The organism is Streptomyces sp. NBC_00075 (assembly GCF_045041225.1).
In the GTDB taxonomy this organism is placed as follows: domain Bacteria; phylum Actinomycetota; class Actinomycetes; order Streptomycetales; family Streptomycetaceae; genus Streptomyces; species Streptomyces adonidis.
On record NZ_CP108243.1, the window covers coordinates 10963666 to 11019121 of the forward strand.

Sequence of the window (55456 nt, forward strand, 5' to 3'; positions counted from 1 at the left end):
TACGGCTTCCGCTACGCGTCCGTCACCGCGTCGGACACCGTCACGATCACCGGCCTGACCGGCAAGGTCGCCACGTCCGCGATCCGCGAGACCGGCACCGTCACCACCGACGACCCGGACATCAACCAGCTGGCGAGCAACATCCGTTGGGGTCAGCGCGGCAACTACCTCTGGGTGCCCACCGACTGCCCGCAGCGCGACGAACGCCTCGGCTGGACCGGCGACACCCAGGTCTTCGCCACCACGGGCCTGTACAACGTGGACGCCGGCGCATTCCTCCACCACTTCCAGGACACCGTCATCGACTCCGCCGTCATCTACGGCGCGGACAAGGCGCAGTTCACCGGAGTCGCCCCGGGCGGACGGTACAACTTCCCCGGTGGCGGGAGCGGTTGGGCGGACTGCGGTGTCGTACTGCCCTGGACCGTGTGGCAGATGACCGGTGACCCGACCGTCGTCGAGCGCAGCTGGCCGGCGCTGACCCGCTACCTGGACTGGATCCAGGCACAGACCGGCGACACCTACGCCGGACAGGGCTCCCTCACCGGCGACTGGCTGGCCCCGCAGAAGACCAGCGCGCAGCTCATGAGCGACGTCTACTACGGGTACAGCACCCGGCTGATGGCCCAGCTGGCCCGCGCGATCGGCCGTACGGCCGAGGCGGAGGCGTACGACCGGCTCTTCGCACGGATCAGGCAGGCGTTCATCACCAAGTACCTGAGCACCGAGGGCGGCACCGTCACGGTGAAGTCCAGCCTCGGCGACGCCTCTCCGATCGAACCGGGCTCCGACCCCAACCAGAAGACGGAGGACAACAGCCAGACCGCGCTGCTCTGGGTCCTCAAACTCGGCTTCTACGAGACGGAGGCACAGCGCCGCACGCTCGTCGGCCATCTCGCCGACAACATCGGCAACGACGACGCCTACAAGGCCGCGCACCCGGACAGCATCCGGGTCCGGTACGCCGAGAACACGCTGTCCGTCGGCTTCCTGGGCGTCAACGTCCTCGCCCCCGTCCTCACCGACGAGGGACGTGCGGACCTGGCGTACAAGCTGCTGCACCAGGACGCGCTGCCGTCCTGGCTGTTCTCGGTGAAGAACGGGGCGACGACGGTCTGGGAGCGCTGGAACTCGTACGCGAAGGAGGACGGGTTCGGCCCCGTCGGCATGAACTCCTTCAACCACTACGCCTACGGCGCGATCATGGAGTGGATGTACGCCTGCATGGCTGGCATCGCCCGCGACCCGGACAGCCCCGGGTTCAAGCACTTCCTGCTGCAACCGCACCTCGATCCCACGGGCGGGATCACCCAGGTCTCGGGGGTGTACGAGTCGCCGTACGGGGAGATCAGGAGCGAGTGGCGCGTGAAGGACGCGGGCAGGGTCCTCGCGTACGACGTGGTGGTGCCCGCGAACAGCGAGGCGACCCTGCGGCTTCCGGCGGCGTCGGCCGATGCGGTCCTTGAAGGACGTACCCCGCTGGCGCGTGCGGAGGGAGTGCGCTTCATCGGCCACGCCGACGGGCTGTACGCCTGCCGGTTGGCGTCCGGCCGGTACCGCCTGACCGCCCGGCTGCGCTGACCACCTTGTGTGTCCCACCCGTCAGGCGGAACCCAACTCGAACCAGTCGAAGGCCGCGCTGCCCCGCGTCGTGTACATGCCGAGGACACGGCCCGTGAAGCCGCCGGCGACCTCGGTCGTGAGGTAGCGGCCGTCGAGTTCGGCGAGGATCTCGAAGTCGCCGCCGTCGGTCTCGTAGCCCAGCCGGAGGGTGTCGGGGCCGCCGGCCCGGAGGCCGGGCGGGGGAGTCGCTTCCTCGCCCGTGCCCCGGGTCGTGACCGTGGGCGGCAGGACGTCGGAGGTCGACACGTCGATCCGCAGGGTCAACGGGCCGGACGGCACCGGCCGTTCGGCGACGGCGTGGCGCAGCGGGCCGATCCTGGCGATCGCGCGGACCGTCCCGTCGCCCGCCTCCACCTCGTAGTGGTGCGCCTCGTCCAGCCGTACCGCGAGCCCGCCCCGGCCGCCCTCCGTGACGTCGATCAGCGTGCGCGCGGTGCAGTTCGCGTCTTGCTGGCGTCGGCCGACGAAGATCGCGCCGGGTGTGTCGAGGCTGTCCGCGCGGGCGTGGAGCACCAAGTGGCCGGGCCGCTCGTCGAGTTGGACCGCTTCCGGGTCCTGGCGTCGGAGCGACACCCAGCGCGGAGCGAGCGTGGGGGAGTCGAAGTCGTCCCGGTCCGGCTCCGGCGGCCAGGGGTGAGGGGTCAACTCCGGTGCCTGGGCGCGCAGTTCCAAGGGGCCGGGCAAGGGCCACCCGTCCTCCCACCGCACCGGCGCCAGGAACGTCTCCCGGCCCATGCCGTGGTACATCGGGGTGTCACCGCGCGGCCTGGTGCCCAGCAGCACCATCCACCAGGAGCCGTCGTGTGCCTCGACCAGGTCGCCGTGGCCGGTGTTCTGCACCGGATGACCGGTACTGCGGTGCGACAGCACGGGATTGGCCGGGTGCGGCTCGAACGGCCCCGGCAGGGCACGGGCGCGGGCGAGCGACAGCGCGTGCCCGCGTTCCGTACCGCCCTCCGACAGCAGCAGGTACCACCACTCGCCGATCCGGTACAGGTGCGGCCCCTCGGGATACTGGAGCCCGCTGCCCGACCACATCGGCACCGGATCGCCCAGCGGCTCCCCGGACTTCGGGTCGATACGCACCCCGCGGATCCCACCGTCCGAGAACACGCACCAGCAGGTCCCGTCCTCCTCCCAGGCGAGGTCGGGGTCGATACCCGGCACGCCGACCGGCACCGGGTCGGACCACGGTCCGGCGGGATTCTCGGCGGTCACCAGGACGTTGCCCGCTCCGGCGACCACGGTGGTGATCAGCCAGAACAGACCGTCGTGATGGCGCAGCGTGGGCGCGTACACGCCCGTGGAGGACGCGGCCGTGTCGGGCAGGGCGAGCTGCGAGGGCCGGTCCAGCGCATGCCCGAGGAGCCGCCAGTGCACCAGGTCACGGCTGTGCCAGATCGGTACGCCGGGCACGTACTCGAAGCTCGACGTCGCCACGTAGTAGTCGTCACCGGCCCGGCAGATGCTCGGGTCCGGGCTGAAGCCGGGGATCACGGGGTTGTCGAAGAATGCCATGGTCGTCCGTTCCGGGGTGAGCGGGCGTGGCGGTGCGGAGGGCGGTTGCAGGGTCTGGATCGTTGAAGCGCTTCGAAGTTGACATGCAGGGCAATCAGCTGTCAACAGATCTTCAGGACATGATTGTCGAAGCGCTTCGACTGTCGAAGGTCGACCGGGCGTGGATGGGCCCCGTGCTCCAGGTCAGGGGCGTGCCCGAGCCGTGATGCGTGTGGGCGACGATCTCCGCGGCGATGGAGACGGCCGTCTCCTCGGGGGTGCCGGCGCCGAGGTCGAGGCCGATCGGGGAGTACAGACGGGAGAGGTGCTCCTGCGGTACGGCGGCCTCCCGCAGCAGTTCCAGACGCTGGGCGTGGGTGCGGCGCGAGCCCATCGCGCCGACGTAGCCCACGGGCAGGCCCAGCGCCAGGCGCAGCAATGGGACGTCGAACTTCGCGTCGTGCGTCAGGACGCAGACGGCGGTACGGGCGTCCACCTCGGTGGCGGCGAGGTAGCGATGCGGCCAGTCGGCCACGACTTCGTCGGCGTGCGGGAAGCGGGCGGCGGTGGCGAAGACGGGACGGGCGTCGCACACCGTGACCCGGTAGCCGAGGAACCGGCCGATCTGGCTCAGGGCGCCCGCGAAGTCGACGGCGCCGAAGATCAGCATCCGGGGGCGGGGCGCATGGGTGTGGACGAGCACGGAGAAGCAGGTTGTCGTGTCTCCGCCCAGCTCGACCAGTCCGCCGCGGCCCGCCCGCAGATACGCGCGAGCCTGTGCAGCCACCGCGCGTTCCCAGTCGCCGCCCGAGGTCGCAGTGTGCGTACTGCCGTCGCCGGTGACGCTCAAGGTCCCGCTGAGGAGTTCTTCGGGCCCGTCGACGATCTGGGCCACGGCCGCGGGCCGTCCGGACGTCACCTCGGCGAGGGCCGCGGTGAGATGGGGCTGGTCGGTGGGGTCGATCCGCTGTACCAGGACGTCCAGTTCGCCGCCGCAGGTCAGGCCGACGGCGAAGGCGTCGTCGTCGGAGTACCCGAACCGCGCCCGCGTCGCGGGTTCGTCGCCCTTGAGCACCTGTTGGCACAACTCGTAGACGGCCCCCTCCACGCAGCCTCCGGACACACTGCCGACCACGGCGCCGTCGGCGTCCACGGCCAGCGCGGTACCGACGGGCAGGGGTGCGCTGCCGCTGACCCGGACGACGGTGGCGAGGGCGAAGGGGCGGGCCTCGCGGCACCAGTCGTACAGCGTGTCCGCGATGTTCAGCATGGGCGGTATCTCCAGAAGGGACAGCCCGGGCAGCGGTGTGTGTGCACCGCTGCCCGGGGTTTGGCCTACAGCAGGGACTCGGTGGTGATGGGCAGGTCGCGCACCCGTCGGCCCGTGGCGTGGAAGACGGCGTTGGCGATGGCGGGCGCCACCCCGACCAGGACGACCTCGCCGAGGCCCTTGACGCCGAGCGGGTCGGCCTCGTCGTCCCGGCCGTCGACGTAGATCGCCTTCAGGTCGCGGACGTCTGCGTTGACCGGGACGAGGTAGTCGGCCAGGTTCGCGTTGACGATCCGGCCGTCGCGGTGGTCGGTGACCGTGTGTTCCAGCAGGGCCATACCGATCCCGCCGACCATGGCACCGATGGCTTGACTGTCGGCCAGCTCCGGGTTGACGATCCGGCCCGCGTCGAACACGCCGAGCATCCGACGTACCCGCACCAGGCCCAGCCGGGCGTCCACGCCGACCTCCGCGAAGACCGCCCCGTACGCGTACATCGAGGACCGGGACTGACCGGGGGTCCAGGAACCGAGCGCTTCGAGGTACGCGCGCTCGTTGCGGGTGAGGAGCTGCTTGTACGTCTCCCCGCGCGCGGGGTTGTCCGTCTGGTGCAGCCGGCCGCCCCGTACGACGACGTCCTCGGCGGCGACGCCGTACAGCGGTGATCCCTCGTCCCCGACGGCGAGTTCGATCGCCTGCTGCCGCAGCTTGTCGCAGCCGTCCTGGACGGTGGACCCTACGCTGGCCATGGTCAGCGAGCCGCCGTGGAGCGGGGCCGTGGGCATGTCCGTGTCGCCGAGCCGGAAGGTGACGTCGCGGACCGCGAGGCCCAGGGCGTCGGCGGCGACCTGGGTCATGGAGGTGTAGGTGCCGGGGCCCATGTCGCTGGTCGAGGACTCGACCAGGGCGGTGCCGTCGGCGTCCAGCCGCACCGACGCCTGGCCCGGGGCCCGCAGGGTGTCGTAGAGCGCGGTGGCCATGCCCGTGCCGATCAGCCAGTCGCCGTCGCGGGTGGAGCGTGGCCTCGGGTCGCGCCGGTCCCAGCCGAACTCCCGGGCACCGACGGTGTAGCACTCGCCCAGTCGCCGGGTGGAGAACGGCCGCCCGCTGGACTGGTCGTTGTCGGGTTCGTTGCGCCGCCGCAGCTCGATCGGGTCGATGCCCAGCTCGTGGGCGAGTTCGTCCAGCGCGCACTCGACGGGGAAGGCGGCGCTGGAGTAGCCCGGGCCGCGCATCGGGGTCGGGGTGTTCACGTCCAGCGGCACCGTCCGGTGCGTCTGGGAGACGTTGGGGGTGGTGTACAGCATCTGCCCCGGGGCGAGCACACCGCGCTCCGCGAACGTCTCGTAGCGCGATGTCTCGGCGCGCAGGTCGTGGGTCATGGCCGTCAGCCGCCCGCCGCTGTCGCTGCCCAGGCGCACCTTGTACTCGTACGCGGGCCGGTAGCCCACTCCCGAGTAGAGCTGCCGGCGCGTCAGTACGAGCTTGACCGGGCGGCCCGTCTCGCGGGCGGCGAGGGCCGCGACGGTGATGTGCGGCCAGGCCCGTGCGGCGTTGCCGAAGGCGCCGCCGACGAACGGGGAGACGACGCGGATGTTCCCGGCCGGAATGCCGAAGTTCGCGGCGAGTTCGTCACGTGGGCTCTGCACCCACTGGGTCTTGTCCCACAGGGTGAGCCGGTCGCCGTCCCACTGGGCGACGGTGGCGTGCAGCTCCATCGCGTTGTGGTGGTTGCGGGCGGTCCGGTACGTCATCTCCAGCCGTACGGGGGCCTCGCGCAGGGCCGCCTCCGCGTCGCCGCGCGTGTACGTGCGGGGCTCGCCCGCCGCCGGGGCGTCCGCCAGGTCGGTGGTCGGCCGCTCGGTGTCGTAGCCGATCTCCACCAGGCTCGCCGCGTGCTGGGCGGCCTCCAGGGTGGTGGCGACGACGACGGCGACCGGCTGGCCGTGGAAGCGGACCCGGTCGTCCTGGAAGACGCGCAGCCGCTCGCCGGGAAGGTTGAGCGACCCGGGGTTGGGCCCGTAGGGCAGCGTGGGGGCGTTTCCGTGGTGGAGCACCTCAAGGACGCCGGGCTGGGCCTGGGCGGCGCGGGTGTCGATGCCGGTGATGCGGCCCCGGCCGATGCCGCTGTCGACCACGACGGCGTGCACGACGCCCTCGGGCTTGTGATCGGCGGCGTACTTCGCCTGCCCGGTCACCTTCAGGCGCCCGTCCACCCGGGAGAGGGGTGCGCCGACGGCTGCCTGCGGCTGGGGGCTCATCGGCTTCCTCCTACGATGCGCAGCTGCCGTTCGACGGTGCGTTTGAGCAGCTCGACCTTGAAGCGGTTGTGCTGGAGTGGGCGGGCGCCGTCCGCCGCGTGTGCGGCGGCCTCGGCCCAGAGGCGGTCCGAGGGGCGTTCGCCGAGGAGGGCCGCTTCTACGGCGGGCAGCTTCCACGGCACCGTCCCCACACCGCCCGCGGCGACCTTCGCCTCGCGGATCACACCGCCCCGGACGTGCAGGGCGACGGCCGCGGAGGTGAGGGCGAACTCGTAGGACTGGCGGTCCCGCACCTTCAGATAGCCGGACTTCAGCGGGCGGGGATGTGCCGGGATCTCCACGGCGGTGATCAACTCGCCTGAGCGGAGGGCCTGTTCGCGGCTCGGCGTGCTGCCCGGACGCAACAGGAAGTCGGCGAAGGGGACTTGGCGGCCTCCGTCCGGGCCCAGCAGGTGCACCCTCGCCTCCAGTGCCGCGAACGCCACGGCGGCATCGGAGGGGTGGGTGGCGACACAGGCGTCGGACGTGCCCAGGATCGCGTGGGTGCGGTTGACGCCCTCCAGCGCGGCACAACCGGAGCCGGGCGCACGCTTGTTGCAGGCGGCCGTCACGTCACGGAAGTAGGAGCAGCGGGTGCGCTGCATGATGTTGCCGCCGATGGTCGCCATGTTGCGCAGCTGGGCGGACGCGCTCAGTTCCAGCGCCTGCGAGACGACGGGATACAGGGTGCGCACCTTGAGGTGGGCGGCGGCCTCCGCCATGGTCACCAGCGCGCCGATACGCAGCCCGCCGCGTTCGGTGACGGTGACCTCGCGCAGCGGCAGGGCGCCGATGTCGACCAGTGCGGCCGGGCGTTCGACGGTCTCGCGCATCAGGTCGACGAGGGTGGTCCCGCCGGCGATGTATCGGCCGCCGTGCCGGCCGGCCTCGAGCGCCGCACGCGTGTTGGGTGCCTTGGTGAAAGCGAACGGATGCATCGACACTCACTTCCGGCCCGAGGCCTGCTCGACCGCGCGCACGATCTTCACGTAACACCCGCAGCGGCAGATGTTGCCGCTCATCCACTCCCGGATCTCCTCCGGCGAACCGGTGTGACCTTCCCGCATGCACCCGACGCCCGACACGATCTGGCCGGGTGTGCAGTAGCCGCACTGGAACGCGTCCTGGTCGATGAACGCCTGCTGGAGCGGATGGAGTCGACCGCCCTTGGCCAGGCCCTCGACGGTGGTGACCTCGGCTCCCTCCAGCCGTACCGCGAGGGTGAGGCAGGAGTTGACGCGCCGTCCGTCGACCAGCACCGTGCAGGCCCCGCAGGCACCGGCGTTGCAGCCCTTCTTCGAGCCGGTCAGGCCCAGGTGCTCGCGCAGCAGGTCGAGGAGCGAGGTGCGGTTGTCGACCGTGACGGTGTGCCGCTTGCCGTTGACGGTCAAGGAGACACGGCTGCTGGGCGGCGCCTCGGCGGCAACGGCCTCTTCCGCGCCGAGCAGTGCCGGACCCGCGACCAGACCGCCCGCCGCGATGACACCGCCGGCCGCGGAGGTCGTCGCGATGAAGGTACGGCGTGACGGTGCGGGCGGGGGCCCGGTGGGGGGAGGCGGGGCGGCGGGAGCCGTGGCGGACTCGGGGGTTTCGGTCGACATGCTCACTCTCTCGCAGGGGGAACGTGGGGGCATGCCCAGCCTGGTCGGCCAACTGGCCGCGTGGCAGGCCGTGTTGTGCCGGGGAACGGTCTGCCAGGGTGTGACAGGGCCCCTCTCTCACCTGTCCCACAGGGCACGGCACTGCCAGAATGGACCGCTTGGCGACGCGGTCAGTCGCGGAGGAGTCCGATGCTCCGCAGCCACGACCGGACCTCGGCGTCGGCCTCCCGGACCTCCTCGCCGCGCACCGCGAGACCCTGCCCGATGGTCGCGCCGGTGCAGAGCGCCGCGTAGTCGCGCTCGGTGGTGCCCAGGCCGCTCATCGCATGCGTCGTGACCGGGTGGACCGCCTTGCCCCGGAAGTCGTACCGCTCGGCGAAGGTCGACATGATCATGGGTGGGCGGACGTTCCAGACGGGACTGGCCAGCAGCACCAGGTCGTAACGGTCGATCCCCGGCAGGGGGTTGGCGATGGCCGGTCGCGCATCGGCTTCCTGCTCACGGACATTGCGGGCGACCGTGGCGTCGTAGCCGTCGGGGTACGCGTCGACGGCCTCGATGCGGTGCACGTCGCACTCGATGTGCTCGCTGATCATCCGGGCGAGGACTTCGGTGTTTCCGGTCTTGAGGTCGGTGCGTCCGCCGTTGAAGTAGTTCTCGCCAGGGCGGGAGAAATAGGCCAGCAGGACCCGCGTCCCGGACGAGCCGGCGGACGCGGGCCGCTCGGCGGGCGATGGCGTGTCGCCATTCGACGCGACCCCGTTCGACGCGTCCCCGCTGGGCGCGGACGTGGAACAGCCGGCGAGCTGGACACCGGTCACGACGGTGGCTCCTCCCAGCAGCGCACCACGAAGGAACGCACGTCGTCCCGGCGCGGCGGGCCGGCTCCCTGCGGATCGTCGACGCGCCGCGCTGCCGTCCCCGGTCGCCCGGCGGACGCGGACGGGCTCAGCGGTTGATCCATCGCTGCATGTGTTCGGGGTAGCGGTCCCCGCTGACGTCGACCCGGTCGGCCGCCTCGGTGATCTCCGCCAGGTCCTTCGGGGTGAGTTCGACATCGACGGCACCGGTGTTCTCCCGTAGACGGTGGATCTTCGTGGTTCCGGGGATCGGCACGATCCAGGGGTGCTGGGCCAGCAGCCAGGCCAGCGCGATCTGCGCGGTGGTGGTGCCCTTGCGCTCGGCGACCGACCCCAGCAGGTCGACCAGGGCCTGGTCGGCCGCGCGGGCCTGCTCGGTGAACCGGGGGAGGCCGCCGCGCAGGTCGGAGTCGCCGAAGGACGTGGCGCTGGTGATCGAACCGGTCAGGAAGCCCTTGCCCAGTGGGCTGAAGGGGACGAACCCGATCCCCAGTTCGAGGAGCGTGGGCAGGATCCGCTCCTCGGGCTCGCGCCACCACAGGGAGTACTCGCTCTGAAGCGCCGCGACCGGCTGTACGGCGTGGGCGCGGCGGATGACGTCGACCCCGGCCTCGGACAGGCCGAAGTGCTTGACCTTGCCCGCCGTGACGAGTTCCCTGACCGCCCCGGCGACCTCTTCGATCGGTACGTCGGGGTCGACCCGGTGCTGGTAGAGCAGGTCGATGCTCTCCACGTCCAGCCGGCGCAGGGAGTCCTCCACGGTCGCCCGGATGTGCTCGGGGCGGCTGTCCAGGCCGGTGGACCGGGAGCCGTCGTAGGAGAAGCCGAACTTGGTGGCGATGACGACCTCGTCGCGCACGGGGGCCAGGGCCCGCCCGACGAGTTCCTCGTTGGTGAACGGGCCGTACACCTGAGCGGTGTCGAAGAAGGTGACGCCCAGGTCGACGGCGGCGCGGATCAGGGCGATGCCGTCCCGGTCGTCGACCGCGGGGCCGTAACCGTGGCTGAGCCCCATGCAGCCCAGTCCGATCGCGGAGACCTCCGGTCCGCTGCTGCCGAGCGTGCGGGTGTTCACAGCTCTTCTCCTCAATCACGTGCGGAACGACATGCGGAAACGACGTGGCTACGGCTCAGGCGTCCACGCGCCGGGCGCTGAGCCAGCCGACCATCGCCGGGTCGTGGTGGTCGAAGAACAGCGTCTCCCCGGTGTCCAGGGCGGCGACGGCCGCCAGCTGGTCGTCGGTCAGCTCGAAGTCGAAGATGTCGATGTTCTCCGCCATCCGGTCGGCACGGACCGACTTGGGGATCGCGACGACCCCGCGCTGCGTCAGCCAGCGCAGTACGACCTGCGCCACGGACTTGCCGTGCTTCTCGCCGATCCCGCTCAGGACGGGGTGGGTGAAGATGTCGTTCTTGCCTTCGGCGAACCCGCCCCACGACTGGATCTGGATCCCGTGCTCGACCATGAGTTCCTGGTCGGCGGTGCGCTGGAAGAACGGGTGGGTCTCGATCTGGTTGACCGCGGGGGTGACCTCGTTGTTGAGGGTGAGGTCGAGGAGCCGGTCGGGGTAGAAGTTGGCGACACCGATCGCCCTGACGAGGCCCTGGCGGTTCAGGTCCTCCATGGCCCGCCACTGGCCGTACACGTCGCCGAAGGGCTGATGCATCAGATACAGGTCGAGGTGGTCCAGGCCGAGCTTGGTCAGGGACGTCTCGAAGGCGCGCTTGGTGTTCTCCTGCGCGGGCGCGTCCTGGACCCACAGCTTGGTGGTGACGAAGAGTTCCTCGCGCGGGATGCCGCTGCTCTTGATCGCGTGGCCGACGGCCTCCTCGTTCTGGTACGCGGCGGCCGTGTCCAGCAGCCGGTAGCCGGCGGCGAGGGCGTCGGTGACGGCCTGCTCGGTCTGCTCCGCCGGGATCTGGAAGACACCGAAGCCGAGAACGGGCATCTCCACGCCGTTGTTGAGGGTGACGGTCTGCATGGGGGGTTCCTTACGTGTCGCGGGTTCTTCGAGCATCCCGCCGATCCGGCCCAGGTGGCAGGCCGAGCTGTGCCAGGGAGTGACGTTCAGGGGTGTGACAGAACCCCCCACATGGCTGCCATGCAGGTCAGCGCGGTGTGACACTGGTGATATGGCATCCGAGCAGAGCACCGGCAGGAGCGCCGACATGGAACTGGGCCGGTTCCTGCGTGCGCGTCGCACCCAGACCAGCCCCGGCCAGGTCGGCCTCACCGTGGGCACCGGCCTGCGCCGCACCCCCGGTCTGCGCCGCGAGGAACTGGCCACGCTCTCCGGGATCAGCATCGACTACTACGTCCGGCTGGAACGCGGCAAGGAGACCCGCCCCAGCCCCTCCGTGCTCGACGCCCTCGCCCGTGCCCTGCGCCTCGACGACGCCGAGCACCAGCACCTGCGGGACCTCGCCGCCCGCGCGGCCCGGTACGCCCCCGAACCGGCGCCGCCGCCCAGCCGCACCGTGGGCCCGCACCTGAAACTGGTCCTGGAGTCGCTGCGGCCCAACCCGGCCTACATCGTCAGCCGCAGCATGGACCTGCTCGCCTGGAACCCCGGCGGCCTCGCCCTGTACGCGGGCATCGCCGACTGGCCCGCCACCCAGCGCAACCTCGCCCGCTACCTCTTCCTCCACCCCACCGCGCCCGCCCTCTTCCCCGACTGGGACAACCAGGTCCGCGGCTGCGTCGCCCGGCTCCGCGCCCAGGCCGGCACCGACCCGGACGCCCCCGACCTCACCAGCCTGGTGGGCGAACTCGTCCTCAAGAGCCCCGACTTCGCCAAGCTGTGGGACCGTTACGACGTCGTCGGCCGCAAGAGGAAGCAGAAGAAGTTCCACCACCCCCAGGTCGGCACCCTCACCCTCAGCGGCCAGAGCATGCACCTCGAAGACACCCCCGGCCAGCGCCTCGGCGTCTACACCGCCGAGCCGGGCACCCCCGACCACGACGCCATGCTGCTGCTCGACATGACAGCACCGCAGCCTGCCGGGCGGCCCGAGAACCGGGGCGCCCGGTCCTAGCCGCACAGCAGCCCGGCGCCCGCCAAGTCGCCGCCGGCAGCGGGGACTTCGGCCGCTCCGAGGCTCGCCGCGGCCTCCTGGCGCTCGGGTGCCGGTACAGCTTCCGCAGCCGCAGGGACGGCGGCCCCCGGGCGCGCAGGGCCGCGCCGATACGGACCGCGAGCAGGGAATTGCCGCCCAGCTGCAAAGAGTCGTCGCGCGGGCGGGCCGGGACGCCCAGCACCTCGCTCCAGATCTCCGTCAGGCCGGCGGCCGGACCTCCGTCGGGGGCGGTCACCTCATCGACGCCATCACCGAACCCCGAACCGCCTCACCCCAGGCCCGGGTCCACATGGAACTTCGGCCCCGGACCCGCGCCCGCCGGACGCTCACCCGCGAGGATCGCCCCGACCTGATCCAGACCCACCGTCGCGGCGACCAGCGGCCTCGGATCGACCGAACCCTCGGCGTACGCGCGGATGGTTGCGTCGAGACCGGGGGAGGCGGACAGGACACCGACCGCGGTCACGTCCTTGAGGACGAGCGTGCGCGTGTCGATGCGGCTCGGTGTGCCGGACAGACCGATGTAGACGACATGGCCCGCCGGTTCGACCGACTGAAGGGCCAGGTCGGGGAGATGGGCCGCATTGGAGGCGTCCACGACGGCGTCGTACGGCAGATCCGGGACGGAGTCCTCCCGCCAGGCGTGCTCGAAGCCCAGCTCGCGGGCGAAGGCCAGCGAGGCGTCCGTCGCGCCCATCAGGTGGACCTCCGCCCCGGCGGCACGGGCGAACATCGCGACCAGCAGACCGATCGTCCCCGGACCCAGCACCAACGCCCGGTCGCCTGGGCGTAGTTCGGCAGCCCGGGTGGCGCGAAGGGCGTTGCCCCCGGGCTCGACCAGCGCGCCCAGCACCGAGTCGACGGAATCGGGCAGGACGTGCAACGAGGAGACGGGCACCGCGAGTTGCTCGGCCAACGCACCGGCCCGCCCACCACGGATGCCGACCTCCTGCCGTTTCTCGCACACATGCTGAGCGCCCCGCCGACAGCGTCGGCAGACACCGCAGCCGAGCATGGTGTCGCCCATGACCCGGCGGCCGATCCACCCGGGGTCGACACCGTCACCGACCGCCGCCACCCGCCCCGACCACTCGTGGCCGAGGCGCATCGGATAGGAGGAGTGGCCCTGGTGGAGGTAGGCCATCGCCCCGGTGTGGAACTCCATGTCGGTACCGCACACGCCGACCCGCTCGACGTCGACGACGACCTCCCCGGGGACCGCCACCGGGGCGGGGACCTCCTGGACCTCGTACTTCCCAGGAGCCGTCAGGACGAACGCGCGTATGTGACGACGGGCGTTCACCGGGGGCCGAGCACGCGCTGGCGCTGGCTGCCGAGGCCGGTGATGCCGAGTTCCATGACGTCGTCCGCCCGGAGATACACGGGCGGCTTGAGGCCCATGCCGACACCGGGCGGGGTACCGGTGTTGATCAGGTCGCCAGGTTCCAGGACGAGGAACTGGCTCAGGTAGTGCACGATGAAGTACGGGTCGAAGATCATGGTCTTCGTGTTGCCGCTCTGACGGCGGACATCGTTGACGTCGAGCCACATGTCGAGCGCGAGGACGTCGTCGATCTCGTCGGTGGTGGCCAGCCAGGGGCCCGCCGGGTTGAAGGTCTCGGCGGACTTGCCCTTCGCCCACTGCCCGCCCCGCTCCAACTGGAAGGCGCGCTCGCTCACGTCGTTGACGACCACGAACCCGGCGATGGCGTCCCGCGCTTCCTCGACCGAGTCGAGATAGCTGGTGCGGTGGCCGATCACGATGCCCAGCTCCACCTCCCAGTCCGTCTTGGCGGACCCGCGCGGAATGCGTACGTCGTCGTTCGGGCCGACGAGGGTGTTGGGCGACTTGGTGAACAGGATCGGCTCGTCCGGCACCGCCATTCCGCTCTCGGCCGCGTGGTCACGGTAGTTGAGCCCGATGCACAGGATCTGGTGCGGACGGGCGATCGGGGCGCCGATCCGCTCCCCGGCGAACCGGGACACCTGCCCGGCGGCCGTCCGCTCGGCCACGACGGGACGGACACGGTCGAGGCCGCCCGACCCGAAGAACGCCTCGTCGAAGTCGGTGACGATGTCGGAGAGGTCGACGTACGTCTCGTCGTCGACGCGGGCGACGGGCTTCTCGGCGCCCGTGGCACCGATGCGCATGAGGTACATGGGGTCAGTCTCCAGTTCGACCGGTAGGGCGGTGTGGACGGGGGTTCTGCTGGTGGCTCATCGGTGTGGCTCGCCCAGGGGGCCGAGCAACTCCCGGATTTCGTCGACCGCTTCGACCAGAGCGCTCAGCGGCGTCCGGTACGTGAGCGCGCTGACGCTCACCGCGCCGGAAGGAGTCGTCGGTGAGGTCGCGTACACGGGCAGGGCGAGGCAGTTGACGCCCGCCTCGTTCTCCTGGTCGTCCACGGCGTACCCCAGGTCGCGGGTGGCACGCAGGTCCTCGTACAGGTCGGCCGCCGTGCACCGCGTCCGAGGCGTGTGGCGGACCAGGGGCGTCCCGCCGATCCATGCCTCGACGTCTGCCACCGTCGTCAACCGGTGGGCGAGCAGCGCCTTTCCGACGGCGGTGGCGTGGGCGGGGTTCCGGCCGCCCACCGTCGACGTGAGCCGGACGGAACCGTCCGGCGGATCGACCTTGGCGCGGTAGACGACCTCGCGGCCGTCGAGGACCGCGTAGTGCGCCGTCTCGCCGAACCGGTCGGCCAGCGCGTCGAGCACGGGACGCATCCGGACATGCTCGGGGCGATCCTCGTGGTGGGCGAAGGCCATGCGCAGGAACTCGTCACCCAGGACGTAGCGACCGCGGGCGCCCTGGTCGGCCAGTCCGGCCCGGCGCAGGGCTCCCAGCGCCCGGTGCACGGTCGGCTTGGGGCTGCCGACCACCCGGGTCAGCTCCTCCAGACCCACGCCGTCGGGATACCGAGCCAGTTCCTTGAGGACGGCGAGCACCCGGTCCGACCCCACGAGCCGCGCGGCGTCACCGTCGCCACCGGCGACTTCCTCGGTCACGGGGGCTGACGGGCCGTCGTGCATCTGCCTATGCTCCATGAGGTTCCGAAGAGTAGACCACTGTACCAATTATTGGAAAGGGTCGACGGTGAAGCTTCGCAGCGCACAGTGGTACGAGGGGCAGGGCCGCAACGCCTACATCCACCGGGCCTGGATGCGCCGGGGCGCACCGGACGACGCCTTCACCGGCCGGCCGCAGATCGCCATCGCCAACACCGCCTCCGACCTCACCCCCTGCAACGCGCATCTGAACGAGGTGGCCGCCTCCGTCCGCAACGGTGTGTACGAGGCCGGGGGCATCCCCCTCGACCTGCCCGTGGTGTCCCTCGGCGAGACACAAGTGCGGCCCACCGCCATGCTCTGGCGGAACATGGCCGCGATGGCCACGGAGGAGATGCTGCGGGCCAACCCGATCGACGGCGTCGTCCTGCTGGGCGGCTGCGACAAGACGATCCCCTCCCTGCTGATGGCCGCCGCCTCGGTGGACCTCCCTGCGGTGGTCGTTCCCGGTGGGCCCATGCTGACCGGGACCTTCCGCGGTACGCCGCTGGGCTGCGGGACCGACGTGTGGCGGCTGTCGGAGGAGGTACGGGCCGGCACGCTCTCCCAGGAGCAGTTCACCCGCTCCGAGTCGTCGATGATCCGCAGCCGTGGGCACTGCAACACCATGGGCACCGCCTCGACGATGGCCCTGGTGGCCGAGGCGCTGGGCACGGTCGTGCCCGGGGTGGCCGGTACCCCGGCGCCCGACAGCCGACTGCTGGAAGCCGCCCACGGCACGGGCAGGCTGGCGGTGGACATGGTCGCCGCCGACCGTCGTCCGGGCACCTTCCTGACCAAGGCGTCCTTCCACAACGCCATCGTCGCCCTGGCCGCCATCGGCGGATCGACCAACGCCGTCGTGCACCTGCTGGCCATCGCCGGACGCCTCGGCATCGGCCTGTCGCTGGACGACTTCGACCGGATCGGCTCCCGCGTCCCCGTCCTGGTGGACCTCCAGCCCGCCGGCCGCTTCCTCATGGAGGACTTCCACCGCGCCGGAGGCCTGTCCGCCGTCCTGCGCGAGGTCCGTGACCTGCTCGATCCCGACGCGCTCACGGTCACCGGGGAACCGCTGGTGAGCCATCTCGACGACGCCCCCATCTGGGACGCCGAGGTCATCCGCACCCGTGAGAAACCGCTGGTCGCGGAGGGCGGTATCGCGGTCCTGCGCGGCAACCTCGCCCCCGACGGAGCGCTGATCAAGCCCGCGGCGGCCTCCGCGCATCTGCTGCGCCACCGGGGCCGGGCGGTCGTCTTCGACTCGATCGAGGACTTCCACGCCCGTATCGACGACCCGGACCTGGATGTGGACGCCGACTCGGTGCTCGTCCTGCGCGGCTGCGGGCCCAAGGGCTACCCGGGCATGCCCGAAGTCTCCAACATGCCCCTGCCCAAGAAGCTGCTCGAACAGGGCGTCCGTGACATGGTCCGGGTCTGCGACGGCCGGATGAGCGGCACCGCGTACGGCACCGTCGTCCTGCACGTGGCCCCGGAGGCGGCGGCAGGCGGCCCGCTCGCCCTCGTCCGCACCGGCGACGTCATCGACCTGGACGTCGGGGCCCGGCGCCTGGACGTCGACGTACCCGCCGAGGAACTCGCCCGCAGGACCCCGAACGAGGCCACCGTCACCGGTTTCGCCAACCCCCGGCGCGGCTGGGAACGCCTGTACGTCGACCATGTACAGCAGGCCGACACGGGCGCCGACCTGGACTTTCTCATCGGGTCCAGCGGCTCGGAGGTGAGCCGGGAGTCGCACTGACGCGAGCCCCGCGGGAGACGGCTTGTGCGGGCGCGGAAAAGTCGTCACACTGGACACCGAACGAATGGTCGGTTGGGGAGCGGGTAGCGATGACGACGACACACTCCGCCGCCTCGGACACGGGCGGCGCCGCGGAGACTGCCGAGGGGCCGCTCGGTGAGCACTTCGAGGCGACGATCGCGCGGGACCGGCGGATCGAGCCGCGCGACTGGATGCCCGAGGGCTACCGGAAGACGCTGGTCCGGCAGATCGCCCAGCACGCGCACTCGGAGATCATCGGTATGCAGCCGGAGGGCGAGTGGATCACGCGTGCGCCGTCGCTGCGCCGCAAGGCCATCCTCTTCGCGAAGGTCCAGGACGAGGCCGGCCACGGCCTGTATCTGTACTCGGCGGCGGAGACGCTCGGTGCCGACCGTGCGGACCTGACCGAGCGGCTCATCGAGGGTCGCCAGAAGTACTCGTCGATCTTCAACTATCCGACGCTGAGCTTTGCCGACGTCGGTGTGATCGGCTGGTTCGTGGACGGCGCGGCGATCTGCAACCAGGTGCCCCTGTGCCGGAGTTCGTACGGGCCGTACGCGCGCGCGATGGTGCGCATCTGCAAGGAGGAGTCGTTTCATCAGCGGCAGGGTTACGAGCTGTTGCTGACGATGATGCGCGGTACGGCGGAACAGCGCGCGATGGTCCAGGACGCCGTGGACCGCTGGTGGTGGCCCTCCCTGATGATGTTCGGCCCGCCGGACGACGCCTCGCCCAACTCCGCGCAGTCCATGGCCTGGAAGATCAAGCGGCACACCAACGACGAGCTGCGCCGGCGCTTCGTCGACATGACCGTCCCGCAGGCCGACAAACTCGGCGTGACCCTGCCCGACCCGGAACTGCGCTGGAACGAGGAGCGCGAACACCACGACTTCGGCACCCCCGACTGGGACGAGCTGATGCGCGTCATCAAGGGCGGCGGCCCCTGCAACACGGAACGGGTCGCCCGGCGCCGGACCGCACACGAGGAGGGCGCCTGGGTCCGCGAGGCGGCCACCGCACACGCCGCCAAGCAGCGCGCGCGGGCCGCGAAGGAGGCAGTGGCATGAGCGACGGGACGTCTTCGAACTCTTCGCACTCTTCGAACGAGTGGCCGCTGTACGAGGTGTTCGTACGCGGCAAGCGTGGCCTGAACCATGTCCACGTGGGCTCGCTGCACGCGGCCGACGACCGGATGGCACTCACCCACGCGCGGGACCTGTACACGCGGCGCAACGAAGGCGTGAGCATCTGGGTGGTGCGCTCCGAGCACATCGCCGCCTCCTCGCGCGACGAGAAGGACCCCTTCTTCGCGCCGAGCGCCGACAAGGTCTACCGCCACCCGACCTTCTACGACATCCCCGACGACGTCCCGCACATCTGAAGGAGAGGGCATGAGCGACGACCACGTCTACCTGACCCTCGCGGAGGGGCACGACGACGACACCCGCTGGGCCTACGGCACCGGCTTCGAGGACCCCCTGCACGGGGTCGACACCACCGTGCCCGAGGGCGTCGACCCCGGCGAACTGGCCGCCCTCTGCCTGACGTTGGCCGACGATGCCCTGGTCTCGGCCCAGCGACTCGGCGAGTGGGTCACCCGCGCCCCCGAGCTGGAGGAGGAGGTGGCCCTGGCCAACATCGGCCTCGACCTCCTCGGCCAGGCCCGTCTGCTCTACGCGCGCGTGGGCCAGGTCGACGGCACCGGCCGCGGCGAGGACGCCTACGCCTACTTCCGGGACGCCGGCGAGTTCCGCAACGTACGCCTGGCCGAACTCCCGGGCGGGGACTTCGCGTTCTCGATCGTGCGGCTGCTGGTGCTCTCCAGCTGGCGGCTCGCGCACTTCGAGCGGCTGGCGTCGCACCCCGACCCCGTGCTGGCTGCCATCGCGGCGAAGGGCGCGAAGGAGCTGGCCTACCACCGGCAGTACGCCGCCGAGTGGGCGGTGCGCCTGGGGGACGGCACGGAGGAGTCGCATCGGCGGATGCGCCGGGCTCAGGACCAGGTCGCCCCGTACCTGGGTGAGTTGTTCACGGCGTACGACGTACGGGACGAGGTCGTCGCCGTCCTGCGTCAGGTCACCGACGCCGCCGGACTGCCCATGCCGGTGTACCGGCCGCTGCCCGGATCAGGCCGCGGCGGCGAGCACACCGAGCATCTCGCCCCGCTGCTGGCCGAGTTGCAGAGCGTGGCCCGCGCCCATCCGGAGGCGACATGGTGACCACCGTGCTCGATGCCCGGTACGCCCGGCGGATCGCCGCCCGGGTGCCGGACCCCGAGCTGCCCATGCTCACCCTGGCCGACCTGGGCGTTCTGCGGGGCGTCGAGCTGGCCGAGGACGGCACGGTCGTCGCGAGCCTGACTCCGACCTACTCCGGCTGCCCGGCGATGGCGGAGATGCGGGCGGACGTCGCGGCGCGGTTGACCGACGCCGGGTACGCGCGCGTGGAGATCCGTACCGTCCTCGATCCGCCCTGGACCAGCGACTGGATCACCCCGGCGGGCCGCCGCAAGCTAGCCGAGCACGGCATCGCCCCGCCCGGCGCCGCACCCCACGGCCCGGTCGCCCTCTCGCTGCTGCCCACCCGCCGCATCGTGCCCTGCCCCCGCTGCGGTTCGGCGGACACGGAGGAGACCTCCCGGTTCGCCGCCACGTCCTGCAAGGCCCTGTGGCGCTGCCGCGCCTGCCGCGAGCCGTTCGAGTACGTCAAGGAGATCTGATGGCCGCGACCGTCTCCCCGATCACCCTCCCGGCGGCAACAGCCCGTCGCCGCCCGGTCTTTCACGCCCTGAAGGTCACCGACGTACGACGGCTGTGCGCGGACGCCGCCACCGTCGGCTTCGAGGTGCCGGACGGTCTGGCCGCCGAGTACGCCTTCGCGCCCGGGCAGTCGCTCACCCTGCGGCGGGAGTTCGAGGGGCGCGAGGAGCGGCGGTCGTACTCGATCTGCGCCCCGGCCGGAGAACAGCCGCGCATCGGCGTACGGGTCGTGCCCGGCGGCCTGTTCTCGTCCTGGCTGGTCGACGAGGTGCGCCCCGGTGACGTGCTCGACGTGATGACCCCGACCGGCGCCTTCACCCCCGACCTGACCGCACCCGGCCGCCACGTCCTGATCGCGGCCGGCTCCGGCATCACCCCGATGATGTCGATCGCCGAGTCGGTCCTGGCCGCCGACGACCGCTCACAGGTCACCCTCCTGTACGGCAACCGGCGTACGGACACCGTGATGTTCGCCGACGAACTCGCGGACCTGAAGGACCTGTACCGTACGCGCTTCCAGCTGGGGCACGTACTGTCCCGCGAACCGCGCGAGGCCGAGCTGTTCTCCGGCCGCCTGGACGCCGAACGGCTCGCCGCGCTGCTCTCCGGCCTCGTCGACGTCCCCGGCACCGACCACTGGTGGCTGTGCGGACCGCACGGCATGGTCCGTGACGCCCAGGTGCTGCTGGGCGAGTTGGGCGTGCCCGCGGGCCGCGTCCACCAGGAGCTCTTCTACGCCGACGACCAGCCGCTTCATGAGGTCCGGCACACGGACGCGGTCGTGGAGGGCCCGGTGAGTCGGGTCACGATCACCCTCGACGGCCGCTCCACCACGACCGCGCTCTCCCGGCAGACCACCGTCCTGGACGGGGCCGCACGCACCCGCCCCGACCTGCCGTTCGCCTGCAAGGGCGGGGTCTGCGGCACCTGCCGGGCCCTGGTCACCTCGGGCGAGGCGGACATGCGCCGCAACTACGCCCTCGAACCGGCCGAGGTCGAAGCGGGCTACGTCCTGACCTGCCAGTCGTTCCCCGTCTCGGAGACCCTGACCGTCGACTACGACACCTGACCCGGAAGGGAACGACCGGGTTTGTCGGGGCCGGTTGCGGCAACCCGATCCAGGTGACCTCTACGACTACGCATACGTCTTCGCCTTCGCAAGAGGAACTCTTCCGGTTCCTGGAGGACCGGTTCGTCTGCGCCCAGGCATGCACCGAGTGCGCACGGGCGACCGCACTGCGCGCGAGCTTCGTGGACCCGGACGGATCCGCCGACGATGCCCTCGCACGCCGCAAGGGCATCCTGTGCGCGGAAGTGTGCGACGCGACCTGCCGCCTGCTCTCCGAACAGGCCCCCCAGGACGAGGCCGCGCTCCGCGTCCAGTTGGAGTGGTGCCGCACGGTCTGTCTGGAGACCGCCCAGATCCTCGACGACCACCTCGGAGCCGAGGACGCGTCGAAGGCCTGCCGCGAGTGCGCACAGGCGTGCGCGGACTTCATCCGGACGCTGGAGACGCCTGGCGCCGTGCGCGACGGTGGCGGCTGAGAGAGCCCTCATCCGGCACTCCCGCTACTCCTCGTACTCCCCGTGCGGCGCCCCGAGCCGCGACCCCACCCGTACGTTCCAGCGCCCCGCCCGGCCGCTCAACTCCGTTGCCGTCAACGGCGGAACGTCGATCCGCCAGAACGCCGACTCGGGCGCCCCCAGCACCCGTACCGTCACCGCCCGTACGACCTCCGGCTCGACGACCGCGATCGAGCGGGCCGTGACCTGGGCCGCCGTGTCGTCCAGCCAGCGCGCGACCCGGTCGCACAGCGCGCGGACCGACTCGCCGCCGTGCGGGGCCGACTGGGGGTCCGTCAGCCACTGGGCCAGCGCCTCGGGTTCCTTCTCCGTCACCTCGGTGAGGGTCGCACCGCGCCAGCGGCCCGCGTCCAGGCCGGCCGGGCCGGGGACGGACACGGAGTCGAGACCCAGTGCCTCCGCCGTCTCCCGGCAGCGCGCGGTGGGGGAGACCCAGACCCGGGAGACCGGCGGCAGCGCCCCGGCCGTCGCCCGGGCGAGCCGCAGGCCCGACTCGTCCAGGGGGCAGTCGTCGTCGAAACGCGCCTCCCGCAGGGCCGCGCTGATCGCCGGTGAGATCAACATCACTCGGCTCGTCATCCGGTCGCTCCCGCGCTGCTCATTCCCGCCCCAATGTCGTTGTCATGTACGGAACTTGAGGCAGCGTACGGCGCACCGGAGCGCCGTACGCCGTCCCATGCGCCCTTGGCCGGATGCCCGCTTCGCGGTACGTTCTCGTCGATATTGACGACGGTTCGACGGAAGCCGGTGGGAATCCGGCACGGTCGCGCCACTGTAAGCCCCGTACGCACCCTCCCCGGTGCGGTCCGGGGGCAAGTCAGACCCGTGGCTGTCGTCCTCCGCACCACCGATACGGGACGCGAGTTCCCCCAGGAGGTCCTGTCATGGCACAGTCCGCCGTTCAGCCGACCGCTGCCCCCACCGCCGTACCCGCGAAGCTGCCGATCGGGGCGATCGCCCCCTGGGCGGTCTTCTTCGGCGTACTGATGCTGGTGCTGCTCTACTTCGTCGGCGCCGAACAGGGCGCCACCTCCCTGGTCTCCGGCGAGGGCGTGCACGAATGGGTGCACGACGCCCGTCACCTGCTCGGCTTCCCCTGCCACTGACGACGACAGGGAAACGTACGAGCCGATGAACTCCACCACTGTCAGAAACCTCCTGGTCCGCGGCATGCTCGCGGGCCTAGTCGCGGGCGCGCTCGCCTGGGTCGTCGCCTACCTCCTGGCCGAGCCGCTCGTCGACGACGCCATCGCCTTCGAGGAGGCGCACGCCGCGCACGAGCACGGCGGCGAGGAACTCGTCTCCCGCGCCCTCCAGTCCACCGCGGGCCTGGGCACCGGTGTCCTCGTCTACGGCGTCGCGTTCGGCGGGATCGCCGCCCTCGCGTACTGCTTCGCGCTCGGCCGGGTCGGCCGCTTCGGGCCGCGCGCGACCGCGTTGCTCCTCGCGGGGTCCGGGCTGCTCGCCGTGTACGTCGTGCCGTTCCTCAAGTACCCCGCCAACCCGCCCGCCGTGGGCGACGCGAGCACCCTCAACCAGCGCACCGCGCTGTTCTTCCTGATGGTCGCGCTGAGCGTGCTGCTGGCCGTCGGCGCGGTGATCCTGGGCAAGCGGCTCGCCCCGAGCCTGGGCAACTGGAACGCGACCCTCGCCGCGGGCGCCTTCTTCGCCTTGGCCGTCGGACTCGCGTACGCGTTCCTGCCGTCGTTCAGCAACGAGGTCCCGGAGGGCTTCTCCGCGAGCCTGCTGTGGCAGTACCGCGTGGCCACCCTCGCCATCCAGACGACCATGTGGACCGCGTTCGGCCTGGTCTTCGGCCTGCTGGCGGAACGGCTGCTGGTGCCGAGGGCGACAGCGGCCGTCGGCGCGAGCGGCGCCGAGCCGCAGGCAACTCCGGTGGCGCACTGAGCAGTTCGCGGCTCCAGCCGTGAGGGGGTCCCGGATGTCCGGGACCCCCTCACGCGTGTGCGCACCGCCATTCCCAATTTCTGGAACACGTTCTACCGTGTGCGCCGACAGGTCCGGCCCAGGGGAGCCAGCAGGAGGCGCCGTGCATCTCGAATACACGCCCGAGCAGCAGCGACTGCGCACCGAACTGCGCGCCTACTTCGCAGAGTTGGTACCGGAGCGGGCCTACTCGCGCTTCAACGACCATGTGGCCCAGAAACGCTTCTACCGCGAAACGATCCGCCGCCTCGGCGCCGACCGCTGGCTCGGCGTCGGCTGGCCGCAGGAGTACGGGGGCCGCGGCCTGACCCCGATGGAACAGTTCATCTTCTTCGACGAGGCCGCCCAGGCGGGCGTGCCGCTGCCGCTCATGGCGCTCAACACCGTCGGCCCGACGATCATGCGGTACGGCAGCGACGAGCAGAAGACGTACTTCCTGCCGAAGATCCTGGCGGGCGAGATCGACTTCGCGATCGGCTACAGCGAGCCGGAGGCGGGCACCGACCTGGCCGCCCTGAAGACGCGCGCGGTACGGGACGGCGACGAGTACGTCGTCAACGGCCAGAAGATCTGGACGACGAACGGCGACACGGCGGACTGGGTGTGGCTCGCCGTCCGTACGGACCCGGACGCCCCGCCGCACAAGGGCATCACCATGCTCCTGATGCCGACCACCGACCCCGGCTACTCCTGCACCCTCATCCGCACGCTCGCCTCGCACGACACCACCGCCAGCTACTACGAGAACGTCCGCGTCCCCGTCGCCCACCGCGTCGGCGAGGAGAACCAGGGCTGGCGGCTGATCACCAACCAGCTCAACCACGAACGCGTCACCCTCGCCGCCCACGGCACGATGGCCATCCGCTCCCTGCACGACGTACAGCGCTGGGCGGTGGAGACCAAGCTCGCCGACGGCCGCCGCGTCATCGACCTGCCCTGGGTCCGCCGCCGCCTCGCCCAGACCCACACCAGGCTCGACGCGATGAAACTCCTCAACTGGCAGATGGTGAACGCCGTCCAGGAAGGCACCCTCACCCCGCAGGACGCCTCCGCGGTCAAGGTGTACGGCTCCGAGGCCCGCCGCGAGGCCTACGCCTGGCTCCTGGAGATCGTCGCCGCCCCGGGCGCCCTCAAGGAGGGCTCGGCCGGCGAGATCCTCCACGGCGAACTGGAACGCGGCTACCGCTCGGCGGTCATCTTCACCTTCGGGGGCGGCAACAACGAGATCCAGCGGGAGATCATCTCGTGGATCGGGCTGGGGATGCCCAGGGTGCGCCGCTGACGGCATGGGGGACGGCGCGGCGGCTGCGGGCGCGTGCAGCAGGAAGGGACCGCCGATCCATGGACAAACTCTCCTCTCCCGGCCTTGAAGTGCGGCTTCTACGGTCGGTGCTGCGGGTGGTTCACCGGCCCGCAGGAGCGAAATCCCAGGAGATGACCATGAAGACCTCTGTCTCTCGCCGCCGAGCCGCCCTGGCCGCTGTCGGCGCGATCACCGCAGTCACGCTCACCGTCGCCGGTACGGCCTCGGCCAGTCCGGAGTCCGGTGGCAGAGCGCACCAGGCCGAAAGCCAGGTGCAGCACAACAAGCGCGTCGCCGTCGCGTTCCTGGACCTGGCCTTCAACAAGAAGCAGCCCCAGGCGGCCGCGGACCGTTACGTGGGCGGCGAGTTCATCCAGCACAACCCGCTGTCCGCCGACGGCACGAAGCCGTTCGTCGCCTACGTGACGTGGCGGACCAACCTGTCCCCGGACCTGAAGTTCGACTTCAAGCGGGTGTTCGGCGAGAAGAACCTGGTGGCGGTGCACTACAAGCGGACCTACGACGCGACCGACCGCGGCGCCGCGGTGATGGACATCTTCCGGTTCGAGAAGGGCAAGATCGTCGAGCACTGGGATGTCATCCAGGACATCCCGGAGACGTCGATGAACGACAACACCATGTTCTGAGCAGCCGTTGTCCGGGGGCCGGTCACAGGCCGTACATGGTGCGGAAGAACTGGTCGATCTCGCGGCGGCTGGGCGCGGGCCGGGGCAGTGTCTCGGAGCTGGGGGCGCGCAGCCCGTCGAGCAGGACACCGACGCAGCGGTCGCCCAGGTCCACCGTCGGGCCGGCGTCGTCCGGGTCGGGCAGGCGTGGGGGGATCGAGTTGAGCATCAGGACGATGTCGTAGGCGGTCACGTCCTGGCGCAGGGCCCCCGCACGCTGGGTCCTGGCCACCAGGTCTTCCAGGGCGGTCAGGAGCCGGGTGCGGACCTCGGCCAGTTCGGGTCCCGGTTCCTTGGCCCGCCCCCGGGACACGGGGAAGAGCTGGCTGCTGCGCAGGCGCACCATGTGGCGCACCACCCGGGTGAACGCGGCCCATGTGGCGGGTTGTTCGGCCAGGGCGCGTCGCACCTCGTCCACGCTCTCCCGCATCACCTTGACGGCGACGTGTTCCACCAGGGCGGTCTTGTTCGGGAAGTGCCGGTAGATGGTGCCCATGCCCAGACCGGAACGCCGGGCGACCTCCGCGATCGACGCCTGGTAACCGAGATCGGCGAAGACCTCCTGGGCGACCTCGAGGATCTGCTCGACGTTCTGCCGGGCGTCGGCACGCAACGGACGCCCGGCAGAAGGTGTGGACGGGCTCATTCGGCTCCGATGCTGGCCATCTACGAGGCGGCCGGAAAATGGTTCTCTGCCTGGTCCCGACGACGTCGTCGGGGTTCGGATCCTACGAGTCGTCGCGGGCCTGTTCGTCGAGTGTCCGCTCCAGGTAGTCGAGGTCCTCGCGCAGCAGTGCGAGGGCGGCCCTGGGACCGGGTGTGCCGGGGGTCCTCGTGGTCGTCTGCTGCACCATGGCCAGGGCCAGTTCGGCGATCTGCTCCGCGACCTCCTCGGGGCTCTGGCCGTGCTCGCCGGTCGGGTGGTGCCACCAGGCCACCCAGTTGCACATCCCGGCGACCGCGAGTGCGGCCGTGCGGGTCTCGACCGGACGGAACTGTCCCTTGAGGACGCCCTCGTCGATCACCTGGATCAGATGGCGCAGGGTGCTGCGCTGGGCGGCCCGCTGGGTCTCGGCCACCGCCGGCGGAAGGTCCGCCTCCGAGCGCAGCAGCAACTGGAAGCGGCTCGGCTGGCTCGCCCGTTGCAGGGTGATGAGGTGGGCGATGCGGCGCAGCCGGTCGGCGGGATCGGCGTCGGAGTCCGCCGCGAGGGCTTCGATCTCCGCCGCCGGTCCTTCGGTGATCTCCTCGACGAGCTTGGCGAGCAGCTCGTCCTTGCTCTTGACGTAGTAGTAGAGGGCCGGCCGGGTGATGCCCATGGCCTCGGCGATGTCCCCCAGGTTGGTGCCGGCGAAGCCGCGCTCGGCGAACAGCCGGGACGCCTGCTCGAACATCTCGTTCTCGACGAGCTCGCGCCGGGCCGAGGGGCGACCGGCCGAAGTGCCCTTCGCCCCGCCGCTGGAGGTGGACTCGGCTGCGGTCTTTCGCGCGCTTTTCGTCATGAAGACGATCGTAGCGACGCCGGACGCGCGGGAACGGCATAAAATCTTTGCCGACAGCGAATTTTTGACCTTGAAGTAACTAGGCGAAGGCGGTCAGCATCGCGCGGTACTGCTTGCCCGCCGTCACGACATCCTCGTGGGGGACGCCGAAGTTGGTGCCGTACAGCTTGAAGGCCGGCTGTATGTCGAACTGGCACAGGCGCAGTGTGCTGTCCCAGTTGTTGAGGAGTTCGTCGGCGGTACGGCCGACCAGGCCCTCGTAGGTGTACTGGTCCTGCGTGCCGCCGATGGTGACGGCGACCATGCCCTTCTTGCCGGCCGTCCGGCTCCGTCTGCCCTCGTAGTTGAACGCCCAGCCGTGCGTCAGGACGATGTCCTGCCACTGCTGGAAGAGGGGAGTGGTGTTGTACCAGTGCATCGGGTGCTGGAAGACGATGACATCGTGCTCGGCGAGCAGGTCCCGCTCCGCGTCGCCGTCCACGGCGAAATCGGGGTACGTGGCGTAGAGATCGTGCACGGTCACATGGCCGAGGTCCTTGACACCGTCGAGCAGTGCCGCGTTGTACTTCGACCGGGACAGATCCGGATGACCTACGAGGATGAGTACTTTCGACATGCTGGGCCGACCTTTTCGTTGTTTCCGGGGGAGGGAGTCGGAGTCGGTGCCGGAGGAGTTCGTCTGTGCTGCGGTGCCGGTCACGCGGGACCGGCGTCCGGGCGGCGCGTGTTCTCTCCCTCCCTGATGACTCGTACGATCCCGGAGAAGTCCTCGTCCGCCCCCGCGCCCTGGGCGAACTCCGCGAACAACTCGGCCGCGCGCAGGCCCAGTTCGGCGTTGACCCCGCCGGCCCGGGCGGCGCTGGCGGCGAGACCCAGGTCCTTGGCCATCAGCGGGGCGGCGAATCCGGGCCGGTAGCCGTGGTTGGCCGGGCTCGTCGGCACCGGGCCGGGCACCGGGCAGTTGACGGTCAGTGCCCAGCACTGTCCGGAGGAGACCGAGGCCACGTCGTAGAGCGCTTCGTTGGACAGGCCCAGGCTCTCGCCGAGTACGAACGCCTCGCTCACCGCGATCATGGAGATGCCGACGATCATGTTGTTGCAGATCTTGGCCGCCTGCCCTGCGCCCGCGGGACCGCAGTGCACCACCTTGCGGCCCATCGCCGTCAACAGCGGCTCGGCCTGCGGGAGATCCTCTGCGCCGCCGCCCACCATGAAAGTGAGTGTGGCGTCCTCGGCACCGATCACACCCCCGGAGACCGGTGCGTCGAGGGCGCGGTGACCGGCCCGGACGGCGGCCTCGTGGGCGGCGCGCGCATCCGCCACGTCGATGGTCGAGCAGTCGATGAACAGGGTGCCGGGTGCTGCCGCCGCGAGCAGGCCCTCCTCCTGGTAGACGGACAGGACATGGCGGCCGACGGGCAGCATGGTGATCACCGCGTCGGCGCCCGCCGCGGCCTCCGGCGCCGACGCGACCACCTCGACGCCCGCCGCGGCTGCCGCAGCCCGTGCTTCGGGCGCCAGATCGAAGCCCCGTACCCGGTGGCCGGCCTTGACCAGATGAGCGGCCATCGGTCCGCCCATGTGGCCGAGACCGACGAAACCCACGTGTGCGTTCACTGGGGCGCCTCCTGGAGGAAGTCATCGAGGGTGATGGTGAGTTCCCGCTCGCCGAGCGGGGCGAAGAAACGCTCCACGGCCGCGTCCGTGACGTCGTGGAGGGAGGCCGGGGACCAGCGCGGGGCGCGGTCCTTGTCGATGATCCGGGCCCGGATGCCCTCCACCAGATCGGGAGAGGAGAGGGCCGCGCACGACACCCGGTACTCCTGCTCCAGCACACGTTCCAGCGAGTCCAGGGAACGGGCGCGGCGCAGCGCGGCCAGGGTGACCTTGAGCGCGGTGGGCGACCTGGCCAGGACGGTTTCGGCGGTGGCCTTCGCCTCCGGGTCACCGCAGTCGAGCAGCCGGTCCACGATCTCCTCGACCGAGTCCACGGCGTAGCAGTGATCGATCCACTCCCGGTGCCCGGTCAGCGCACCGGCCGGTGGTTCCGCGGAGTAGCGGGCGAGCGCCTCGGGCACGGGTGATCCGGCAAGGGCGGCGAGGAACCCCGGCACCAGGACGGACGGTACGAAGTGATCGGCGAGCCCGCACAGGACCGCATCGGCCGCACCGACCGGAGCGCCGGTCAGCGCCAGGTGCGTACCGAGTTCGCCGGGTGCGCGTGCCAGCAGACGGGTGCCTCCCACGTCGGGGGCGAGGCCGATGGCGGTCTCGGGCATGGCGACCTGCGAGCGTTCCGTGACGATCCGTACGCTCCCGTGGGCCGACACGCCGACCCCGCCGCCCATCACGATGCCGTCCATGACGGCGACATAGGGCTTGGGGAAGCGGGCGATGCGGGCGTTGAGACGGTACTCGTCGGCCCAGAAGGCGGCCGACGCCCGGCCGTCCCCGGTGCGTGCGTCGTCGTGGAAGAGGCGGATGTCGCCGCCGGCGCACAGGCCCCGCTCTCCCGCGCCGCTGATCACCACCGTCGCGACGGCCGGGTCGCGCGCCCAGGCGGCGAGCGCCGCGTCGATCGTACGGATCATGGGGTGGGTCAGGGCGTTGAGTTTTTCCGGCCTGTTGAGGGTGATACGGCCGGCGCGGCCTTCGACCCGCAGTAGTACGTCGGTCTCGTCGGCGCCACCGGTGTCCGCGAAAGGCATGATCGTTTCGCTTTCTGCCCTCCCTGCCGCTCAGTGCATGTCGGTGGGGCGGACCATGATGTCGTTCACGGTGACGCGGCGCGGCCGGGTGACGATGTACTCGATCGCGTCCGCGATGTCCTCGGGCCAGAGCTTCTCCACGTCGGCCAGCCACTGCGCGAAGTGCTCCCGGACGGCCGGCCGCTGGTGGTCGAACAACTCCGTGTCCACGGCGCCGGGTTCGACGATCGAGACCCGCACGTTGTGCGGAGCTGCCTCCTGGCGCAGGGCCTCGCTGAAGGTGTTCACGCTCATCTTGGTCGCGGCGTAGACGGCAGCGCCGCCGCGAGCCGTCCGGGCGGCGCCGGAGCTGACGTTGACCAGGTCGGCGACCCGGCGCGAACTGCTCTCCGCCGCGCTGATGAGGTGGGGGAGGGCCGCGTGCGAGACGTACAGCAGGCCCATGAGGTTCAGGGAGACCATCCGCTCCCATTCGTCCACGGGAGCCTCGTCGGCGGGGCCGGTGAGCATCACTCCCGCGCAGTTCACCACGGTGTCCAGCCGTCCGAGGTCGCTCATCGTGCGCTCCACCGCGGTGGCCGCCTGCTTGCGGTCGGTGATGTCCGCGTCCAGGACCGTCACGGTTCCTCCCGACGCGCTGATCTCGTCCGCGAGTTCCGTCAGCCGGTTCCTACGGCGTGCCACCAGTGCGACGGCCGCTCCCTGCGCGGCCAGTTGCCGGGCCGCGGCGCGGCCGATGCCGCTGCTAGCGCCGGTGACCATCGCTACGGTGCCGTCCAGTTGCTCAGCCATGTGTTCGGTACTTCCTTCCGGGAAACGCGGGTCGAGGAATCTGCCGAAGAGGGGGGCGGCGTACCGGCCGGGCCTCGCAGGGCCCGGCCGGTACGCCATGGATCACCCGGCGTCGGCCGGAGTGATGTTCTTGTTGAAGCGGAGCAGGTTGCGGGGATCCCACTCCGTCTTGACCTCGGTCAGCCGACGGAACTTCTCCGGGCTGCCGTGGACACCGCGTCGCCACTCCTCGCCCTGGTCGTGAGTGAGGTTGGTGTAGCCGTTCGCCAGCGCGTGCGGGCGGACCGCCGCGAGTGTGGCCTCGGCCCACTCCTCGTACTGCGCGTCGTGCTCCGGCGTCTGCCACATGTTGACGGCCTCCCACAGGAACGCGGCGCCCTCACGGGAGAAGGCGACGGCGTCCTCGTCGACGTCCTCGGAGATCGCGCCGCCCAGACACCACACGTTGAACGTGGTGCTCGCGGTGGGGTGGCGCGGTACGACGGCGGCACGCTCCAGCAGGACGTCGATGACCTCGCCGGTGAGCGCCGGCAGGTACCCGCCGCGCAGGGTCATCCGCACGCCGTAGGGGGCGATGGCGTCGAGCATCGAGTTGGCCTGGAGCCACGGCATCCGCCCGACCAGATTGGCCACGGGGTGGCCGAGGGCGGCGAGGGGCTCGATCACCTTGTCCGCCGTTTCCGGGTCCCCGCTGTACACCGGCATGAGGACCAGCACCGGCTGTCCGTGCGCCTCCTCGGGCAGGGCCGGCAGCGGGGGCGCGTCGGTGATCGCGATCAGCAGACCCAGCTCACGAGGAGCGTCCGCCATGTGGCCGGGGATCTTCGCGAGGATCGAGGCGGCCTGGTCCCCGGGGAAGATGATCTGTCCGCTGACGACGTCCGGGCCCAGCGGGTGGGCCTGGAACTCGAACGAGGTGACGATCCCGAAGTTGCCGCCACCACCGCGCAGCGCCCAGAACAGCTCGGGGTTCTCCTTCTCGTCCGCGCGGACCTTGCGGCCGTCGACGGTGACCATCTCGCAGGCCAGCAGATTGTCGACGGTCGCTCCGAAGCGGCGCATGAGGTGCCCGATGCCACCTCCGAGAGTGAGTCCGGCGACGCCCGTGCTGGTGACCGTCCCGGCCGGCACCACGAGACCGTGCTCCTGCGTGGCGGCGTCCAGTTCCCCGAGCAGTACGCCGGGCTGCGCCCGCACGACACGCGTCTCGGGATCGACGCTGACCGCGCGCATGGCCGACAGGTCGACGACCAGGGCACCGCCGGGCATCGCCAGGCCGTCCGACATGTGGCCGCCACCTCGTACGGCGATCGGGATGTCCCCCGCCGACGCGTACCGCAGGACGGTGACGACGTCGTCCTCGTCCGTGCACCGTGCGATGAGCGCGGGTCCGGAGTCGGCGGCACGGCCGTTGTACACGGCCCTGGCCTCGTCGTAGCCGTCGTCACCGGGGCGGAAGACGGCGCCACGGAAGTCGGCGGGGAAGTCGAGGTGCTGGTTCGAGGTAGGGGCCGTGGTCATGGATGCCTCCAGGCTGGATCGCTTCGAGCTAAACGGAAATTCAATTTCCGGTTACGGGGCGAGGCTAACGCAGTCATGGACGGTGTTCGTCTCGGGCCCCGGGTCCTCCGCGCCCCCGGGCCTGGTGGTCCGGGAGTGCTCGCCGTCACCCCGCATGTCGATGGCGTCAATTATCTAACTGTCGTGTCGAGAGGCGTCAAGGTGGCGGGGACCGCGAATTTGACGACGCGTTGACGCCGAGTTCGCGCGCGAGTTCAGGGCAGCGGCATCAGGCGTCCCCGTACGCCGCCCTCCGTCGGCATCCGGGATCGCTGTTCCGGCCTCGTACGATCAGGTCATGAGTGAGTCCGGACTGCGTGCGGATGCCGAGCGGAACCGGCAACTGATCCTGGCCGCCGCACGGGAGCTCTTCGCGAGCGAGGGTGTCGGCGTCTCGATGCGGCAGATCGCGCTGCGGGCCGGGGTCGGCGAACCCACCCTGCGCCGACGGTTCCCGTCGAAGGGCGCGCTGCTGGCGGAGACCTTCCAGGACCGGGCCACGGCGTACGCCGACCTCGCCGAGCAGGCGTTGGACGACCCCGATCCCTGGCACGGGTTCGTGGTGTTCGTCGAACAGGTCGCCGGTATGCAGCTCGCCGACCGCGGCTTCACCGAGGTGCTCACCATGAGCTTCCCCGAGTCCATCAGGTTCGCGAAGGAACGACGGCGCGCCTATACGGCGTTCCAGCAGGTCATCGCCCGTGCGCAGGCGGCGGGCCGGCTGCGTGAGGACTTCGTCCCCGAGGATCTGATCATGCTGCTCCTCGCCCACGCGGGCGTGGTCGCGGGCGGCGGCGGGCAGGCCGGCCGGTTCTCCGCCCGGCTCATCGCCTACCTCGTGCACGCCGTCAAGGCGACCGCGGAGGCGGAACCGCTGCCGCCCGCGCCCACGGCTACCGAGACGTACGGGGAGCTGCGTCGGCTGAGCCGTTCGGCCGGGTCCGCGAAGGACCGGCCGCGCTAAGTGGAATACATGCGCCACTTACGCGGTTCTCTCCGCCGTGAACCCATGGGGAGAGGACTGATACGGCATGGAGATCGGCGCATTCACCTTCGCGGACGTCGCCATCGGACCAGGTGTCGACGCCGCACGGCGCGTTCCGGAGTTGATCGAGGAGATCGTCCTGGCCGACCAGGTCGGCCTTGACGTGTTCGGCATCGGCGAGCACCACCGCGCCGGATTCGCCGCGCCCGCACCCGCGGTGATCCTGGCCGCCGCCGCGGCCCGCACCCGGAACATCCGGCTGACCAGCGCCGTGACCGTCCTCAGCTCGGACGACCCTGTGCGCGTGTTCGAGCAGTTCACCGCCGCCGACCTGGTGTCAGGAGGGCGCGTCGAGATCATGGCGGGACGAGGGGCCCTGCTGGACTCGTTCCGGCTGTTCGGCCAGGACGTACAGGACTACGACGCGCTCTTCGCGGAGAAGCTCGACCTCCTGCTCGCGCTGCGCTCCGGCAAGCCGGTCACCTGGTCGGGCAGGTTCCGCCCTCCGCTGGTCGACGAGCTGATCCTGCCCAGGCCCGTCCAGGATCCGCTTCCGGTGTGGCTCGGGGTCGGCGGCAATCCGGGCTCGGTCGTCCGGGCCGGCCGGCTGGGTCTGCCGATGGCGCTGGCCATGCTGGGCGGTCACCCCGCCCGGTTCGCCCCGCTGCTGGATCTGCACCGTCAGGCGCTGGAGCAGTCCGGCCATGCCCCGCAGCCGTCCGCCGTCACGCTCCACGGCTTCGTCGCCAGGACCTCCCAGGAGGCCGCCGACACCTACTATCCGGCGGACGCCGATCTGTTCGCGTCGGTCCTCGGTGACCGAGGGGTGCCACGGATGACCCGCGCCGAGTTCGACGCGAAGACCGGCCCGCTCGGTGTCTATGCCGTGGGGTCGCCGCAGCAGGTCATCGAAAAGCTCCTGCTGCACCACGAACTCTTCGGTCACCAGCGCACGCTCATCCAACTCGCGGTGGGTTCCCTGTCGCATCTCGAACTGATGCGGGCCATCGAACTCCTCGGGACGGAGGTCGCCCCCGTGGTGCGGGCCGAGGTCCGTTCGAGGCCGACTCCCTCGCCGTCACTCTCCACCCCGCAAAGTTTGACGTGATCGATAATTAAGTGACTGTGGTGTTGATGATGGAGGTGTGGCGGGGTTAGCGTCTTTTCGGACAGCGTTCGAACCAGATGAGCCAGGTGAAAGGTGGCACGCCATGCCCCGTGACGCAGTGGTCGTGGAAGCGGTGCGGACGCCGATCGGGAAGCGCAGAGGCGCGTACGCGGACGTTCATCCGGTGGACCTGTCGGCGCATGTGCTCGACGCGCTCGCCCACCGCTCCGGCCTCGACCCGGCGCTGGTGGACGACGTCGTGTGGGGCGTCGTCGAGCAGGTCGGTGAGCAGGCGTTCAACCTGGGCCGGAGTGCCGTACTGGCGGCCGACTGGCCGGAGTCGGTCCCGGCCGTCACGGTGGACCGGCAGTGCGGATCGTCGCAGCAGGCGGTGCACTTCGCCGCCGCGGGAGTGATCTCGGGCCAGTACGACATCGCGGTGGCCGGCGGCGTCGAGTCGATGACGCGGGTGCCGATGGGAACCGCCTCCGGCGGGGACCTCAAGAGGCCGATGGGCCCGATGGCCGCTTCCCGGTATGCCGGGCAGCGGATTCACCAGGGTCTCGGCGCCGAGCTGATCGCCGAGAAGTGGGGGCTGTCACGACAGCAGGTGGACGAGTACGCGGCCACTTCCCACGAGCGGGCGGCGGCGGCCATCGACTCCGGGGCCTTCGAAAAGCAGTACGCCGTCGTACCGGGGTCCGGGCTCAGCGTCGACGAGGGTGTGCGGCGCGGGACGAGCGTGGAGAGCCTCTCGAAGCTGAAGCCGGTCTTCAAGGAGGACGGCGTCGTCCACGCGGGGAACGCGTCGCAGATGTCCGACGGCTCCGGCGCCCTGCTGATCACGACGTCCGAGCGGGCCCGTGAGCTGGGGATGAAGCCCCTGGTCCGGCTGCACACGTTCGCGGTGGCCGCGGACGACCCCGTGATGGTCCTGACCGGGCCCATTCCGGCGACCGCCAAGGCCCTCGCGCGGTCCGGCCTGTCGATCGGCGACATCGGGGCGTTCGAGTGCAACGAGGCGTTCGCTCCGGTCGTCCTGGCGTGGCTGGCCGAGACCGGCGCCGACCCGGCACTGGTGAACCCGCTCGGCGGTGCGATAGCCGTCGGCCACCCTCTCGGCGGCTCGGGCGCGATCCTGATGACCCGGCTGATCCACCACATGGTCGACAACAGGATCCGCTACGGACTTCAGACCATGTGCGAGGGCGGCGGACTGGCCAACGCGACCATCCTGGAACTGATCCCATGAACCAGGTCATGCCCCTGCGGGAGAGGGCCGCAGCGGTCTCGGACGGCGATCACGTCGCTTTCGGCGGCCTGGTCCTCGGACTCATCGCCCTGATCCGGCAAGGCCGCGATGGAGACGTGCGTGCGCACGCTCGTCTGTCAGGAGCGGCGGCACGGCGTCCACGTGAACATCGTCACTGCCGGGCTGGTCGCGACCGAGATGGGGCGGAGGCTGGTCAGGGCCCCGACGGGCTCAGTGCGAGGGGGGATGCCGTCGGGCCCCACCGTTCGCGGTGGGGCCCGACGTCGTGTGTGAGTCGCGGTTGAGGTGTCCGGGGGCGTCGTCCGTCGCTCAGCCGCGCTTCGGGTAGCCCAGGGCCATGTTCAGCACGCGGGCGTAGTCCGACATGGTGATCAGGCGGTACACGAGGATCGCGCCGCTCGCGGTCCGCAGGGCGCCGTTCAGGGCGTTGCGGGCGCTGTCCTGGGGCACGTTGTTCAGCAGCATCCAGTTGAACCGCTGGCTCAGGTTGTCCCAGCTGGTCTCCTGGTCGATCAGATGGGGGTCGATGGTGGTGCGGTAGCGCCAGTTGTCCGCCGTACTGTCGGCGAAGCCCTGCCAGCCGATCGTGTCCGCGATACCGCGGAAACGCGCCGCTTCCGCGACGAACTGGGTGAAGAAGAGCAGGGACTGGGCCAGGAACTCGGGGTGGCGGTAGTCGGCGTTCCAGAGAACGCCCGCGCCCGAGCTGACCGCGTCCTGGTTGAAGTTCAGGCGGCTGCGGTTGGTCCGGGCCAGCCTCTCGATCCGGTCGTAGCTCGCCCCGGCGAGCAGCTGCCGGCTTCCGCCGCGGGCGCCCGCACTGGCGGCCTGGCGGTGGTCGTTCGGGATTCCGGCCTGCCATGAGTTCCCGATGTAGTTGTAGGTGTCGTTCGAGTCGAACCAGCCCATGAGGTACAGGTTGTCGCGGCGAAGGCGCAGGCGTACCTGGTGTCCGTTCCGGTCCCCGATGACGACGTCGAAGAACCCGTGGTTGTTCGTGTCGGTGTGATCCACGGTGTTCGCGGTGCCGGGAACGTTGTTGCTGTCCGCGTGGATGGCCCGGCGGATCGAGTTGAGGAAGCCGAAGTAGTCCCATCTGCTCCCGTTCCACCAGAACAGGGGGGTCTGGTTCTGGACCGTCTCGATGCTCGCGGCATCCAGGGTGACAGTGCGGGCCTGCGCCTTCGGGGCGGGTGTGTGCGAGAAACCGGAGACGAGGACCGCACCCGCGGCCAGTACCGCGCAGGCCCCTGTCAGCCGGACTCGACGGGACTTCCTCGGCGTGGCGGCCTGCTCGGGGACGGCCGTGACATCTGAGTGGGACATGGCGCTGTTCTCCAGCTTCTCCGGCTTCTCCGGGTGGTGATCGCTGTGCCGGGGTTCCGGCTCGTGTCACGACCGACATTCGCAACCGGAGAGTTGATCGGCACGTCCCTTCTGCCAGCGCAATCAATCCCGTCACCGTGCGCCAAATGTTCTGAAAGTAGCTTTTCATCGCCTTTCATTTGCCTCCTCGTAACCGGATCCATGCCCGTACGAGATGTTCCGGAACGTATGGTCGCGGCTCCTGGTATGGCATTTCGCCATTTGTGCGGAGGTATCTGTTCATGGGTCGTCCCGAAAGGCCGGTGGACCCGGACGCCGGTCCCGTACAACGGCTCGCCCATGAGCTTCGGGAGCTGCGCCGGACCGCCGGAAGCCCGTCCTACCGCGCCATGGCCAAGACGGCGGCCTTCTCGGCGACAACGCTGTCGCAGGCCGCGGCCGGTGAGAGGCTGCCGACCTTCGACGTCGTCCAGGGTTATGTACGGGCCTGCGGCGGTGATCCGGGGGAGTGGGAGACCCGGTGGAAGGCGGCCGAGGCGGTGGCCGCGGGGACTGCCCGCGAGGACGACGCCGACGCGGCACCGCCGTACCGGGGGCTCGCGCGGTTCGAGCCGGGCGACCGGGAGCTGTTCTTCGGGCGGGACCGGATGGTCGAGGAACTGTGCGCGCTGGTGTGCGGGCACCGGTTCGCGGCGGTGTTCGGCGCGTCGGGAAGCGGCAAGTCGTCGCTCCTGAGGGCCGGGCTCATCCCCCGCCTCCAGCAGGAGATCGCGAACCGGGGGCGCCCGGCGGTACTCCGGGTGCTCACCCCCGGGGACCGACCCGCCACCACGTACGGGCCATCTGCTGGCCCCGGCCGAGGGGGAACCGGAGAGCTGGGTGGTCGTCGACCAGTTCGAGGAGGTCTTCACCCTGTGCCGGGACGGGGCCGAGCGGGCCCGCTTCGTCGAGCTGCTGCTCGCCGCCCGGAACCGGGACAGTCGGCTCAGGGTCCTCATCGCCGTACGGGCCGACTTCTATCCCCGATGCGGTGAGTACCGGGAACTCGCGGACGCGCTGCACGGCGCCGGGCTGCTGGTCGGGCCGATGACGGCGGACGAGCTGCGCGAGGCGGTGATCAAGCCCGCGCAGGCGGTCGGCCTGCTCGTCGAACGGGAGCTGACCGCGCGGATCGTCGACGAGGTGCAGGACCAGCCGGGCGCCCTGCCGATGCTCTCGCACGCCCTGCTGGAGACCTGGCGCCGACGCCGCAGCCGGATGCTGACCCTCGCCGCCTACGAGGCGGCCGGCGGAGTCCGCGGCGCCATCGCGGCGAGCGCCGAGGAAGTGTACGGCCGGCTGACCGGACCCCAGGCGTCCGCCGCCCGGCGCCTGCTGCTGCGGATGATCGAGCCCGGCCGGGGCACCCCCGACACCCGGCGCCCGCTGACCCGGGCCGAACTGGACGAGTGGGACTGCCCGGACGTGCCGACGGTGGCGGAGCGGCTGGCCCACGCCCGGCTGCTGACCGTCGACGAGGAGGGCGTCCACCTCGCCCACGAGGCGCTGATCACCTGCTGGCCGCGCCTGCACGACTGGATCGAGGAGGACCGGGAGCGGCTGCGCCACCACCGGGCGCTGACCGAGGCCGCCCGCGCCTGGCTGGAGCACGACCACGACCCCGGTGGTCTGTACCGGGGCAGCAGACTGGAGCGCGCCGAGGAGTTCTTCGCGGACGACGACGGCATGCTCACCGTGCCGGAACGGGCCTTCCTCACCGCCGCGTCGGAGACCCGGGACGCGGAACAACGGGCCGCCGCCCGGACGACCAGACGGTCCCGGGCACTGCTCACCGCACTGTCCGCCGTCCTGGCGGTGGGGCTGGTGGTGAGCCTGACCGCGTGGAGCCAGCACCGCGACAACGAGCGGCAGCGCACCGACACCGCCGCCCGCCGGATCGCCGCCGTCGCCGACTCCCTGCGCACCACCGACCCGCGCACCGCGATGCTCCTGGGCGTCGCCGCCTGGCGTGTCTCACCGCTCCCCGAGTCCCGCCGCGCCCTGCTCGGCGCCCTCGCCCAGCCCGAGCAGGACACGTTCACCGACCCCGCCCCGGGCGACAGCCCGCACCGCTCCCTCACCGGCTCCGGCCGCGTGCTGCTGAGCGTCGAGGGCCGTACCTGGGCGACGTACGACGTCGCCACGCACCGTCGCACGCGCTCCGGCCGGCTGCCCGCCGGGGGAGCCATGGTGGTCGGGGCCTCGTCCGACGCGAAGGTGGTGGCGCTGTCGGGGCACGGCGAGATCCGGCTGTGGAACACCGTCACCGGACGCTGGACCGGCGGCGGGCCGTGGCCGGCGTACAGCGATGTCTCCATCGGCGACCACACCTTCCTGGTGACCGGCACCGACGACGACCGGGCGGAACTCCGCTCCCTCACCGACGGCAGACTGCTGTTCGAGAGCCCGGCGTCCACCCGGGCCGACGTGGACCCCGGCCCCGGCGCCCGCACGGTGGCCGTCTGCCCCACGGGCGGCCAGGGCGCGGTGCCGCAGGTGTGGGACACCGCCCGCCACCGCCGCCTGCCCGGCGACTGGTCGGACGACCAGGACGTGTGCGCCGACGACGCGTCGACACTGGTCCTGGGCCAGGGGGAACGCATGGCCGCCGTCTCGGAGAGCGGGATCCGCGTCTGGGACACCGGCTCCGGGCACCAACTGGCCGACCTCACCGCCCCCGGCGTGCAGTACACCGCCTTCAGCGCGGACGGGCGCTTCCTGGCGGCGGTCGACGGCACGGAGATCAAGGTGTGGCGGCTGTCGTCGCCCGACGCCCCGGTCTTCCGCCACTCCCTCAACAACCAGTACGTGTACGGCGGCCTCGCCTGGGATCCCGCACACCCGGTCCTGCGCTACCTGGAAGGAGCCACGGTCCACTCCCTCGACATGGCGACGGCCGTGACGCGGGCCTGGCGGGACCGTGACCTGTCCGCCGTACGCTTCGCCCCCGACGGCCGCACCCTCGTCACCGCCGAACGCGTCAGCACCGGCTCCGGTTACCGCTTCCGGCTGCTCGACACCCGCGACGGACACGTCGTACGGACGCTGCCGTCGCCCCCGTTGCCCGGTTCCCGGAACGGCGCGACCCCGGTGACACCGGGGGACACCATGGCGGTGACCGCCTTCAGCCCCGACGGCGGGTCGCTGGCGTACGGCGTCACGGTGCCGGGGCAGGAGGCGGCGCCCCAGCGGATCACGGTCCGGGACCTGCGCCACGACCGGGTGCGCAGCACCCTGGACCTGGCCGCGTCGGGTTCGGACGCGGCGGTCATCGACCTCGCCCTGAACTCCGGTGGCAGCACCCTGTACGCCGTGCGCACGCCCACCGACGGCGGGGACCCGCGCGACGAGGTGTGGGACACGGCACACCATCGTCGCGTCACCACGGTGACCGGTCTGACCAGCAGTCATCTGGCCGTCCGTCCCGACGGCCGGGTTCTCGCCGGCGACAACCGGGTCGCCCGCCTCCCGGGCGGCGCGGTGACGGTGCGGGACCTCGTCCAGGGCGACCAGATCGGAGCCCTCGCCTTCAGTGCGGACGGCTCATGGCTGGCGGCCGGGGACCAGACAGGCCGGGTCGCCCTGTGGGACGGGGAACTGCGGCGCAAGGCCGGTGTCCTTCAGAACGTGTTCCCGGCCAGGCTGGGCGACAGCCCGGAGGGCGTCCACGCACTGGCGCTCAGCCCCGACGGCCGCACGCTCGCCGTGGGCGGCGACGCCGGCTCGCTCCAGCTCTGGGACACCGCCACCCGGCAACCGCTCGGCGGTCTCCTGACCACCCCCGGCGACAGCATCGACACCCTCGCCTTCAGCGCCGACAACGACACCCTCTACGCCGGCAGCGTCCACGTCCCGCTCCAGCGGTACCACGTCGCCTCCACCCGGGCCGTCATCCAGGTCTGCGCCCGCGCCGGGAACGCCGACCTGACCCGCGCCCAGTGGCGCACCTACGTGCCGGACGCGCCGTACCGCAGGGTGTGCGGACATTGATCGCCCTGACGGAAACGGCTGGCTGATCAACTCCCCGGGCCCTGACGATCTGGTCAGCGCCGCCCGCCGGGCAGCGCGTCCGGACATCCGACGGGCCTCCCGCGCCACGCCATCGGCGAGCGGGCGGCCCGCCCCCGACGAGGAGAACGCCTCCATGAACGTCCTCAACGCCGCCGGCCGCAGACGACTGGGCCTGCTCGCGCCCGCCCTCGCCGTGCTGATCCTCCCCTTCTCCACCGGGACGGCCAGCGCCGCGTACGACAACTCCAATCTCACCCCCGGCTGGGACCCCAACACCCACCCGGACGTGATCGCCGACTGCAACGGCGGCCACGGCGGTATGAAGCCGGACCTGTGCCAGTACCACGAGACGCAGGCCTGGACCTCGCTGGGCAAGCGGCACCAGGCCACCAACGTGGCCGCGAACTGCGCGGGCTCCGACAACGGGACCTACTCCTTCACCGCCAGCTACGCGACCAACACCTCGTACTCCTAACCGCCGAGGAGGAGACGAAGCTGGAGGTCAACGCCGGGTTCTCGGACGTGTTCGAGGGAGGCGTGAAGGCGAGTACGTCGAGCACCGAGAAGTGGACGGTGGGCGACACCCGCACCACCACCCAGACCCTCACCAACACCATCCGCCCCGGCTACAAGGGCGCGTACTGGTTCGCCCCGTACATCCGGCACTCCCGGGGCTGGCTGGAGGTCCACTACAACAAGCGGAACCACGGCCACTACTACTGGTACTACCCGGGCAAGGGCGCCGCGAAGGTGGGCGTCGACACGCCCGTGGCCCTCAACAGCGGTGAGCTGAAGGGCGTCATGTACTGGGCCGTCTGGAAGTGCTGACCCACGACGTCGGCGTCGCCGTTCCGGGGTGCGGATGGCGGCGCCGACGACGGATTGCCGTAGCCCTCGAAGGCGCGCCTGTGCTTCGGGTCGTCGACCCAGTCGTACACGACCCAGATTCCCGTTGCGGAGTCGGCGTCCACGATCTCGATGTCGGGCATGAGCGCATGGTGGACGGACAGCGCGTGGCTCACGCGGGCGCGCACGAATTCATTGATCGTGGCCGTTCTTCGCATGCGCAACCAGAGATCATCGATCCAGGGACAACCGGTCCTCTCCTGTCCACGCGCCGACACTCCTACGGTCGGGTCTCCGGGGGCCAGGAGCGACAGGAGAGGGAGTCCCTTGACCAAGGATGGCCGCGGTCGATGCGGCGCCCCCGCTGACCGAGAAGCTCCAGGAGAGCGTGACCCGCTGGTGCTTCGGTGACATCTGGCAGCGCGACGGGCTGACCGTGCGGGAGCGGAGCCTCATCACGGTGGCGATGCTGGTCGCGCTCGGCCGGCCCACCGAAACGCGCAATCACATGAAGGGTGCACTCGCGAACGGTGTGTCGGGCGTGGAGCTGCGGGAGATATGCCTGCACGCACTGCTGTACGCGGGCATCCCGGCGACCGGCGAGGCACTGAGAGTTCTTGAGGGCGTACTGGAGAGCGAGGGCGGGCCTGCTCAATAGGCGGGCGCGGGCGCTCGTGGCCGGACCCCTCAGGGTGTGCCGGTGAGGTTGCCCATCACCTGGTACACCTGCTGCGAGGTCAGCGGGCCGGTGGGGAGCGGGTGGGCGGCCTCGGTGCGCAGGCCGTCGAGCATGAAGGCGGCGCTGCGGCGCCAGGCGTCGGGGGCGGTGTCCTTGGCGGCACGGGCCAGCAGGGCGTTGGTGCCGAAGACGAACAGCAGGTCCTCGCGGGTGAAGTCGGGGCGCAGGGCGCCGGCCTGCTGGGCGCGTTCAATGATGCGTTCGGTGGCGGCGTAGGAGCGCTGGCAGACGGTCATCAGGCGCTCGGCGCCCGGGTAGCGGCCGGCGACCACGTCACCGATCGCGGGGTCGGTGGCCTGCAACTCGCAGAGCGTCTCGATGTAGTACGCGAATCCGGCCCAGGCGTCGTCGTACGCCAGGGCCTGCTCGGCGGCCTCGTCGAGGCGGGCCGCCGCCAGGTCGGCCACCACCTCGTCGATGAGCGCCTCGCGGGTGCCGAAGAGGTTGTAGAGGGTGCCGTGGCTCACGCCGGCGCGGCGGGCGATCTCCTTCAGGGGTGCCTGGAGGCCGCGTTCGCGGAAGAGTTCGGCGGCTGCGGTGCGCAGCTTCTCCGCGTTGCGTTGCGCGTCGGCCCGCATTCGGCGTTCCTCCTGGTCGTGTGTCCGGACTCCATGGTCCCATTCCCTCGTCCAGTCAACTTGACCTAGGGGTCAAGTTCCATGTTACCTTCGAAGTGAAGTTGACCTCTGGGTCAAGATACCTCTGTCGCAAGGAGTCGCCCCATGTCCAAGGTGATCGCCGTCTTCGGCGCCGGTACCGGTCTCGGCGCGTCCGTCGCCCGGCGCTTCGGCCGTGAGGGCTTCCGCGTCGCCCTGGTCGCCCGCCGCAAGGAACCGCTGGACACCCTTGCCGCACAGCTTGCCGAGGAAGGCATCGAGGCGGCTGCCTTCCCCGCCGACCTGTCCGACACCGCCGCGGTCCCGGCCCTCGTCGGCACCATCCGCGACCGCTTCGGCCGCATCGATGTCGTCGAGTACGCCCCGATCGCCGCCGACATGACGTTCACCCCGGCCATCGACCTGGACGCGGCCACCCTGGAGTCGCTGGCCCGGCTGTACCTGTTCACCCCGGTGGAGGTGTTCCGCTCGGTGCTGCCGGAGATGATCGAGCGCGGTGACGGCGCCGTCCTGATGGGTACCGGCTACTCCGCGGTCCAGCCGATGCCCGACGCGAGCGGTGTCGGCCCGGCGATGGCCGGAGCCCGCAACTACCTCTACTCCCTCAACGCCGAACTGGCCGACAAGGGCGTCTACGCCGGCACGCTCTCCGTCGCCGCCCTGATCGCCAACAGCGCCGCCGCCGTGGCCGTCGAGGCCCGGACAGGGGCCCCGGTCGGGACCGAGCCCATCACCATGCCCAACGGTCTCGAACTCCCCGTCGTCGACCCGGACGACCTCGCCGAGCACTACTGGAACCTGTACACGAAGCGCGACCGCGTCGAGCAGATCCACCCGGAGCCCGTGGCCCCGCAGGCCGGCACCGCCGCGTAACGGCCGGACGCCGCTCACCTCGCGTCTGACGACGATTGGACTCCTGATGCCCGACTCCCTTCTCCAGCCTCTCCGGAACGGCACGGCGGGACAGCCCGTCGAGGCCCTGTCCGATGGACCGGTCGGCGCGGCCGAAGCCCGTCCGGACACGGAACAGGCCGACTCTCCCCTCAAGAACCTCGGTTCGGACGACGCGGCCGTCTGCACGGACGGGGTGTGTGTCCTGTGAGCACACAGTCGAATTCGCTGTGCATCGACATCTGGTCGGACGTCGTCTGCCCGTGGTGTTACATCGGCAAGCGGCGCCTGGAATCGGCGCTCGACCGCTTCGAGCACGCCGACGCGGTCGAGATCCACTGGCACAGCTTCCAACTCGACCCCGCCCACCCCAAGGGCCACCGCCGCCCCGTGTTCGAGACGCTGGCGCAGAAGGTCGGCGCACCGATCGCCCAGGTGCGGACGATGACCCGGCAGATCACCGAACTCGCCGTCGCCGAAGGGCTGACGTACGACCTGGAGCGGGCCGTCTCGGTCAACACGATCGACGCCCACCGCCTCAGCCACCTGGCCGCAGCCCACGGGCTGGGCGACCGGATGCACGAGCGGCTCCTGCGCGCCCACCTGTGCGAGGGCGAGATCGTCGACGACCCCGACACGCTGGTGCGGCTCGGCGTCGAGGTGGGCGTACCCGAGGACGAGATCCGGCGGACGCTGGCCGGCGACGAGTACGAGGACGCAGTACAGGCCGACTTCGCCGAGGCCCGCGGCTACGGGGCGACAGGCGTGCCGTTCTTCGTCATCAACCGGGCCTACGGTCTCTCCGGCGCCCAGCCGGTCGACACCTTCCTCTCCGCCCTGCGCACCGCCCACGCGGACACCGCCCGGGCGACCCGCTGAGCCGAACCGAACCGGATCGGCCGGAGGACGGGAACGGCTGGAGGGTCGCGCACATGCTGTGCGCGGCCCTCCAGCGCTTCAGAGACCCGGTACTTCAGTGATCAGTGCGTCAGGACTTCTTGAGCTTGTACGCCTTCTTGACCGTCAGCTCGAAGGACGAGGCGCGGTCCGTCCCCTTGACGCGCAGGCTGACGTAGCCGTGCCCGTTTCGGTCGATCTGTGCGGCGGGCAGCGTGGCGAGGTCCGGGTGCGTGACGAGTGCCCGGTTCTTGACGACCGGCACCGTCTCCCAGGTCGTACCGCCGTCGAAGGACGCCTCGACGGTCAGCGCACGCAGCCTGCCGCGTGCCAGGTCGCCGGTGCGCTGGATGTCGAACGGGACGGCGACGACCTGGTTGTGCTCGGCGCGCGACCACTCGTCGACCGGCGGTTCGAAGCGCACGGTGGTGAGGGGCAGCGCGGCCGTGCCGCCCTCGGTGACCGGGCCGGACCTGAAGGTCCACACGGCGTCCATCTCGGGGGCTGTGCTCCACTTCGGCTTGCCGTCCCACGTCAGACGGGCGACGCGGGCCCTGAGGGTGTACGTGCCGGTGTCGGCCGGGACCGTCCAGGCCGTGAGCGCGGTGTTGCGCGGGGACTCCGTCGCGCCGTTCCTGCTCTTGGCGATCTCCTTGCCGTCCCGGCTGAGGGCGTAGGAGTAGTCGGCGGTGAAGCCCTCGCCCACGAACAGGTGCCGACTGTCGGTGTCGCCGCCCAGCGGCAGATCGGCGGTGAGGGTGTCGCCGGTGCGGGTGAACTGGCGGCCGTCGGGGGAGAGGGCGACGGTGCTCACCGGATAGTTCCAGTACTCGGCGCGGTGTCCGGGCCGGTACGCCCGGGGCTCGGTGAACAGGGCGCCGTTCGCCACCGAGCCCGTACCGTCGGCGTTCTGCCAGTACCTGCGCAGTTCCTGGGTCCAGGTGATGTCCTTCGAGGCGGTGTAGAACTCCGTACGTGTGCTCGGCGAGGGCACGTTGACGCGACGGCCGCCGAGCGGGATGCCCTTGAGGGTCGCCGCGGCCAGCTTCGACCTCAGCGGGAAGTACCGGTCGGCGGTGCCGGTCTGTTCGGCGGAGCCGTAGTGGGCCTCGGTCCGCGAGAGTTGGGAGTCCCGCACCCGGGGGGTGAGGTCGGCGGGGATGCCGCCCTCGTGGACGGCGCCGAGGTAGTAGACCGGTCCGGCGGCGGTGGGGTAGTCGTACCCGTCGCCGGGCGCGCCGTCGGGGATGTCGCCGGTCCGGTAGCCCTCGGCGAGATCCTCGCGGTAGTACACCGTGTAGGTGGCCTCGCTACGGGTCGTGGAGGGGACCGCCCAGTACACCGGCGGTAGGTGGTTGAACGACACGGTGGTGTCCACGCTCAGCGGGGTGTCGAGCCCGGCCGGTGTCGTCCGCTGCTTCTGGAGGATGCCGATGGCCTGGTGGATCCGCTCCACCTTGTCGTTGTCCACCGTGTGCCCGAGCTTGCGGGCCGCCGTGCCGCCCAGCGTCATGGTGGTGTCCTTGTCCACCCGCACCAGCGGTTCACCGGCGGCGATGATGTCGCTGTCGTACCAGTACGTGTCGGGGCCGGTGTGGCGTCCGACGAGCGCGGAGACACCGTACGCGCCCGCGGGCACCCGGAGGTCGACGGTCGAGCCGACGGTGACCTGGTGCATGCCCTCGAACGGCTCCAGGCCCCGGTCGAGCGGCATGACATCGACGATCGAGATACCGGTGGCCGGATTGCCCAGCTGGTCCTGGAGCCTGAGCGTGAGCCCGTAGCTCTCGGGTTCGAGGGTGAGGCCGACCGGAACCTGCACGGTCGTCGCGCCGTCACCGCCCTCGGTGACGCTCTTCGCGGTCAGCAGGGCGGAGAGCGTGCCGCCGGTACGGACACCGGAGTCCCGGAACTGGACGACCGCGGAGGCCGTGCCGTGGGCGGGGACGGTCAGCCGGTCCTCGGCCAGGCCGAGCAGGGCGGCGGACAGGTCGCCCCGGGTGGATGTGACGTCGAGGGAGAGGTCCAGTACGACGTCCTGGTCGGAGTCGTTGGTGAAGGCCACCTTGCGCCGGTTGTCGTCGGTGCGGGGCCAGGTGAGCCGCCCGAAGTCCACCGAGGACAACGTTGCCCGCACGGGCTGGCCGATGGCCCGCTGGACGTCGACCAGTCCGGCACCCTGGTCGTAGACGCTCTCGCCGGCACTGGGGCGGGCGCTGGAGGTGAGCGCCCGGGTCACCTGTTGGGGCGTCCAGTCCGGGTGGGCCTGCATCACGAGGGCGGCGGCCCCGGTGACCGCGGGCGCCGCCATCGACGTACCGGACAGGCGGGTGTAGTTGTCGTCGATCGGTCCGACGGGACCCGCCGGGTCGGCGTCTCCCACGGACGTGCCCTTCGCGCGGGCCGCCGTCACGGCGACCCCGGGGGCCTTGATGTTGGGCTTGACGCTGTAGTCGCCGAAGAGCGGGCCGCGGCTGGAGAAGCTCGCGATGGCGTTGTCGCCCCCGGCCGCACCGACGGCCAGCGCTCCCTCGGCGGCGGCGGGCGGGGAGACGGAGAAGGAGCCCGGGCCGGAGTTGCCGGCCGAGACGACCGGAAGCACTCCCCGCGCCAGCAGCGCGTCGGTGGCCAGCGACCACGGGTCGGTGCCGTCGGTCCGCGCGCTCGTTCCGAGGCTCATGTTGACGATGTCGACGCCCTCGTCGGCCGCCCACTCCATGCCGTCGATGACATCGGAGAGCGAGCCGCCCAGCGCGCCGGACAGCACCCGCCCGCTGAGGATCTCGGCGCCCGGGGCGACCCCCGCGTACTTCCCGGCCGACGCCGCGCCCGTACCGGCGATGATTCCGGCGACATGCGTGCCGTGCCCGTCGATGTCGCCCGTCTCGTTGTCCGAGCCGATGAAGTTCGCGGACTTGGAGACCCGGTCGGTCAGGTCGGGGTGCGTGGCGCGTACGCCCGTGTCGATGACGGCGATCCGGACGCCCGTGCCGTCCAGGCCCCGGTCCCGGACCTCGTCGGCGTTGATCTGCCCGACCAGGTCGGAGACCGTGACATCCCCTTGCGGCGTGGTCTCCGGGACGTCCGCCGTGTCCGTGGGTTCGACCGGAGTGTCCAGCCACACGGTCTCGATCGAGGGACGGAGGCCGCCCCGCGCGCTCCCGGCCGGGGCGGTGAGGGTTCGCCACAGCTCGCCGTTGTCGCTCCCGGGGACGGTGACGGCCGTGGAGTCGATCGATTCCAGCGGGACGGTCTCCCGTTGGACGGCCGCGGCACGGGTGGCGGCCGGCAGCTGCTCGCCCTTGTGCCGGACGATCAACGGCAGTGCCCGGTTCCCGGCGGCGTCGTCGAGGCCCAGGCGTTCCAGGGCGCTGAGGTTGAAGAGCTGTTCGTCGACCTGGCCGGAGGCCACCAGCCGGGCGGCATCGGTGGGGACGACGCTGATGTCGTCGCCCGTCCTGGTCTGTAGGAAGCCGACGCGCTCACGGCCCGGAGCCGGTTCGGCATCGACACGGGCGCCGTTCCCGGACGCCTCGACGGTGACGACGTCTCCGGTGACGAGCGTGAACTGCTTGCCCTGAAGGGCGGTGGGGGCGGTGGGGGCGGTGGGGGCCGCCATGGGTAAGGGGGAGGAGGCGGTGGATATACCGCTCTGGGTGGTGACGAGCAGGACGGCCGCGAGAGCACCGCTCGTCCACGCCGGGACATGACGTCTTGTCACGCGAACTCCGTTCGATGTGGGGGTGGTGGGGGGAAGGGGAAACGAAGGAGCAAGTGTGAAGATAGCGCAAAGATTGGTCTTGGGTGTGCGATTTTTGTCCCTCAAGTCAAAAGCGCGGCAAGGGAGTTGAGGAGTCCAGTCAGCCGGCAGTCACGTAGACCTTTCGCAGGGCCGAGCGGACCTCCCACTCGGTCCGTTCCCCCGCGTGCAGGCGTACGACGAAGACCTCGTCGACCTCGACGTCGCGGACCGTGTCGACGGTCAACGTCCACAGGCCGAGTTCCGCGCCGCCCACGTCGCCCAGACTCCGCACGGCTCCCTCCCGGGGTTCCACGAGCGGGTCGACGGTGTGGGCGGTGGTGCCGTGCACGGCCCGCACACCCCGGCACGACCACTGGCGGGCAGCGTCAGGCCCTGGGACTCCGCCAGTTCGAGGAGCTTTCCGGACTCGGGGGTCCACTTGGCGGTCACCCCCGAAGCTCGACAGGTCACCTCGAAGGGGCCCGGGTGCGGTGCCGGCCGGGGCGTGATGTCCACCGTTCTCGGTGAGTAGAACGCGTCGTACCGGATCGAGTCGGCCGGGACCCCCGCCGCCTGGACGGCCGTCCTCATGCCGGTCACGAACGAAGTGGGTCTGCACAGTTGGACCTCGGTGGACGCCGGATCCGTCAGGATGCCGGTGACGAGAGCGGGGTCGGGGCGTCCGCGGTGATGTTCCACGGCGGCGTCCTCCGGCCGTGGCCGTGTCACGTACAGCCGCAGGCGGGCCCGGCTCAACCGTGCCGCGGCCTCCTGGAGTTCGTCCCAGTGCGGAAGGCTTCCGGTGTCGCGGACGACGTGCACGAAGTCCACCGGGCGGGCGCTGCGGGCGGCCACCAGGGCGTGCGCAGTGGCCGGCGCCGGAGTGATGCCGATGCCGGCCGTCAGGACCAGCAGCGGGCGGTCGCTGTCCGCGTCGACGACGGCGTCCCCGAACGGGCCGCTGACGAGTACGCGTTCGCCCTCGCGCAGCCCGGACAGCCACGGTGACACGACGCCGCCCTCGCGGAACTCGGCGGTGATGCGTGCGGGTCCGTCACCGGCGCGGCTGATCGTGTAGTTGCGCCGTCCCGGGGAGTCCAGGCCCGTACGGTGCACCCGCAGATACTGTCCGGGACGCGCCGCCGAGAGGGCGGGGCCCGGGTCCTCGAACTCGACGCTCGTGGCGGTGGCCGCCGGCCGGCTCACCGAGGTCACCCTGGCCGTCGCCGCGATCGTCGGCCGACGGCCCATCACATAGCGCGAACGGGGCCCCGAAAAGGAGCCCCAGGACCACGTCACAGCCGTAGGAGTCAGGCAGCCTTGAGGGCCGCCTCCTTGCCCTTGTTGGTCGCAGCCTCGAGGGCCTTGGCCTTGGACTCCTCGGCGAGCGGGATCAGCTCGGCCATGGACGGGTTGGAGTGCGCCAGCGTGAGCTCGGGGACGATGAAGTCGACCTCCACGCCCATCATCGTGGTGAGGACCCCCTCCAGGTAGTTCTGGACGTACTCAAGGGGTTCACGGGGGGTGCCGGGGGCGTAGGAGCCGCCGCGGCTCGCCACGACGTACACCGGGGTGCCCTTGACCGCGGACTCCTCGATGAGTGCGGTACGGCCCACGAGTATCACCTGGTCGATCCACGCCTTCAGCGTGGAGGGGATCGAGAAGTTGTACATCGGGGCGCCGATCAGCACGACGTCCGCGCTCTCCAGTTCCTCGATCAGCTTGATCTGCTTCGCGAACGCCGCCGCCTGCTCCGGAGTGTGGTCGGCGGGAGGTGTGAAGTCCGCGGAGGCGGTGAGCGTGTCCAGGTGCGGGATCGGGTCGGCGTTGAGGTCGCGGTAGATCACCGTGCCGTCGGGGTGCTGTGACTCCCATGCCTGACGGAAGGCGGACGTGACCGCGCGAGAGGCGGAGTTCTGCTCCGGCCACAGGGCCGAGTCCAGGTGCAGCAGCGTTGCCATGAGGGGTCTCCAAAGAAAGCGGTGTGCGACAGGGACGCCAGGAAGAGACGGGCTGTAATTCCGTGCGTTCCTATTGATAACACAGGAGCTTACTTTTTCTCACCCCGCCTGGTCTCGCAGTAGACTGCCGACATGACTGAGCCGGTCCCGGAGCCCTGCAAGACGGTCGACGGCGCGATCACACGCGTCTTCGCACTGCTCGGAAAGCGCTGGACCGGCCCGATCGTGGCCGTCCTGATGGAGCACCCGGTGCACTTCGCCGACCTGCGCCGCGCCATCCCGGGCATCAGCGAGCGCATGCTCTCGGACCGGCTGACCGAGCTGAGCGCGGCGAGGCTGGTCGTGCGCGAGGTGGACGAGGGGCCGCCGCTTCGTGTCTCGTACCGCCTGACGGAAGCCGGCGCGGCGCTTGAGCCGGCTCTCAGAGAACTGGCCGCCTGGGCGGAGAAGCACCTCCCGGAGGCGGACCGGAACGCGGCCCCGGCTCCCTGCTGACCTACCGCCGCACCGGTGGGACCGCCCACCGGCTCGCGGAGCCACCGGACAGGTTCTCGACGATTCGGATCTTCAGGATTCACACTCCGTCGGCCCGGACCGTCCGCCGCACCAGGTCCACCCAGGTGGCCTGGAGGCGTGCGGTGGGGATCTCGCATCCCCCGTGCAGGTAGTCGGTCGTCTCGAAGTTCGCGAAGGCGAGCAGGGCGTGGGCGAGCATGTCGTGGTCCCCGTCGACTCCGGTCTCTCGCAGGAGAGTCGAGACGTGCCGGTGGAACGCGCGGCCGGTGTCGGAGCCGTGGCGACGCTCGTGGAGCACCTGGCGTCCCAGCGCGGCGCCCAGGTCCGCGTCGGCGGCGATGCGCTCGATCAGCGCACAGCCGAACGCCTCCAGCCGGTCCTTCGCGGGCGCGACCGGGCCCAGCGGCGGAGGGCCTTCGGTGTACGCCGTCCGGAACTCGGCCTCCGCCTCACCGAGGAGGGCGAGCAGGAGTCCGTCGCGGTCGCCGAACCTGCGGAAAAGGGTGCCCTTTCCCACCCCGGCGGCCTCCGCGACCGACTGCATCGTCACGTGCTCGGCCCCGCGCTCGGCCACCAGCCGGACGGCCGCCTCCAGCAGCCGGGCACGGTTGCGGGCGGCATCGGCCCGCTCGGCGGCCGTGTCGTCCAGTGTGTCCATCGGGGTGTTCCTGTCGTTGCCGGTGCGCGGGTCGAAGCAGGAGGCGTTCGACCGGAGCTCGACGGTGTCCGGCCCGCGGCGGCACGTGTGAGCGTGGCCGATCGTCGAGGACGACGACACGGGTCGGGTCACGACGTCATGGGGTGAGCTGCTGGTGCCCTATGACGGAGAGGAGTTCCAGCTTGCTGTGGCTCTCGGTGCCGGGGCGGGTGGTCAGCACCACGAGGGTCTGGGCGCGGTTGTCGGTGAAGAGGACCTGCCCGTCGACCTCGATGCGGCCGAGCTGGGGATGGACGATCGTCTTGCTCTCGTCGTAGCGCTGGGCGACCTCCTGGAGCTCCCATGCGCGGACGAACTCGGGGCTGTGCTCCTGGAGTTCGGCGAGGATGCGGGCGGCCCGGGGGGTGTCGCTGCCGGCCGACAGCGCGACCCGCAGACGTGCTGCCTGGGTGCGGCTGTGGTGCTCGTGGTCCTCCTCGGGGTAGACCAGGCGCTCGGCGGGGTCCATGAACCAGCGGTAGTAGGCGCTGCGGGCCAGGCCGGTGTGGTGGGTCTGGTCGCCGAGGAGGGCGATGGCCAGCGGGTTCATCGCGAGGGTGTCGGCCATGTCGGTCAGCACCAGGGCCGGCGAGTCGTCCAGGCGGTCCAGGACCCGCATCAGGGTCGGGCTGACGTGCTCGGAGCGCTGGAGGCGGGCCGGGGCGTTGTGGCCGATGAGGACGAAGAGGTGGTCGCGTTCGTCCTGGGTCAGCCGGAGTGCCCGGGCGAGGGCCGTGGTGATCTGGACGGAGGGCTGGGGGGCGCGCTGTTGTTCCAGACGGGCGTAGTAGTCCGTGGACATACCCGCGAGCTGGGCGACCTCCTCGCGGCGCAGTCCCTGGGTACGCCTGCGCGGTCCCTCGACCATTCCGACGTCGCGGGGGCGCAACGTCTCACGCCGCCGGCGCAGGAATTCCGCCAGTTCCTTCTTGTCCATGCCGTCATCCTCGCCGCATCACGCCCGGTTATCCAGAGACCGCCGATCCATGGATAAGCGCTCCCCTCCCGCCCTTGCGAAGGTGCTCATACGGTCGGCGCCGAGGGCGCTCGCAGCGGGACGAGCCACACCACGCCGCTGCCGACCAGCCTCCCTCCGAGCGAACGGAAGAACAGATGACCGTTTTCAGCGATCACACCATCGAGCTTTCGCAATTGACTTTTCACTATCGAGAGGCGGGCGATCCGGCTGCGCCGCCAGTCGTTCTGCTGCACGGTCTCATGTACGACGCGCGGGACTGGGACGAGATCGCGAGCTTCCTCGCCGAGCACTATCACGTCCTCGCTCTCACACAACGCGGCCACAGCGACAGCGCGTGGCCCGGCACATACTCCTTCGAGCTGGGGTGCGGCGATCTCGAAGCGTTCACCGCTGCTCTCTCCGTGGACCGCTTCACGCTGATCGGGCATTCGATGGGCGCACGGGTCGGGTGCGTCTTCGCGGAGAAGTTCCCCGAGCGGATCGAGCGGATGGTCTGGGAGGACACCGCCCCCATCGACGTGGACTTCCCGGAAGGGTCCGGGGAAGTCCCTGGTGGGGTGTCCATCGATTTCGCCGCGGCCACCCAGCTGGTGCACCAGATCCACAACCCCGATCCGTCCTGGTGGAACGACCTCCCCAAGATCACCGCCCCGACACTCGTCATCGGCGGAGGGTCCACCAGCTACACCCCCCAGGAGGAGCTGGCCGAGGCTGCTCGACGCCTCCCCGCGGGTCGCCTGGAGACGATCGAGGGTGCCGGGCACATGGTGCACCGGACTTTCCCGAAGGAATACAAGGAACTTCTGCGGGAGTTCCTTCTGGAGAACGGCAACTGAAATGAGTACGCAGCGCATCACACTCGACCTGGGTGAGACCAGGATCACCGGCATAGCGGAACCGGGCCGTCCCGGAATGCCGTTGCTGGTCTGCATTCCCGGGGGCGGCTACAACGCGACCTACTTCGACGTGGCCGGATATTCACTGGTGGACGCCGCGCGGCGCGAGGGCTTTCCCGTGGTGTCCCTCGACCGGCCGGGCTATGGCGGCAGCACCGCGCTGAAGGGGGAGGTCTCGTTCCGTCGGAATGCCGAAGTGCTCCAGGGGGCGGTCGCCGAACTCTGGCGCCGGAATCTCTCGAACGTCCCCGGGATCGTCCTCGTCGGACACTCGATAGGCGGTGCGATCGCGCTGCACCTGGCGGTCGGCGACCGCACCTGGCCGCTCCTCGGTGTCTCCGTCAGCGGAATCCACCACGAGTCGCAGCGGTCCAACGACGCGTTGAGGTCCCAGCCGCAGAACAGCTCGCTCGAGTTCAGCCGTGAGCACCTCCTGCGGTTCATGTACGGACCTGAGGACACGTACGACCCGGGCGTGCTCGACATCGCGAAGCACGCCGAATCGCCCGTTCCCATAGCGGAGTTGGTGGAGGTGGCGGGGGACTGGTGCGGGGATTTCGCGGGGATCGCCGCGAGGGTCGAGGTGCCTGTCCACTACGGGCTGGCCGAGCACGAAGGGTTCTGGCACAGCAGCGACGAATCGGTCGCCGCCTTCGGGAAGGCATTCACCGCAGCCCCCTCGGTGACCGCTCGGCGCATCCTGGGCGGTGGCCACAACATCGATCACCACTACGTCGGCGCCGGCTTCCACAAGGAACAGCTCGACTTCGCCAAGAGGCTGGCCACCCCGGCCCGATAGCGACTCGTGAGCGATGGCGGCCAGGGAAGCTCCATCGCCCGGGCAGACCCGGGAAGGCCATGGGCACCCGGGACTTGAGCCCCCGTCGTCGGCCGGTCCGCATCCCATCGCACATTCCCCGGCAGGGGCCGCGAACGGCGCCGCCCCTCCAGCCCCGCTTGGTCAGCGGGGCTGGAGGGGCGGTATGAGTCGGCCAGGTCATCGTCGTACGTGCCGTCGGCCCGCGTGCGGGAGGCGGCCCGATGGGTCAGTTCAGCCGTATGGCCCGCTTGGAAATGCGCCAACCGTCGGCGGTCTGCCGCAGTTCGTCCGTGTACACGGCGCTGATGACGGTGCCGCCGTCGACCACGCCCAGGCCCTTGGAGAGGACCCGGGCTTCGTCGCCCGGGCCCTCCGACACGACGATGTTCGTCGTGTGATGAGCGCGCGCGTGCCCCTCGGCACCCAGGACGGCGGTGACCGCTTCCAGCCCGACGGCCGGTTCGAGGCCGAAGGCGCTCGCGTCCCACACCGCGTCCTCGGTGAGGACTTCACCGAGCCGGTCCAGCTCGTGGTCGTCCATGATGTGGCCCCACAGGGCCAGCACCCGTGCGATTTCGACGGTGTCCTCGTCCGTGGGCTTCACGTCGTCGCTTCCCCTCTGTGTCCTCTGCGCGTCACGAACGGGCTCAGCGGCCGCTGAGCATGGCGAGGACCTGGTCGTACGCGCCGTTGCGCTCCGCGTCGCGGACGAACTTGGCGCGCTCGACGACGAGTTCCTTGGCCTCGGGGTTGTCGCGCAGGATCGCGAGGGTCTCGTCGAGGAACTCGTCCAGCGGCATGGAGTTCGGGTCGTCCTGCTGGCCCAGCAGGGTGGTGCGCACGCCGGGCGGGGCCACCTCGATGACCTGGACGCCGGCGTCGGCGCCGTCGAGCTGGACGCGCAGGCTGTCGGAGAAGGAGTGCAGCGCGGCCTTGGTCGCGTTGTAGGTGGGGGTGATCGGCAGGGGGACGAACGCCAGCGCGGAGGTGACGTTGATGACGGCCGCGTCGGCCTTTCCGATCAGGAGGGGGAGGAAGGCGTACGTCACCCGGATCGAACCGAGCAGGTTGACCGTGACGTGGTCCTCGGCGATCGGGAGCTCGGCCGGGTCGAGGAGGTTCTCCCGCAGCATGATGCCGGCGTTGTTGACCAGGACGTTCAGCTCCGGGTAACTCGCCGCCACGGTCTCACGGGCCCGGGCGATCGAGTCG

General features: G+C 70.8%; 56 protein-coding genes, 2 pseudogenes and 1 riboswitch (2 of these 59 running past the window's edge). Of the genes and pseudogenes, 27 read left to right on the forward strand and 31 right to left on the reverse strand.

Features of this window, described 5'->3' with window-relative positions; all coding sequences use genetic code 11:
- Positions 1-1581 carry the end of a family 78 glycoside hydrolase catalytic domain gene (locus OG787_RS48130; RefSeq protein WP_405539820.1) on the forward strand. It extends 1602 nt beyond the left edge of the window, so the window shows 1581 of its 3183 coding nt (coding positions 1603-3183); the start codon falls outside the window, past its left edge; it ends in the stop codon at positions 1579-1581.
- 21 nt (positions 1582-1602) lie between these two features.
- On the opposite strand, the gene OG787_RS48135 is transcribed toward OG787_RS48130, so the two are convergent.
- The 8 genes from OG787_RS48135 to OG787_RS48170 form a co-directional block, all read right to left on the reverse strand.
- Entirely contained in the window at positions 1603-3141 is a 1539-nt protein-coding gene (locus OG787_RS48135; protein WP_369029671.1) for a glycoside hydrolase family 43 protein, read from the reverse strand.
- Between the two features lie 112 nt (positions 3142-3253).
- Positions 3254-4390 carry an XdhC family protein gene (locus OG787_RS48140; protein WP_405539821.1) on the reverse strand — a complete coding sequence of 379 codons (1137 nt, stop codon included), beginning with the start codon at positions 4388-4390 and terminating at the stop codon, positions 3254-3256.
- A gap of 65 nt (positions 4391-4455) precedes the next feature.
- The gene (locus OG787_RS48145; RefSeq protein ID WP_405539823.1) at positions 4456-6651 is read right to left on the reverse strand and encodes a xanthine dehydrogenase family protein molybdopterin-binding subunit; all 2196 of its coding nucleotides are present in this window, start codon (positions 6649-6651) and stop codon (positions 4456-4458) included.
- Complete coding sequence (locus OG787_RS48150; RefSeq protein ID WP_405539824.1) at positions 6648-7628, reverse strand: FAD binding domain-containing protein; 981 nt, start codon at positions 7626-7628, stop codon at positions 6648-6650. The genes OG787_RS48145 and OG787_RS48150 overlap by 4 nt, the downstream gene beginning before the upstream one ends.
- Positions 7629-7634: 6 nt before the next feature.
- Complete coding sequence (locus tag OG787_RS48155) at positions 7635-8291, reverse strand: (2Fe-2S)-binding protein (RefSeq protein ID WP_369029667.1); 657 nt, start codon at positions 8289-8291, stop codon at positions 7635-7637.
- 170 nt (positions 8292-8461) lie between these two features.
- Positions 8462-9112, reverse strand: coding sequence for a flavodoxin (locus tag OG787_RS48160; protein WP_405539826.1), 651 nt, complete (start codon positions 9110-9112; stop codon positions 8462-8464).
- A gap of 127 nt (positions 9113-9239) precedes the next feature.
- On the reverse strand, positions 9240-10226 hold the full coding sequence (locus OG787_RS48165; protein ID WP_405539827.1) for an aldo/keto reductase: 987 nt from the start codon (positions 10224-10226) through the stop codon (positions 9240-9242).
- Between the two features lie 55 nt (positions 10227-10281).
- A complete protein-coding gene (locus tag OG787_RS48170; protein ID WP_369029664.1) occupies positions 10282-11133 on the reverse strand; it encodes an aldo/keto reductase in 852 nt (283 codons plus the stop codon).
- A 151-nt stretch (positions 11134-11284) separates the two neighbouring features.
- Here OG787_RS48170 and OG787_RS48175 point away from each other — a divergent pair, with 151 nt between their 5' ends.
- Positions 11285-12187 (forward strand): helix-turn-helix transcriptional regulator, encoded by a 903-nt coding sequence (locus OG787_RS48175; protein WP_405539828.1) that lies wholly within the window; start codon positions 11285-11287, stop codon positions 12185-12187.
- 136 nt (positions 12188-12323) lie between these two features.
- On the opposite strand, the pseudogene OG787_RS48180 reads toward OG787_RS48175, so the two are convergent.
- The 4 genes and pseudogenes from OG787_RS48180 to OG787_RS48195 all read right to left on the reverse strand — a co-directional run.
- Positions 12324-12464 (reverse strand): annotated as a pseudogene (locus tag OG787_RS48180) (acyl carrier protein); the annotation flags it as partial.
- A gap of 33 nt (positions 12465-12497) precedes the next feature.
- The gene (locus OG787_RS48185; protein WP_405539830.1) at positions 12498-13532 is read right to left on the reverse strand and encodes a zinc-binding dehydrogenase; all 1035 of its coding nucleotides are present in this window, start codon (positions 13530-13532) and stop codon (positions 12498-12500) included.
- Positions 13529-14389 (reverse strand): fumarylacetoacetate hydrolase family protein, encoded by an 861-nt coding sequence (locus OG787_RS48190; protein ID WP_369029662.1) that lies wholly within the window; start codon positions 14387-14389, stop codon positions 13529-13531. Before OG787_RS48190 ends, OG787_RS48185 begins: the two co-directional genes overlap by 4 nt.
- A gap of 57 nt (positions 14390-14446) precedes the next feature.
- Positions 14447-15277 carry an IclR family transcriptional regulator gene (locus OG787_RS48195; protein ID WP_369029661.1) on the reverse strand — a complete coding sequence of 277 codons (831 nt, stop codon included), beginning with the start codon at positions 15275-15277 and terminating at the stop codon, positions 14447-14449.
- A 49-nt stretch (positions 15278-15326) separates the two neighbouring features.
- On the opposite strand from OG787_RS48195, the gene OG787_RS48200 reads away from it, so the two are divergent.
- From OG787_RS48200 to OG787_RS48230, 7 genes are all read left to right on the forward strand, one after another.
- Positions 15327-17039 (forward strand): IlvD/Edd family dehydratase, encoded by a 1713-nt coding sequence (locus OG787_RS48200; protein ID WP_405539832.1) that lies wholly within the window; start codon positions 15327-15329, stop codon positions 17037-17039.
- Between the two features lie 89 nt (positions 17040-17128).
- The gene (paaA, locus tag OG787_RS48205) at positions 17129-18127 is read left to right on the forward strand and encodes a 1,2-phenylacetyl-CoA epoxidase subunit PaaA (protein WP_405539834.1); all 999 of its coding nucleotides are present in this window, start codon (positions 17129-17131) and stop codon (positions 18125-18127) included.
- Positions 18124-18441, forward strand: coding sequence for a 1,2-phenylacetyl-CoA epoxidase subunit PaaB (paaB, locus tag OG787_RS48210; RefSeq protein ID WP_369029658.1), 318 nt, complete (start codon positions 18124-18126; stop codon positions 18439-18441). Before paaA ends, paaB begins: the two co-directional genes overlap by 4 nt.
- Positions 18442-18451: 10 nt before the next feature.
- Positions 18452-19279, forward strand: coding sequence for a 1,2-phenylacetyl-CoA epoxidase subunit PaaC (gene paaC, locus OG787_RS48215; RefSeq protein ID WP_405539836.1), 828 nt, complete (start codon positions 18452-18454; stop codon positions 19277-19279).
- Complete coding sequence (gene paaD / locus OG787_RS48220; RefSeq protein ID WP_405539838.1) at positions 19273-19779, forward strand: 1,2-phenylacetyl-CoA epoxidase subunit PaaD; 507 nt, start codon at positions 19273-19275, stop codon at positions 19777-19779. The genes paaC and paaD overlap by 7 nt, the downstream gene beginning before the upstream one ends.
- Positions 19779-20888, forward strand: coding sequence for a 1,2-phenylacetyl-CoA epoxidase subunit PaaE (paaE, locus tag OG787_RS48225; protein ID WP_369029655.1), 1110 nt, complete (start codon positions 19779-19781; stop codon positions 20886-20888). Before paaD ends, paaE begins: the two co-directional genes overlap by 1 nt.
- A gap of 53 nt (positions 20889-20941) precedes the next feature.
- A complete protein-coding gene (locus OG787_RS48230) occupies positions 20942-21364 on the forward strand; it encodes a ferredoxin (RefSeq protein ID WP_369029654.1) in 423 nt (140 codons plus the stop codon).
- A gap of 24 nt (positions 21365-21388) precedes the next feature.
- Here the strand turns inward: OG787_RS48230 and OG787_RS48235 are convergent, their stop codons facing one another.
- On the reverse strand, positions 21389-21982 hold the full coding sequence (locus OG787_RS48235; RefSeq protein ID WP_369029653.1) for a histidine phosphatase family protein: 594 nt from the start codon (positions 21980-21982) through the stop codon (positions 21389-21391).
- A 160-nt stretch (positions 21983-22142) separates the two neighbouring features.
- Positions 22143-22226, forward strand: a riboswitch (cobalamin riboswitch).
- Between the two features lie 61 nt (positions 22227-22287).
- On the opposite strand from OG787_RS48235, the gene OG787_RS48240 reads away from it, so the two are divergent.
- From OG787_RS48240 to OG787_RS48255, 4 genes are all read left to right on the forward strand, one after another.
- Positions 22288-22509: a CbtB-domain containing protein gene (locus OG787_RS48240; protein ID WP_369029652.1), complete on the forward strand. Its 222-nt coding sequence runs from the start codon at positions 22288-22290 to the stop codon at positions 22507-22509.
- Between the two features lie 25 nt (positions 22510-22534).
- Entirely contained in the window at positions 22535-23311 is a 777-nt protein-coding gene (locus OG787_RS48245) for a CbtA family protein (RefSeq protein ID WP_405539840.1), read from the forward strand.
- Between the two features lie 142 nt (positions 23312-23453).
- A complete protein-coding gene (locus OG787_RS48250; protein ID WP_369029650.1) occupies positions 23454-24632 on the forward strand; it encodes an acyl-CoA dehydrogenase family protein in 1179 nt (392 codons plus the stop codon).
- 158 nt (positions 24633-24790) lie between these two features.
- On the forward strand, positions 24791-25300 hold the full coding sequence (locus OG787_RS48255; protein WP_369029649.1) for a nuclear transport factor 2 family protein: 510 nt from the start codon (positions 24791-24793) through the stop codon (positions 25298-25300).
- Positions 25301-25322: 22 nt separating this feature from the next.
- Here the strand turns inward: OG787_RS48255 and OG787_RS48260 are convergent, their stop codons facing one another.
- The 7 genes from OG787_RS48260 to OG787_RS48290 form a co-directional block, all read right to left on the reverse strand.
- Positions 25323-25985: a TetR/AcrR family transcriptional regulator gene (locus OG787_RS48260; protein ID WP_369029648.1), complete on the reverse strand. Its 663-nt coding sequence runs from the start codon at positions 25983-25985 to the stop codon at positions 25323-25325.
- A gap of 82 nt (positions 25986-26067) precedes the next feature.
- Entirely contained in the window at positions 26068-26841 is a 774-nt protein-coding gene (locus tag OG787_RS48265) for a TetR/AcrR family transcriptional regulator (RefSeq protein ID WP_369029647.1), read from the reverse strand.
- 79 nt (positions 26842-26920) lie between these two features.
- Complete coding sequence (locus OG787_RS48270) at positions 26921-27457, reverse strand: NAD(P)H-dependent oxidoreductase (RefSeq protein WP_405539842.1); 537 nt, start codon at positions 27455-27457, stop codon at positions 26921-26923.
- An 80-nt stretch (positions 27458-27537) separates the two neighbouring features.
- A complete protein-coding gene (gene mmsB, locus OG787_RS48275) occupies positions 27538-28422 on the reverse strand; it encodes a 3-hydroxyisobutyrate dehydrogenase (protein ID WP_405540795.1) in 885 nt (294 codons plus the stop codon).
- 32 nt (positions 28423-28454) lie between these two features.
- Positions 28455-29549: an enoyl-CoA hydratase/isomerase family protein gene (locus OG787_RS48280; RefSeq protein WP_369029644.1), complete on the reverse strand. Its 1095-nt coding sequence runs from the start codon at positions 29547-29549 to the stop codon at positions 28455-28457.
- 30 nt (positions 29550-29579) lie between these two features.
- Positions 29580-30341 (reverse strand): SDR family NAD(P)-dependent oxidoreductase, encoded by a 762-nt coding sequence (locus tag OG787_RS48285; RefSeq protein WP_369029643.1) that lies wholly within the window; start codon positions 30339-30341, stop codon positions 29580-29582.
- 102 nt (positions 30342-30443) lie between these two features.
- Positions 30444-31862, reverse strand: a complete 1419-nt coding sequence (locus OG787_RS48290) for an FAD-binding oxidoreductase (protein WP_369029642.1) — start codon at positions 31860-31862, stop codon at positions 30444-30446.
- Between the two features lie 337 nt (positions 31863-32199).
- Here OG787_RS48290 and OG787_RS48295 point away from each other — a divergent pair, with 337 nt between their 5' ends.
- From OG787_RS48295 to OG787_RS48305, 3 genes are all read left to right on the forward strand, one after another.
- A complete protein-coding gene (locus OG787_RS48295) occupies positions 32200-32865 on the forward strand; it encodes a TetR/AcrR family transcriptional regulator (protein WP_405539844.1) in 666 nt (221 codons plus the stop codon).
- 67 nt (positions 32866-32932) lie between these two features.
- On the forward strand, positions 32933-33994 hold the full coding sequence (locus OG787_RS48300; RefSeq protein ID WP_405539845.1) for an LLM class flavin-dependent oxidoreductase: 1062 nt from the start codon (positions 32933-32935) through the stop codon (positions 33992-33994).
- A 103-nt stretch (positions 33995-34097) separates the two neighbouring features.
- Positions 34098-35246, forward strand: coding sequence for a thiolase family protein (locus OG787_RS48305; protein WP_405539847.1), 1149 nt, complete (start codon positions 34098-34100; stop codon positions 35244-35246).
- A 330-nt stretch (positions 35247-35576) separates the two neighbouring features.
- On the opposite strand, the gene OG787_RS48310 is transcribed toward OG787_RS48305, so the two are convergent.
- Positions 35577-36593, reverse strand: coding sequence for a ribosome-inactivating family protein (locus OG787_RS48310; RefSeq protein WP_369029637.1), 1017 nt, complete (start codon positions 36591-36593; stop codon positions 35577-35579).
- Positions 36594-36982: 389 nt separating this feature from the next.
- Between OG787_RS48310 and OG787_RS48315 the strand changes: the two are divergent.
- The 5 genes and pseudogenes from OG787_RS48315 to OG787_RS48335 form a co-directional block, all read left to right on the forward strand.
- Positions 36983-37369 (forward strand): annotated as a pseudogene (locus tag OG787_RS48315) (hypothetical protein); the annotation flags it as partial.
- Positions 37370-37472: 103 nt separating this feature from the next.
- On the forward strand, positions 37473-40622 hold the full coding sequence (locus OG787_RS48320; RefSeq protein ID WP_405539848.1) for a hypothetical protein: 3150 nt from the start codon (positions 37473-37475) through the stop codon (positions 40620-40622).
- 154 nt (positions 40623-40776) lie between these two features.
- On the forward strand, positions 40777-41118 hold the full coding sequence (locus tag OG787_RS48325) for a hypothetical protein (RefSeq protein WP_405539850.1): 342 nt from the start codon (positions 40777-40779) through the stop codon (positions 41116-41118).
- 62 nt (positions 41119-41180) lie between these two features.
- Positions 41181-41471 (forward strand): hypothetical protein, encoded by a 291-nt coding sequence (locus OG787_RS48330; protein ID WP_405539851.1) that lies wholly within the window; start codon positions 41181-41183, stop codon positions 41469-41471.
- Positions 41472-41826: 355 nt separating this feature from the next.
- Positions 41827-42147, forward strand: a complete 321-nt coding sequence (locus OG787_RS48335; RefSeq protein WP_369029633.1) for a carboxymuconolactone decarboxylase family protein — start codon at positions 41827-41829, stop codon at positions 42145-42147.
- Positions 42148-42176: 29 nt separating this feature from the next.
- Here the strand turns inward: OG787_RS48335 and OG787_RS48340 are convergent, their stop codons facing one another.
- Positions 42177-42806, reverse strand: a complete 630-nt coding sequence (locus OG787_RS48340; protein ID WP_369029632.1) for a TetR/AcrR family transcriptional regulator — start codon at positions 42804-42806, stop codon at positions 42177-42179.
- A gap of 144 nt (positions 42807-42950) precedes the next feature.
- Between OG787_RS48340 and OG787_RS48345 the strand changes: the two genes are divergently transcribed.
- From OG787_RS48345 to OG787_RS48355, 3 genes are read left to right on the forward strand one after another with little or no spacing between them, the layout of a single operon-like run.
- Positions 42951-43718, forward strand: a complete 768-nt coding sequence (locus OG787_RS48345) for an SDR family NAD(P)-dependent oxidoreductase (protein WP_405539853.1) — start codon at positions 42951-42953, stop codon at positions 43716-43718.
- 46 nt (positions 43719-43764) lie between these two features.
- Positions 43765-43947 (forward strand): hypothetical protein, encoded by a 183-nt coding sequence (locus OG787_RS48350; RefSeq protein WP_369029630.1) that lies wholly within the window; start codon positions 43765-43767, stop codon positions 43945-43947.
- Positions 43944-44615, forward strand: coding sequence for a DsbA family oxidoreductase (locus OG787_RS48355; protein ID WP_369029629.1), 672 nt, complete (start codon positions 43944-43946; stop codon positions 44613-44615). Before OG787_RS48350 ends, OG787_RS48355 begins: the two co-directional genes overlap by 4 nt.
- A gap of 109 nt (positions 44616-44724) precedes the next feature.
- Here OG787_RS48355 and OG787_RS48360 read toward each other — a convergent pair whose 3' ends face one another.
- From OG787_RS48360 to OG787_RS48375, 4 genes are all read right to left on the reverse strand, one after another.
- A complete protein-coding gene (locus OG787_RS48360; protein WP_405539854.1) occupies positions 44725-48354 on the reverse strand; it encodes a S8 family peptidase in 3630 nt (1209 codons plus the stop codon).
- A 139-nt stretch (positions 48355-48493) separates the two neighbouring features.
- Positions 48494-48649 (reverse strand): hypothetical protein, encoded by a 156-nt coding sequence (locus OG787_RS48365; protein WP_369029627.1) that lies wholly within the window; start codon positions 48647-48649, stop codon positions 48494-48496.
- On the reverse strand, positions 48616-49581 hold the full coding sequence (locus tag OG787_RS48370; protein WP_405539855.1) for an iron-sulfur cluster-binding domain-containing protein: 966 nt from the start codon (positions 49579-49581) through the stop codon (positions 48616-48618). Before OG787_RS48370 ends, OG787_RS48365 begins: the two co-directional genes overlap by 34 nt.
- Before the next feature lie 104 nt (positions 49582-49685).
- Positions 49686-50336, reverse strand: coding sequence for an FMN-dependent NADH-azoreductase (locus tag OG787_RS48375; RefSeq protein ID WP_369029625.1), 651 nt, complete (start codon positions 50334-50336; stop codon positions 49686-49688).
- Positions 50337-50468: 132 nt separating this feature from the next.
- Between OG787_RS48375 and OG787_RS48380 the strand changes: the two genes are divergently transcribed.
- Positions 50469-50831, forward strand: coding sequence for a winged helix-turn-helix transcriptional regulator (locus tag OG787_RS48380; RefSeq protein ID WP_369029624.1), 363 nt, complete (start codon positions 50469-50471; stop codon positions 50829-50831).
- Positions 50832-50910: 79 nt separating this feature from the next.
- Here the strand turns inward: OG787_RS48380 and OG787_RS48385 are convergent, their stop codons facing one another.
- The 3 genes from OG787_RS48385 to OG787_RS48395 form a co-directional block, all read right to left on the reverse strand.
- Positions 50911-51642: a TetR/AcrR family transcriptional regulator gene (locus OG787_RS48385; RefSeq protein ID WP_405539856.1), complete on the reverse strand. Its 732-nt coding sequence runs from the start codon at positions 51640-51642 to the stop codon at positions 50911-50913.
- Positions 51643-51646: 4 nt separating this feature from the next.
- Positions 51647-52486: a helix-turn-helix transcriptional regulator gene (locus tag OG787_RS48390; RefSeq protein WP_369029622.1), complete on the reverse strand. Its 840-nt coding sequence runs from the start codon at positions 52484-52486 to the stop codon at positions 51647-51649.
- 86 nt (positions 52487-52572) lie between these two features.
- Positions 52573-52761, reverse strand: coding sequence for a hypothetical protein (locus OG787_RS48395; RefSeq protein WP_369029621.1), 189 nt, complete (start codon positions 52759-52761; stop codon positions 52573-52575).
- A gap of 6 nt (positions 52762-52767) precedes the next feature.
- On the opposite strand from OG787_RS48395, the gene OG787_RS48400 reads away from it, so the two are divergent.
- Both OG787_RS48400 and OG787_RS48405 read left to right on the forward strand, forming a co-directional pair.
- Positions 52768-53364, forward strand: coding sequence for an alpha/beta fold hydrolase (locus tag OG787_RS48400; protein WP_369029620.1), 597 nt, complete (start codon positions 52768-52770; stop codon positions 53362-53364).
- A 1-nt stretch (position 53365) separates the two neighbouring features.
- Positions 53366-54223: an alpha/beta hydrolase gene (locus tag OG787_RS48405; RefSeq protein ID WP_405539858.1), complete on the forward strand. Its 858-nt coding sequence runs from the start codon at positions 53366-53368 to the stop codon at positions 54221-54223.
- A gap of 247 nt (positions 54224-54470) precedes the next feature.
- Here the strand turns inward: OG787_RS48405 and OG787_RS48410 are convergent, their stop codons facing one another.
- Positions 54471-54848 carry a nuclear transport factor 2 family protein gene (locus OG787_RS48410; protein ID WP_369029618.1) on the reverse strand — a complete coding sequence of 126 codons (378 nt, stop codon included), beginning with the start codon at positions 54846-54848 and terminating at the stop codon, positions 54471-54473.
- A 43-nt stretch (positions 54849-54891) separates the two neighbouring features.
- Positions 54892-55456 carry the 3' portion of an SDR family oxidoreductase gene (locus OG787_RS48415; protein WP_405539860.1) on the reverse strand. 206 nt of this gene lie beyond the right edge of the window, so the window shows 565 of its 771 coding nt (coding positions 207-771); the start codon falls outside the window, past its right edge; the stop codon is at positions 54892-54894.

Excerpts from the sequence above, each read along its gene's own strand:
- OG787_RS48135 (WP_369029671.1), bottom strand. The coding sequence starts at position 3,141 with ATGGCATTCTTCGACAACCCCGTGATCCCCGGCTTCAGCCCGGACCCG.
- OG787_RS48140 (WP_405539821.1), bottom strand. The coding sequence starts at position 4,390 with ATGCTGAACATCGCGGACACGCTGTACGACTGGTGCCGCGAGGCCCGC.
- OG787_RS48145 (WP_405539823.1), bottom strand. The coding sequence starts at position 6,651 with ATGAGCCCCCAGCCGCAGGCAGCCGTCGGCGCACCCCTCTCCCGGGTG.
- OG787_RS48150 (WP_405539824.1), bottom strand. The coding sequence starts at position 7,628 with ATGCATCCGTTCGCTTTCACCAAGGCACCCAACACGCGTGCGGCGCTC.
- OG787_RS48155 (WP_369029667.1), bottom strand. The coding sequence starts at position 8,291 with ATGTCGACCGAAACCCCCGAGTCCGCCACGGCTCCCGCCGCCCCGCCT.
- OG787_RS48170 (WP_369029664.1), bottom strand. The coding sequence starts at position 11,133 with ATGCAGACCGTCACCCTCAACAACGGCGTGGAGATGCCCGTTCTCGGC.
- OG787_RS48175 (WP_405539828.1), top strand. The coding sequence starts at position 11,285 with ATGGCATCCGAGCAGAGCACCGGCAGGAGCGCCGACATGGAACTGGGC.
- OG787_RS48190 (WP_369029662.1), bottom strand. The coding sequence starts at position 14,389 with ATGTACCTCATGCGCATCGGTGCCACGGGCGCCGAGAAGCCCGTCGCC.
- OG787_RS48195 (WP_369029661.1), bottom strand. The coding sequence starts at position 15,277 with ATGGAGCATAGGCAGATGCACGACGGCCCGTCAGCCCCCGTGACCGAG.
- paaA (WP_405539834.1), top strand. The coding sequence starts at position 17,129 with ATGACGACGACACACTCCGCCGCCTCGGACACGGGCGGCGCCGCGGAG.
- paaB (WP_369029658.1), top strand. The coding sequence starts at position 18,124 with ATGAGCGACGGGACGTCTTCGAACTCTTCGCACTCTTCGAACGAGTGG.
- paaC (WP_405539836.1), top strand. The coding sequence starts at position 18,452 with ATGAGCGACGACCACGTCTACCTGACCCTCGCGGAGGGGCACGACGAC.
- paaD (WP_405539838.1), top strand. The coding sequence starts at position 19,273 with ATGGTGACCACCGTGCTCGATGCCCGGTACGCCCGGCGGATCGCCGCC.
- paaE (WP_369029655.1), top strand. The coding sequence starts at position 19,779 with ATGGCCGCGACCGTCTCCCCGATCACCCTCCCGGCGGCAACAGCCCGT.
- OG787_RS48235 (WP_369029653.1), bottom strand. The coding sequence starts at position 21,982 with ATGACGAGCCGAGTGATGTTGATCTCACCGGCGATCAGCGCGGCCCTG.
- OG787_RS48240 (WP_369029652.1), top strand. The coding sequence starts at position 22,288 with ATGGCACAGTCCGCCGTTCAGCCGACCGCTGCCCCCACCGCCGTACCC.
- OG787_RS48245 (WP_405539840.1), top strand. The coding sequence starts at position 22,535 with ATGAACTCCACCACTGTCAGAAACCTCCTGGTCCGCGGCATGCTCGCG.
- OG787_RS48255 (WP_369029649.1), top strand. The coding sequence starts at position 24,791 with ATGAAGACCTCTGTCTCTCGCCGCCGAGCCGCCCTGGCCGCTGTCGGC.
- OG787_RS48260 (WP_369029648.1), bottom strand. The coding sequence starts at position 25,985 with ATGAGCCCGTCCACACCTTCTGCCGGGCGTCCGTTGCGTGCCGACGCC.
- OG787_RS48265 (WP_369029647.1), bottom strand. The coding sequence starts at position 26,841 with ATGACGAAAAGCGCGCGAAAGACCGCAGCCGAGTCCACCTCCAGCGGC.
- OG787_RS48270 (WP_405539842.1), bottom strand. The coding sequence starts at position 27,457 with ATGTCGAAAGTACTCATCCTCGTAGGTCATCCGGATCTGTCCCGGTCG.
- mmsB (WP_405540795.1), bottom strand. The coding sequence starts at position 28,422 with ATGGGCGGACCGATGGCCGCTCATCTGGTCAAGGCCGGCCACCGGGTA.
- OG787_RS48280 (WP_369029644.1), bottom strand. The coding sequence starts at position 29,549 with ATGCCTTTCGCGGACACCGGTGGCGCCGACGAGACCGACGTACTACTG.
- OG787_RS48285 (WP_369029643.1), bottom strand. The coding sequence starts at position 30,341 with ATGGCTGAGCAACTGGACGGCACCGTAGCGATGGTCACCGGCGCTAGC.
- OG787_RS48290 (WP_369029642.1), bottom strand. The coding sequence starts at position 31,862 with ATGACCACGGCCCCTACCTCGAACCAGCACCTCGACTTCCCCGCCGAC.
- OG787_RS48295 (WP_405539844.1), top strand. The coding sequence starts at position 32,200 with ATGAGTGAGTCCGGACTGCGTGCGGATGCCGAGCGGAACCGGCAACTG.
- OG787_RS48300 (WP_405539845.1), top strand. The coding sequence starts at position 32,933 with ATGGAGATCGGCGCATTCACCTTCGCGGACGTCGCCATCGGACCAGGT.
- OG787_RS48305 (WP_405539847.1), top strand. The coding sequence starts at position 34,098 with ATGCCCCGTGACGCAGTGGTCGTGGAAGCGGTGCGGACGCCGATCGGG.
- OG787_RS48310 (WP_369029637.1), bottom strand. The coding sequence starts at position 36,593 with ATGTCCCACTCAGATGTCACGGCCGTCCCCGAGCAGGCCGCCACGCCG.
- OG787_RS48325 (WP_405539850.1), top strand. The coding sequence starts at position 40,777 with ATGAACGTCCTCAACGCCGCCGGCCGCAGACGACTGGGCCTGCTCGCG.
- OG787_RS48335 (WP_369029633.1), top strand. The coding sequence starts at position 41,827 with ATGGCCGCGGTCGATGCGGCGCCCCCGCTGACCGAGAAGCTCCAGGAG.
- OG787_RS48340 (WP_369029632.1), bottom strand. The coding sequence starts at position 42,806 with ATGCGGGCCGACGCGCAACGCAACGCGGAGAAGCTGCGCACCGCAGCC.
- OG787_RS48345 (WP_405539853.1), top strand. The coding sequence starts at position 42,951 with ATGTCCAAGGTGATCGCCGTCTTCGGCGCCGGTACCGGTCTCGGCGCG.
- OG787_RS48350 (WP_369029630.1), top strand. The coding sequence starts at position 43,765 with ATGCCCGACTCCCTTCTCCAGCCTCTCCGGAACGGCACGGCGGGACAG.
- OG787_RS48375 (WP_369029625.1), bottom strand. The coding sequence starts at position 50,336 with ATGGCAACGCTGCTGCACCTGGACTCGGCCCTGTGGCCGGAGCAGAAC.
- OG787_RS48380 (WP_369029624.1), top strand. The coding sequence starts at position 50,469 with ATGACTGAGCCGGTCCCGGAGCCCTGCAAGACGGTCGACGGCGCGATC.
- OG787_RS48390 (WP_369029622.1), bottom strand. The coding sequence starts at position 52,486 with ATGGACAAGAAGGAACTGGCGGAATTCCTGCGCCGGCGGCGTGAGACG.
- OG787_RS48400 (WP_369029620.1), top strand. The coding sequence starts at position 52,768 with ATGTACGACGCGCGGGACTGGGACGAGATCGCGAGCTTCCTCGCCGAG.
- OG787_RS48405 (WP_405539858.1), top strand. The coding sequence starts at position 53,366 with ATGAGTACGCAGCGCATCACACTCGACCTGGGTGAGACCAGGATCACC.